Annotated in this window: 54 protein-coding genes and 2 pseudogenes (2 of these 56 only partly in view); 41 read left to right on the forward strand and 15 right to left on the reverse strand. The window is 40.8% G+C overall.

From position 1 onward, the window contains the following. From SPPN_RS00720 to purB, 12 genes are all read left to right on the forward strand, one after another. Positions 1 to 1,380, forward strand: partial view of a phosphoribosylformylglycinamidine synthase gene (locus SPPN_RS00720; protein ID WP_000361236.1) — the 3' end only. The gene continues 2,346 nt to the left of window position 1, outside the view; 1,380 of the gene's 3,726 nt are visible here — the last part of the coding sequence; the start codon falls outside the window, past its left edge; its stop codon occupies positions 1,378 to 1,380. Between the two features lie 92 nt (positions 1,381 to 1,472). Beyond that, entirely contained in the window at positions 1,473 to 2,915 is a 1,443-nt protein-coding gene (gene purF, locus SPPN_RS00725) for an amidophosphoribosyltransferase (RefSeq protein WP_000220653.1), read from the forward strand. Positions 2,916 to 3,132: 217 nt separating this feature from the next. After that, positions 3,133 to 4,155, forward strand: a complete 1,023-nt coding sequence (purM, locus tag SPPN_RS00730) for a phosphoribosylformylglycinamidine cyclo-ligase (protein ID WP_001284585.1) — start codon at positions 3,133 to 3,135, stop codon at positions 4,153 to 4,155. Further along, the gene (purN, locus tag SPPN_RS00735; RefSeq protein WP_000717510.1) at positions 4,152 to 4,706 is read left to right on the forward strand and encodes a phosphoribosylglycinamide formyltransferase; all 555 of its coding nucleotides are present in this window, start codon (positions 4,152 to 4,154) and stop codon (positions 4,704 to 4,706) included. Before purM ends, purN begins: the two co-directional genes overlap by 4 nt. Continuing rightward, entirely contained in the window at positions 4,703 to 5,077 is a 375-nt protein-coding gene (locus SPPN_RS00740; protein ID WP_001017821.1) for a hypothetical protein, read from the forward strand. Before purN ends, SPPN_RS00740 begins: the two co-directional genes overlap by 4 nt. A 43-nt stretch (positions 5,078 to 5,120) precedes the next feature. Then, positions 5,121 to 5,585, forward strand: coding sequence for a GNAT family N-acetyltransferase (locus tag SPPN_RS00745; protein WP_000569796.1), 465 nt, complete (start codon positions 5,121 to 5,123; stop codon positions 5,583 to 5,585). A gap of 1 nt (position 5,586) precedes the next feature. Then, positions 5,587 to 7,134 (forward strand): bifunctional phosphoribosylaminoimidazolecarboxamide formyltransferase/IMP cyclohydrolase, encoded by a 1,548-nt coding sequence (gene purH, locus SPPN_RS00750; RefSeq protein ID WP_000161907.1) that lies wholly within the window; start codon positions 5,587 to 5,589, stop codon positions 7,132 to 7,134. 121 nt (positions 7,135 to 7,255) lie between these two features. Then, on the forward strand, positions 7,256 to 8,518 hold the full coding sequence (gene purD, locus SPPN_RS00755; RefSeq protein ID WP_000772181.1) for a phosphoribosylamine--glycine ligase: 1,263 nt from the start codon (positions 7,256 to 7,258) through the stop codon (positions 8,516 to 8,518). 193 nt (positions 8,519 to 8,711) lie between these two features. Next, a complete protein-coding gene (gene purE, locus SPPN_RS00760) occupies positions 8,712 to 9,203 on the forward strand; it encodes a 5-(carboxyamino)imidazole ribonucleotide mutase (protein ID WP_000165489.1) in 492 nt (163 codons plus the stop codon). Beyond that, the gene (purK, locus tag SPPN_RS00765) at positions 9,190 to 10,281 is read left to right on the forward strand and encodes a 5-(carboxyamino)imidazole ribonucleotide synthase (protein WP_000099011.1); all 1,092 of its coding nucleotides are present in this window, start codon (positions 9,190 to 9,192) and stop codon (positions 10,279 to 10,281) included. The genes purE and purK overlap by 14 nt, the downstream gene beginning before the upstream one ends. 9 nt (positions 10,282 to 10,290) lie before the next feature. Beyond that, positions 10,291 to 10,518 (forward strand): hypothetical protein, encoded by a 228-nt coding sequence (locus tag SPPN_RS00770; RefSeq protein ID WP_000614702.1) that lies wholly within the window; start codon positions 10,291 to 10,293, stop codon positions 10,516 to 10,518. Positions 10,519 to 10,581: 63 nt separating this feature from the next. Further along, on the forward strand, positions 10,582 to 11,880 hold the full coding sequence (gene purB, locus SPPN_RS00775; protein ID WP_000610743.1) for an adenylosuccinate lyase: 1,299 nt from the start codon (positions 10,582 to 10,584) through the stop codon (positions 11,878 to 11,880). A gap of 54 nt (positions 11,881 to 11,934) precedes the next feature. Here purB and strH read toward each other — a convergent pair whose 3' ends face one another. Together strH and SPPN_RS00785 are read right to left on the reverse strand one after the other, a co-directional pair. Further along, positions 11,935 to 15,864, reverse strand: coding sequence for an LPXTG-anchored beta-N-acetylhexosaminidase StrH (gene strH, locus SPPN_RS00780; RefSeq protein ID WP_000679915.1), 3,930 nt, complete (start codon positions 15,862 to 15,864; stop codon positions 11,935 to 11,937). A 315-nt stretch (positions 15,865 to 16,179) separates the two neighbouring features. Beyond that, the gene (locus SPPN_RS00785) at positions 16,180 to 16,896 is read right to left on the reverse strand and encodes a GntR family transcriptional regulator (RefSeq protein ID WP_001007202.1); all 717 of its coding nucleotides are present in this window, start codon (positions 16,894 to 16,896) and stop codon (positions 16,180 to 16,182) included. 345 nt (positions 16,897 to 17,241) lie between these two features. On the opposite strand from SPPN_RS00785, the gene SPPN_RS00790 reads away from it, so the two are divergent. From SPPN_RS00790 to SPPN_RS00840, 11 genes are all read left to right on the forward strand, one after another. After that, on the forward strand, positions 17,242 to 19,029 hold the full coding sequence (locus tag SPPN_RS00790) for a glycoside hydrolase family 35 protein (RefSeq protein WP_000196547.1): 1,788 nt from the start codon (positions 17,242 to 17,244) through the stop codon (positions 19,027 to 19,029). Further along, positions 19,026 to 19,502, forward strand: coding sequence for a PTS sugar transporter subunit IIB (locus SPPN_RS00795; RefSeq protein ID WP_000156961.1), 477 nt, complete (start codon positions 19,026 to 19,028; stop codon positions 19,500 to 19,502). Before SPPN_RS00790 ends, SPPN_RS00795 begins: the two co-directional genes overlap by 4 nt. Positions 19,503 to 19,528: 26 nt before the next feature. Further along, positions 19,529 to 20,434, forward strand: a complete 906-nt coding sequence (locus SPPN_RS00800; RefSeq protein WP_000617008.1) for a PTS mannose/fructose/sorbose/N-acetylgalactosamine transporter subunit IIC — start codon at positions 19,529 to 19,531, stop codon at positions 20,432 to 20,434. Next, positions 20,421 to 21,236: a PTS system mannose/fructose/sorbose family transporter subunit IID gene (locus SPPN_RS00805; protein WP_000185298.1), complete on the forward strand. Its 816-nt coding sequence runs from the start codon at positions 20,421 to 20,423 to the stop codon at positions 21,234 to 21,236. Before SPPN_RS00800 ends, SPPN_RS00805 begins: the two co-directional genes overlap by 14 nt. Before the next feature lie 6 nt (positions 21,237 to 21,242). Beyond that, positions 21,243 to 21,647: a PTS sugar transporter subunit IIA gene (locus SPPN_RS00810; RefSeq protein ID WP_000167454.1), complete on the forward strand. Its 405-nt coding sequence runs from the start codon at positions 21,243 to 21,245 to the stop codon at positions 21,645 to 21,647. A 298-nt stretch (positions 21,648 to 21,945) separates the two neighbouring features. Continuing rightward, the gene (locus SPPN_RS00815) at positions 21,946 to 23,106 is read left to right on the forward strand and encodes an SIS domain-containing protein (RefSeq protein ID WP_000903564.1); all 1,161 of its coding nucleotides are present in this window, start codon (positions 21,946 to 21,948) and stop codon (positions 23,104 to 23,106) included. Positions 23,107 to 23,227: 121 nt separating this feature from the next. Then, positions 23,228 to 24,265 carry an aldose epimerase family protein gene (locus SPPN_RS00820; protein WP_000649420.1) on the forward strand — a complete coding sequence of 346 codons (1,038 nt, stop codon included), beginning with the start codon at positions 23,228 to 23,230 and terminating at the stop codon, positions 24,263 to 24,265. Between the two features lie 200 nt (positions 24,266 to 24,465). Continuing rightward, positions 24,466 to 25,320, forward strand: coding sequence for a VOC family protein (locus SPPN_RS00825; protein WP_000220708.1), 855 nt, complete (start codon positions 24,466 to 24,468; stop codon positions 25,318 to 25,320). 140 nt (positions 25,321 to 25,460) lie between these two features. Beyond that, positions 25,461 to 26,225 (forward strand): nucleoside phosphorylase, encoded by a 765-nt coding sequence (locus SPPN_RS00830; protein WP_000614982.1) that lies wholly within the window; start codon positions 25,461 to 25,463, stop codon positions 26,223 to 26,225. A 213-nt stretch (positions 26,226 to 26,438) separates the two neighbouring features. Further along, positions 26,439 to 27,818, forward strand: a complete 1,380-nt coding sequence (locus SPPN_RS00835) for a TrkH family potassium uptake protein (RefSeq protein WP_000897723.1) — start codon at positions 26,439 to 26,441, stop codon at positions 27,816 to 27,818. Between the two features lie 13 nt (positions 27,819 to 27,831). Next, positions 27,832 to 28,497 (forward strand): potassium channel family protein, encoded by a 666-nt coding sequence (locus SPPN_RS00840; RefSeq protein ID WP_001283900.1) that lies wholly within the window; start codon positions 27,832 to 27,834, stop codon positions 28,495 to 28,497. A gap of 146 nt (positions 28,498 to 28,643) precedes the next feature. On the opposite strand, the gene SPPN_RS13680 is transcribed toward SPPN_RS00840, so the two are convergent. Next, positions 28,644 to 28,814, reverse strand: coding sequence for a hypothetical protein (locus SPPN_RS13680; protein ID WP_000692926.1), 171 nt, complete (start codon positions 28,812 to 28,814; stop codon positions 28,644 to 28,646). A gap of 36 nt (positions 28,815 to 28,850) precedes the next feature. On the opposite strand from SPPN_RS13680, the gene SPPN_RS00850 reads away from it, so the two are divergent. The 8 genes and pseudogenes from SPPN_RS00850 to SPPN_RS13685 form a co-directional block, all read left to right on the forward strand. Next, positions 28,851 to 29,867 (forward strand): glycosyltransferase family 2 protein, encoded by a 1,017-nt coding sequence (locus tag SPPN_RS00850; RefSeq protein ID WP_000771879.1) that lies wholly within the window; start codon positions 28,851 to 28,853, stop codon positions 29,865 to 29,867. Positions 29,868 to 29,982: 115 nt separating this feature from the next. After that, the gene (locus SPPN_RS00855) at positions 29,983 to 31,647 is read left to right on the forward strand and encodes a PavB family fibronectin-binding SSURE repeat adhesin (RefSeq protein WP_000671393.1); all 1,665 of its coding nucleotides are present in this window, start codon (positions 29,983 to 29,985) and stop codon (positions 31,645 to 31,647) included. 166 nt (positions 31,648 to 31,813) lie between these two features. Continuing rightward, a complete protein-coding gene (locus SPPN_RS00860; protein WP_000520643.1) occupies positions 31,814 to 32,512 on the forward strand; it encodes a response regulator transcription factor in 699 nt (232 codons plus the stop codon). Beyond that, positions 32,509 to 33,561, forward strand: a complete 1,053-nt coding sequence (locus tag SPPN_RS00865; protein ID WP_000769775.1) for a HAMP domain-containing sensor histidine kinase — start codon at positions 32,509 to 32,511, stop codon at positions 33,559 to 33,561. The genes SPPN_RS00860 and SPPN_RS00865 overlap by 4 nt, the downstream gene beginning before the upstream one ends. Before the next feature lie 194 nt (positions 33,562 to 33,755). Next, positions 33,756 to 34,367 (forward strand): 30S ribosomal protein S4, encoded by a 612-nt coding sequence (gene rpsD, locus SPPN_RS00870; RefSeq protein ID WP_000092760.1) that lies wholly within the window; start codon positions 33,756 to 33,758, stop codon positions 34,365 to 34,367. Between the two features lie 162 nt (positions 34,368 to 34,529). Further along, positions 34,530 to 34,817, forward strand: coding sequence for a type II toxin-antitoxin system RelB/ParD family antitoxin (gene relB / locus SPPN_RS00875; protein WP_001101479.1), 288 nt, complete (start codon positions 34,530 to 34,532; stop codon positions 34,815 to 34,817). Further along, complete coding sequence (locus tag SPPN_RS00880) at positions 34,807 to 35,154, forward strand: type II toxin-antitoxin system RelE/ParE family toxin (RefSeq protein ID WP_000671103.1); 348 nt, start codon at positions 34,807 to 34,809, stop codon at positions 35,152 to 35,154. Before relB ends, SPPN_RS00880 begins: the two co-directional genes overlap by 11 nt. A gap of 88 nt (positions 35,155 to 35,242) precedes the next feature. Beyond that, positions 35,243 to 35,457, forward strand: a pseudogene (locus SPPN_RS13685) (IS3 family transposase); the annotation flags it as partial. A gap of 121 nt (positions 35,458 to 35,578) precedes the next feature. Here SPPN_RS13685 and SPPN_RS00885 read toward each other — a convergent pair. Then, the gene (locus SPPN_RS00885; protein ID WP_000427006.1) at positions 35,579 to 36,433 is read right to left on the reverse strand and encodes a helix-turn-helix domain-containing protein; all 855 of its coding nucleotides are present in this window, start codon (positions 36,431 to 36,433) and stop codon (positions 35,579 to 35,581) included. Positions 36,434 to 36,525: 92 nt separating this feature from the next. Between SPPN_RS00885 and SPPN_RS00890 the strand changes: the two genes are divergently transcribed. From SPPN_RS00890 to SPPN_RS00910, 5 genes are all read left to right on the forward strand, one after another. After that, positions 36,526 to 37,764: a caspase family protein gene (locus SPPN_RS00890; protein WP_000722388.1), complete on the forward strand. Its 1,239-nt coding sequence runs from the start codon at positions 36,526 to 36,528 to the stop codon at positions 37,762 to 37,764. A gap of 12 nt (positions 37,765 to 37,776) precedes the next feature. Continuing rightward, positions 37,777 to 38,859 (forward strand): N-acetylmuramoyl-L-alanine amidase family protein, encoded by a 1,083-nt coding sequence (locus SPPN_RS00895; protein ID WP_000868697.1) that lies wholly within the window; start codon positions 37,777 to 37,779, stop codon positions 38,857 to 38,859. A 596-nt stretch (positions 38,860 to 39,455) separates the two neighbouring features. Next, on the forward strand, positions 39,456 to 40,385 hold the full coding sequence (locus SPPN_RS00900) for an ABC transporter permease (RefSeq protein WP_007284784.1): 930 nt from the start codon (positions 39,456 to 39,458) through the stop codon (positions 40,383 to 40,385). 12 nt (positions 40,386 to 40,397) lie between these two features. Further along, the gene (locus SPPN_RS00905) at positions 40,398 to 41,321 is read left to right on the forward strand and encodes a carbohydrate ABC transporter permease (RefSeq protein ID WP_000818348.1); all 924 of its coding nucleotides are present in this window, start codon (positions 40,398 to 40,400) and stop codon (positions 41,319 to 41,321) included. Positions 41,322 to 41,423: 102 nt separating this feature from the next. Beyond that, positions 41,424 to 42,899, forward strand: coding sequence for an ABC transporter substrate-binding protein (locus SPPN_RS00910; protein ID WP_000800410.1), 1,476 nt, complete (start codon positions 41,424 to 41,426; stop codon positions 42,897 to 42,899). A gap of 191 nt (positions 42,900 to 43,090) precedes the next feature. On the opposite strand, the gene SPPN_RS00915 is transcribed toward SPPN_RS00910, so the two are convergent. The 5 genes from SPPN_RS00915 to SPPN_RS13690 all read right to left on the reverse strand — a co-directional run bounded on the left by SPPN_RS00915 (position 43,091) and on the right by SPPN_RS13690 (position 46,723). Beyond that, entirely contained in the window at positions 43,091 to 43,705 is a 615-nt protein-coding gene (locus SPPN_RS00915; protein WP_000130637.1) for an ATP-binding cassette domain-containing protein, read from the reverse strand. A 2-nt stretch (positions 43,706 to 43,707) separates the two neighbouring features. Then, positions 43,708 to 44,535: a hypothetical protein gene (locus SPPN_RS00920; protein WP_000402862.1), complete on the reverse strand. Its 828-nt coding sequence runs from the start codon at positions 44,533 to 44,535 to the stop codon at positions 43,708 to 43,710. A gap of 4 nt (positions 44,536 to 44,539) precedes the next feature. Further along, entirely contained in the window at positions 44,540 to 45,361 is an 822-nt protein-coding gene (locus SPPN_RS00925) for a hypothetical protein (protein ID WP_000698614.1), read from the reverse strand. Further along, positions 45,362 to 46,438 carry a hypothetical protein gene (locus SPPN_RS00930; RefSeq protein WP_000760378.1) on the reverse strand — a complete coding sequence of 359 codons (1,077 nt, stop codon included), beginning with the start codon at positions 46,436 to 46,438 and terminating at the stop codon, positions 45,362 to 45,364. Positions 46,439 to 46,585: 147 nt separating this feature from the next. Further along, complete coding sequence (locus SPPN_RS13690) at positions 46,586 to 46,723, reverse strand: hypothetical protein (RefSeq protein WP_014017178.1); 138 nt, start codon at positions 46,721 to 46,723, stop codon at positions 46,586 to 46,588. 545 nt (positions 46,724 to 47,268) lie between these two features. Between SPPN_RS13690 and SPPN_RS13545 the strand changes: the two are divergent. The 3 genes and pseudogenes from SPPN_RS13545 to SPPN_RS00945 all read left to right on the forward strand — a co-directional run. Beyond that, positions 47,269 to 47,385, forward strand: a pseudogene (locus tag SPPN_RS13545) (DUF3502 domain-containing protein); the annotation flags it as partial. 424 nt (positions 47,386 to 47,809) lie between these two features. Continuing rightward, the gene (gene trhO, locus SPPN_RS00940; RefSeq protein WP_001030028.1) at positions 47,810 to 48,796 is read left to right on the forward strand and encodes an oxygen-dependent tRNA uridine(34) hydroxylase TrhO; all 987 of its coding nucleotides are present in this window, start codon (positions 47,810 to 47,812) and stop codon (positions 48,794 to 48,796) included. A 121-nt stretch (positions 48,797 to 48,917) separates the two neighbouring features. Then, positions 48,918 to 49,778: a DUF4299 family protein gene (locus tag SPPN_RS00945; RefSeq protein ID WP_001140366.1), complete on the forward strand. Its 861-nt coding sequence runs from the start codon at positions 48,918 to 48,920 to the stop codon at positions 49,776 to 49,778. Positions 49,779 to 50,000: 222 nt separating this feature from the next. Here SPPN_RS00945 and SPPN_RS00950 read toward each other — a convergent pair whose 3' ends face one another. From SPPN_RS00950 to SPPN_RS00970, 5 genes are all read right to left on the reverse strand, one after another. Beyond that, positions 50,001 to 51,065: a DUF6574 domain-containing protein gene (locus SPPN_RS00950; protein ID WP_000808433.1), complete on the reverse strand. Its 1,065-nt coding sequence runs from the start codon at positions 51,063 to 51,065 to the stop codon at positions 50,001 to 50,003. 60 nt (positions 51,066 to 51,125) lie between these two features. Further along, complete coding sequence (locus SPPN_RS00955) at positions 51,126 to 52,037, reverse strand: DUF4097 domain-containing protein (RefSeq protein ID WP_001229062.1); 912 nt, start codon at positions 52,035 to 52,037, stop codon at positions 51,126 to 51,128. After that, a complete protein-coding gene (locus SPPN_RS00960) occupies positions 52,030 to 52,623 on the reverse strand; it encodes a DUF1700 domain-containing protein (protein ID WP_000198676.1) in 594 nt (197 codons plus the stop codon). Before SPPN_RS00960 ends, SPPN_RS00955 begins: the two co-directional genes overlap by 8 nt. Next, positions 52,610 to 52,936, reverse strand: a complete 327-nt coding sequence (locus tag SPPN_RS00965) for a PadR family transcriptional regulator (protein ID WP_000273854.1) — start codon at positions 52,934 to 52,936, stop codon at positions 52,610 to 52,612. Before SPPN_RS00965 ends, SPPN_RS00960 begins: the two co-directional genes overlap by 14 nt. Before the next feature lie 138 nt (positions 52,937 to 53,074). Next, positions 53,075 to 54,241: a CynX/NimT family MFS transporter gene (locus SPPN_RS00970; protein ID WP_000744905.1), complete on the reverse strand. Its 1,167-nt coding sequence runs from the start codon at positions 54,239 to 54,241 to the stop codon at positions 53,075 to 53,077. A 57-nt stretch (positions 54,242 to 54,298) separates the two neighbouring features. On the opposite strand from SPPN_RS00970, the gene SPPN_RS00975 reads away from it, so the two are divergent. Both SPPN_RS00975 and SPPN_RS00980 read left to right on the forward strand, forming a co-directional pair. Continuing rightward, entirely contained in the window at positions 54,299 to 55,459 is a 1,161-nt protein-coding gene (locus SPPN_RS00975) for a glycosyltransferase family 2 protein (protein ID WP_000096209.1), read from the forward strand. 38 nt (positions 55,460 to 55,497) lie between these two features. Next, the gene (locus SPPN_RS00980) at positions 55,498 to 57,348 is read left to right on the forward strand and encodes a polysaccharide biosynthesis protein (protein WP_001035688.1); all 1,851 of its coding nucleotides are present in this window, start codon (positions 55,498 to 55,500) and stop codon (positions 57,346 to 57,348) included. An 84-nt stretch (positions 57,349 to 57,432) separates the two neighbouring features. Here SPPN_RS00980 and SPPN_RS13100 read toward each other — a convergent pair whose 3' ends face one another. Beyond that, a protein-coding gene (locus SPPN_RS13100) for a hypothetical protein (RefSeq protein ID WP_000693201.1) crosses the window boundary here: on the reverse strand, positions 57,433 to 57,671 show its 3' portion. Its footprint extends 154 nt past the window's final position; the window shows 239 of its 393 coding nt (coding positions 155-393); its start codon lies beyond the right edge, outside the window — the gene reads right to left on this strand; the stop codon is at positions 57,433 to 57,435.

The following is a 57,671-nucleotide window of genomic DNA, read 5'->3' on the forward strand; positions in this document are numbered from 1 at the left end:
TCCATGTCTGGTACCTTTGAAGAATTGACCGTTCCGCCAACCTTGGTTGCATTTGGGGTGACGACGGCAGATAGCCGTAAGGTGCTCTCTCCAGAATTTAAAGATGTTGGGGAAAATATCTACTACATCCCAGGTCAAGCCCTCTCTGCAGAGATTGATTTTGACTTGATTAAGAAAAATTTTGCTCAGTTTGAAGCAAGCCAAGCTGACCATAAAGTGACGTCTGCATCAGCTGTCAAATACGGTGGTGTAGTTGAAAGTTTGGCTCTTGCTACTTTTGGAAATCATATCGGTGCAGAGGTAATCTTGCCTGAACTTGAAAGTTCTTTGACAGCACAATTGGGCGGATTTGTCTTCACATCTCCTGAAGAAATTGCTGGAGTAGAGAAGATTGGACAAACGAAAGCAGCCTTTACACTGACTGTCAACGGTGTGAAGCTAGATGGACACAAACTTGACAGTGCCTTCCAAGGCAAATTGGAAGAAGTTTACCCAACAGAATTTGCTCAAGCCAAAGAACTGGCTGAAGTACCAGCTGTGGTATCAGATGTTGTGATTAAAGCAAAAGAAAAGGTTGAAAAACCGGTGGTCTATATCCCAGTATTCCCGGGAACCAACTCAGAATATGACTCAGCCAAGGCATTTGAAAAAGAAGGCGCAGAGGTTAACTTGGTGCCATTCGTGACACTCAATGAAGAAGCCATTGTCAAGTCAGTTGAAACCATGGTTGACAACATCGGTAAGGCTAACATTCTCTTCTTTGCCGGTGGATTCTCGGCTGCGGATGAACCAGATGGTTCAGCTAAGTTTATCGTCAATATCCTGCTTAATGAAAAAGTGCGTGTGGCTATTGATAGCTTTATCGCCCGTGGTGGCTTGATTATCGGTATTTGTAATGGATTCCAAGCCTTAGTCAAATCGGGTCTCCTACCATACGGAAACTTTGAAGATGCTAACAGTACTAGTCCAACCCTCTTCTACAATGATGCCAACCAACACGTGGCCAAGATGGTGGAAACTCGTATTGCCAATAGCAACTCGACATGGTTGGCTGGTGTGCAAGTGGGCGATATCCACGCTATTCCTGTTTCGCACGGTGAAGGGAAGTTTGTCGTGACGGCTGAGGAATTTGCAGAGCTCCGTGACAATGGACAAATTTTCAGCCAATACGTTGACTTTAACGGTAAACCAAGTATGGATTCTAAGTACAATCCGAATGGTTCTGTCCATGCCATCGAAGGAATTACCAGCAAGAATGGTCAAATCATCGGTAAGATGGGCCACTCAGAACGTTATGAGGATGGTCTTTTCCAAAATATCCCAGGCAATAAAGACCAACACCTGTTCGCATCAGCGGTTAAACATTTCACTGGAAAATAAGACTTACAGATTTTCTAATAGATGGTATCAGTAATGTAAAAGTCATGTAAATCTAGCTCTTGATGATTACAAATGAAAATTAGGTATAAAAAATGACATACGAAGTAAAATCTCTTAATGAAGAATGTGGTGTTTTCGGTATTTGGGGACATCCAGATGCTGCTAAGTTGACCTATTTTGGTCTCCATAGTCTTCAGCACCGTGGTCAAGAGGGGGCAGGAATCCTCTCCAATGATCAGGGGCAATTGAAGCGCCATCGTGACATGGGACTTTTATCAGAAGTCTTCAGAAATCCTGCTAATTTGGATAAATTGACGGGAACTGGTGCGATTGGGCATGTGCGTTACGCGACTGCTGGCGAAGCTTCTGTAGATAATATCCAGCCCTTCCTCTTCCGTTTTCACGATATGCAGTTTGGGTTGGCTCATAATGGAAATCTGACCAATGCAGCCTCTCTCAAGAAAGAACTGGAACAAAGAGGCGCGATTTTCAGTGCGACTTCGGACTCTGAAATCTTGGCTCACCTCATTCGTCGCAGTCATAATCCTAGCCTGATGGGCAAAATCAAGGAAGCGCTCAGCCTTGTCAAAGGTGGTTTTGCCTATATCTTGCTGTTTGAGGACAAGTTGATTGCGGCTCTTGACCCCAATGGTTTCCGTCCGCTTTCTATCGGGAAAATGGCTAACGGAGCGGTGGTTGTTTCCTCTGAAACCTGTGCTTTTGAGGTTATTGGTGCTGAATGGATTCGTGATTTGAGGCCAGGTGAGATTGTGATCATTGATGACAAGGGCATCCAGTATGATAGCTATACAGATGATACTCAGTTAGCAATCTGTTCTATGGAGTATATCTATTTTGCCCGCCCTGATTCTAACATTCATGGTGTCAATGTCCATACGGCACGTAAACGTATGGGTGCCCAATTGGCGCGAGAATTCAAGCATGAGGCGGATATTGTAGTCGGTGTACCCAATTCTTCACTCAGCGCAGCTATGGGATTTGCGGAAGAGTCTGGGCTACCAAATGAAATGGGCCTCATCAAGAACCAATACACCCAACGTACCTTTATCCAACCGACTCAAGAATTGCGGGAGCAAGGGGTGCGGATGAAACTCTCTGCTGTTTCAGGCGTTGTAAAAGGCAAGCGTGTGGTTATGATTGATGACTCTATTGTACGTGGGACGACCTCTCGTCGTATCGTTCAGCTATTGAAAGAAGCGGGAGCGACTGAAGTTCACGTTGCTATTGGAAGTCCAGCGCTAGCTTATCCATGCTTCTATGGGATTGATATCCAGACCCGTCAGGAGCTGATTGCGGCCAATCATACGGTCGAAGAAACGCGCCAAATCATTGGTGCGGACAGTCTGACCTACCTTTCCGTTGAGGGGTTGATTGATTCAATTGGTATTGAAACGGATGCGCCAAATGGTGGTCTCTGTGTCGCTTATTTTGATGGTGATTACCCAACGCCTCTCTATGACTACGAAGAAGACTATCGTAGAAGTTTGGAAGAAAAGACCAGTTTTTACAAATAGATCACAGATTCTCCATTAAAGAAAAGGAATATAAAAATGACAAATAAGAATGCTTATACTTCACGTCTCACTATTGACTAAAAGCTAAAGCATTTGTCAGTAGACGCTTTCTCCTATGGGACTAAAGCTAGAGACCTGACTAGTATTTTTAGATAAAATAATTGTTTATCTAAAAATACGTCGCAGTCTTTCCCAAAAAAAGAAAAGGAAAAATAAAATGGCAAATAAAAATGCGTACGCTCAATCTGGTGTGGATGTTGAAGCGGGTTATGAAGTTGTTGAACGGATCAAAAAGCACGTGGCTCGTACGGAGCGTGCAGGTGTCATGGGAGCTCTGGGTGGCTTTGGTGGTATGTTTGACCTTTCAAAGACTGGGGTCAAAGAGCCCGTCTTGATTTCAGGGACTGACGGTGTCGGAACCAAGCTCATGCTGGCCATCAAGTACGACAAACACGATACCATCGGTCAGGACTGTGTGGCCATGTGTGTCAATGATATCATTGCTGCAGGTGCGGAGCCCCTCTATTTCCTTGACTATGTAGCAACAGGGAAGAATGAACCAGCTAAGCTAGAACAAGTTGTTGCTGGTGTGGCAGAGGGCTGTGTGCAGGCAGGCGCTGCCCTTATCGGTGGGGAAACAGCTGAAATGCCTGGCATGTATGGCGAAGATGACTATGATTTGGCTGGTTTTGCGGTCGGTGTGGCTGAAAAATCTCAAATCATTGACGGTTCAAAAGTGGCAGAGGGAGATGTTCTTCTTGGACTTGCTTCAAGTGGGATTCATTCCAATGGTTACTCTCTCGTTCGTCGTGTCTTTGCTGACTATACAGGTGAGGAAATCTTGCCAGAATTGGAAGGTAAGAAACTTAAGGAAGTTCTTCTTGAGCCGACTCGTATCTATGTCAAGGCTGTCTTACCACTCATCAAGGAAGGGTTGGTCAACGGCATTGCCCACATCACTGGTGGTGGCTTTATCGAAAATGTCCCTCGCATGTTTGCAGCTGACTTGGCTGCTGAGATTGAGGAAAGCAAAGTTCCAGTGCTTCCTATTTTCAAAGCTCTTGAAAAATATGGTAAAATCAAACATGAAGAAATGTTTGAAATCTTCAATATGGGTGTGGGGCTTATGCTGGCAGTTAGCCCTGAAAATGTAAGTCGTGTCAAGGAATTGTTGGATGAACCAGTCTATGAAATCGGTCGTATCGTCAAGAAAGAAAACGAAAGTGTCATCATCAAATGAAAAAAATAGCGGTTTTTGCCTCTGGTAATGGCTCAAATTTTCAGGTGATAGCGGAACAATTTCCAGTAGAGTTTGTCTTTTCAGACCATCGTGACGCCTATGTGCTCGAACGTGCAGACAAGCTCGGCGTTCTGTCCTATGCTTTTGAACTCAAGGAGTTTGAGAGTAAGGCAGACTACGAAGCAGCCATTGTCGAACTCTTGGAAGAGCACCAGATTGACTTGGTTTGTCTAGCAGGCTACATGAAAATTGTTGGGCCAACCTTATTGGCGACTTATGAAGGTCGGATTATCAACATTCATCCAGCCTACTTGCCAGAATTTCCAGGAGCTCATGGGATTGAGGATGCTTGGAATGCTGGCGTTGCTGAGAGCGGCGTGACCATTCATTGGGTGGATTCAGGTGTGGATACAGGAAAGGTTATCAAACAAGTGCGTGTGCCACGACTAGCTGATGATACGATTGACAGTTTTGAAACTCGCATTCATGAGGCAGAGTACAAGTTGTATCCGGAGGTGCTGGATAGTTTGGGAGTGGAGAGGAAGAAATGAATATTGATCACTACTATATGGAGTTAAAGAATAAGTTATCTAACAGACCAACCCTACTGGATAATACTAATGATTTTCTTTTTGTTTTAGTAAATACAGTGAAAGCTATGATAGAAAATACTGATAAAAGTCAGCTTTCAGAGTTAGATAAAATTTTAGATGGTGTCACAAGTCAAGAATTAAAACTTGCCTATGATTTCTGTCAAGGGAGATTCGGTCAAGCGGGTTTTTCTTATCGTAGGCACCCGAATTATTTTTATTTGTCCAGTTTAATTGCGACTTTTCCAGAATTTGAGTTGTCTAAAGCAGACCGAGATTATCTCAAAGGAATCATAAATTTTGATAACTACCTTTTATATGAGTTGGATTAGTCTTTAATCAACTCAAAACCCTATTTATTCAAAAGGAGAAAAAATGATTGAGATAAAATTAGTAGATGAGAGCAGTTTTCAGGCAGTGCTGGATTTGAAAATATCTGAAGCTGATGAACGAGCACGTTTTGTGGCTCCAAATGTACGCTCTTTAGCTGACGCATGGCTCTACCGGGAAAATGAAGATGTGTTTCCGAGGGCAATCTATTGGGATAAGCAAGTGGTTGGCTTTCTCCTGCTGGAAATAGACAAGGATGAAGCGGAATACTTTATCTGGCGGATAATGATTGGTCAGCAGTACCAAGGAAGAGGTTATGGTAGAAAAGCCTTGGAAGTTCTAATCAAAGAGGCTCAGATGGATAGAGTCTGCAGTCATATTGTTGCAGATTATGTGGTTGGAAATGAAAAAATGAAGCACCTGTTGACTAGTTTGGGTTTTCAGGAAACAGGATTTATAGAAGAAAATAACGAAGTCGCTATGCGCTTGGACTTAAAGAAAGAGGAATAGAATGACGAAAAAAGCCTTAATCAGCGTCTCAGACAAAGTGGGTATTGTTGAATTTGCCCAAGAACTTAAAAAACTCGGTTGGGACATCATCTCAACAGGTGGGACCAAGGTTGCCCTTAATAATGCTGGGGTAGATACCATTGCGATTGATGATGTGACTGGGTTCCCAGAAATGATGGATGGTCGTGTCAAGACCCTTCACCCAAATATCCACGGGGGACTTTTGGCTCGTCGTGACTTGGATAGTCACTTGGAAGCAGCTAAGGACAATCAGATTGAGTTCATCGACCTTGTTGTGGTCAACCTTTATCCATTCAAGGAAACAATCCTCAAACCGGATGTGACTTACGCTGATGCAGTTGAAAACATTGACATCGGTGGGCCATCTATGCTTCGTTCAGCAGCAAAAAATCATGCCAGTGTGACGGTTGTGGTAGACCCTGCTGACTATACAGTGGTTTTGGACGAGTTGTCAGTTAACGGCGAAACCACTTACGAAACTCGCCAACGTTTGGCAGCCAAGGTTTTCCGTCACACAGCGGCTTATGATGCCTTGATTGCAGAGTATTTCACAACTCAAGTGGGTGAAAGCAAACCTGAAAAGCTGACCTTGACTTATGACCTCAAGCAGGCCATGCGCTATGGGGAAAATCCTCAACAGGATGCAGATTTCTACCAAAAAGCCTTGCCGACTGACTACTCGATTGCATCTGCTAAACAGCTTAACGGGAAAGAATTGTCATTCAACAATATCCGTGATGCGGATGCTGCCATTCGTATCATTCGTGATTTCAAAGATCGTCCAACCGTTGTGGCTCTCAAACATATGAATCCATGTGGAATTGGTCAAGCTGACGACATCGAGACTGCTTGGGACTATGCTTATGAGTCTGACCCAGTCTCAATTTTCGGTGGAATCGTCGTTCTCAACCGTGAGTTGGATGTTGCGACAGCTGAGAAGATGCATGGTGTTTTCCTTGAAATCATCATCGCACCAAGTTATACGGATGAAGCGCTAGCTATTTTGACCAATAAAAAGAAAAACTTGCGTATCCTTGCCTTGCCATTTGATGCTCAAGAGGCTAGCGAAGTGGAAGCAGAATACACAGGTGTTGTCGGTGGACTTCTGGTACAAAACCAAGACGTGGTCAAAGAAAGCCCAGCTGACTGGCAAGTGGTGACCAAACGCCAGCCAACTGAGACAGAAGCGACTGCTCTTGAGTTTGCTTGGAAAGCTATCAAGTACGTCAAATCAAACGGTATCATCGTAACCAATGACCACATGACACTTGGTGTCGGTCCGGGTCAAACTAACCGTGTGGCTTCTGTTCGCATCGCTATTGAGCAAGCTAAAGACCGTCTTGACGGCGCTGTTCTTGCTTCGGATGCCTTCTTCCCATTTGCGGATAATGTGGAAGAAATCGCCAAAGCAGGGATCAGGGCTATCATCCAGCCGGGTGGATCCGTCCGTGACCAAGAGTCTATCGAAGCTGCTGACAAATATGGCTTGACAATGGTCTTTACAGGTGTGAGACATTTTAGACATTAAGAACGTTAAAGGGAAGAAAACAGTTTCTTTCCTTTTTTGCGTAAAAATGCGGATTGAAACAAGATTAAAACGAACGTTTGTGGTATAATATTATTAAATAATTCGCAAAAGAGGTTGAGGGATGAAGCTGTTAGTTGTCGGTTCGGGTGGTCGTGAACATGCGATTGCTAAGAAGTTGCTTGAGTCAAAAGACGTTGAAAAAGTATTTGTAGCTCCTGGGAATGACGGTATGACTCTGGATGGTCTGGAATTGGTAAATATCTCTATTTCCGAACATTCTAAATTGATTGACTTCGCAAAGGCCAACGATATTGCTTGGACCTTTATCGGTCCAGATGACGCCCTTGCGGCTGGTATCGTGGATGATTTCCATGCAGCTGGTCTCAAAGCCTTTGGTCCGACAAGATTGGCAGCGGAGCTGGAGTGGTCCAAGGATTTTGCTAAGGAAATCATGGTCAAATATGGCGTTCCGACAGCAGCCTATGGCACATTTTCAGATTTCGAGGAAGCCAAGGCTTATATCGAAAAGCAGGGGGCGCCTATCGTAGTCAAGGCGGATGGCTTGGCGCTTGGGAAGGGTGTTGTCGTTGCGGAGACGGTTGAGCAAGCAGTCGAAGCAGCTCACGAGATGCTTTTGGACAATAAATTTGGTGACTCAGGTGCGCGTGTGGTTATTGAGGAATTCCTCGACGGAGAGGAATTTTCACTTTTTGCCTTTGTCAATAGAGACAAGTTCTACATCATGCCAACAGCTCAGGACCACAAACGTGCATACGATGGCGACAAGGGACCTAACACTGGTGGGATGGGGGCCTATGCGCCAGTTCCACACTTACCACAGAGTGTAGTTGATACAGCGGTTGAGACTATTGTCAAGCCAATCCTTGAAGGGATGATCAAAGAAGGCCGTCCGTATCTTGGCATCCTCTATGCAGGGCTTATCCTGACAGCAGAAGGTCCTAAAGTCATCGAGTTCAATGCTCGCTTTGGAGATCCTGAAACACAGATTATCTTGCCTCGTTTGACATCTGACTTTGCACAAAATATTACAGATATTCTGGATAGCAAGGAGCCAAACATCACCTGGACGGATAAGGGTGTGACTCTGGGTGTGGTTGTCGCATCAAACGGCTACCCGCTAGACTATGAAAAAGGTGTCAAGTTGCCAGCCAAAACCGATGGCGACATTATCACCTATTATGCAGGGGCTAAGTTTGCAGAAAATAGCAGAGCACTGATCTCAAACGGCGGACGAGTTTATATGCTCGTTACCACAGCAGCCACCGTCAAAGAAGCCCAAGCCAGCATCTACCAAGAACTATCCCAACAAAAAATAGAAGGACTCTTCTACCGAACAGATATCGGAAGCAAGGCAATTAAGTAAAGATATAAGAATAACGCGCCGTAGTCGCCAAACACGATAATGGTCGTCGTGGTGAAAAGACCAGAACAGTGAATGTTCTGGTCAGGGGGAAACTTTGAGACCTTAGGCTCAAAGTTTAGGAATGAAACCGAAGGTTTGCTTCCGTCCCCACCACCTAAGACCATTATCAAAAAAGAAGAAAAAAGGAAAAATTATGACTAAACCAATTATTTCCATCATCATGGGCTCAAAATCCGACTGGGCAACCATGCAAAAAACAGCAGAAGTCCTAGACCGCTTCGGTGTAGCCTACGAGAAGAAGGTTGTCTCTGCCCACCGCACACCAGACCTCATGTTCAGACATGCCGAAGAAGCTCGTAGCCGTGGCATCAAGGTCATTATCGCAGGTGCAGGTGGCGCAGCCCACTTGCCAGGAATGGTAGCTGCCAAAACAACCCTTCCAGTCATTGGTGTGCCAGTCAAGTCTCGTGCTCTTAGTGGAGTGGATTCACTCTATTCTATCGTTCAGATGCCGGGTGGGGTGCCTGTTGCGACCATGGCTATCGGTGAAGCTGGAGCGACTAACGCAGCTCTCTTTGCCCTCCGTCTCCTCTCTGTAGAAGATAAGTCCATTGCGGATGCACTTGCCAACTTTGCTGAAGAACAAGGAAAAATCGCAGAGGAGTCGTCAAATGAGCTCATCTAAAACAATCGGAATTATCGGTGGCGGTCAACTGGGTCAGATGATGGCCATTTCTGCTATCTACATGGGGCACAAGGTTATCGCGCTGGATCCTGCGGCGGATTGCCCGGCTTCTCGCGTGGCGGAAATCATTGTGGCACCTTATAACGATGTGGACGCCCTCCGTCAGTTGGCAGACCGTTGCGATGTCCTCACTTACGAGTTTGAAAATGTCGACGCTGACGGTTTGGATGCCGTTATCAAGGATGGACAACTCCCTCAAGGAACAGATCTGCTCCGCATTTCGCAAAATCGTATTTTTGAAAAGGACTTTTTGTCAAACAAGGCTCAAGTCACTGTGGCACCCTACAAGGTCGTGACTTCTAGCCTAGACTTGGCAGATATCGACTTGTCGAAAAACTATGTCCTCAAGACTGCGACTGGTGGCTACGATGGTCATGGACAAAAGGTTATTCGTTCAGAAGCAGACTTGGAAGCAGCCTATGCGCTAGCAGACTCAGCAGACTGCGTCTTGGAAGAATTTATCAACTTTGACCTTGAGATTTCTGTCATCGTGTCAGGAAATGGCAAGGAGGTGACGTTTTTCCCAGTTCAGGAAAATATCCACCGCAACAATATCCTGTCTAAGACCATCGTACCAGCCCGCATTTCTGAAAGTCTAGCAGACAAGGCTAAAGCTATGGCAGTGCGAATCGCAGAACAACTCAACTTGTCTGGAACTCTCTGTGTGGAAATGTTTGCGACAGCTGATGACATCATTGTCAATGAGATTGCTCCACGACCACACAACTCAGGCCATTACTCTATTGAAGCCTGTGATTTCTCTCAGTTTGACACCCATATTCTCGGTGTTCTCGGAGCACCATTGCCAGCCATCAAACTCCATGCGCCAGCCGTTATGCTTAATGTCCTCGGTCAGCATGTCGAGGCTGCTGAGCAATATGTGACAGAAAATTCAAGCGCCCACCTCCACATGTATGGTAAAATAGAAGCGAAGCACAACCGCAAGATGGGACATGTGACCTTGTTTAGTGATGTACCGGATAGTGTGGATGAGCTTGGGGAAGGGATTGATTTTTAGGACAAGTCTATGATACAAATTATCGTTAATACATTTATTGAAAAGGATAAGACTGGAGCAGTTGTTGAAGTGTTGTATGCCAGTGCTGACCAAGATAAGGTACAAGCTAAATATGAAGAACTAGCTGCACAATACCCCGAAAATTATTTAGCTATCTATGATGTACCGCTGGATACGGATTTGAATACACTAGATCATTACCCGTCTGTGTTTATTGGAAAAGAGGAGTTTGAGTAGAAATCTTGGTTTACCTAGATAGCTTATTCCCAACAGCTTAAGAAGAAAGGAAAAATGAACAACATGATCAACCGTTACTCTCGCCCTGAGATGGCGAATATTTGGAGTGAAGAAAATAAATACCGTGCTTGGCTTGAGGTGGAAATCCTCTCTGACGAGGCATGGGCTGAGTTGGGGGAAATCCCTAAGGAAGATGTGGCTTTGATTCGCAAGAAGGCGGACTTTGACATCGACCGTATTTTGGAAATTGAGCAGGAGACGCGCCACGATGTGGTGGCTTTCACGCGTGCGGTTTCTGAGACTCTTGGTGAAGAGCGCAAGTGGGTTCACTATGGGTTAACTTCTACTGACGTGGTGGATACTGCTTATGGTTACCTCTACAAGCAGGCCAACGACATCATCCGTCGTGACCTTGAAAACTTCACTAATATCATCGCTGACAAGGCCAAGGAGCACAAGTTCACCATCATGATGGGGCGTACTCATGGTGTGCACGCTGAGCCGACAACTTTTGGTCTTAAATTAGCAACTTGGTACAGCGAAATGAAACGCAATATCGAGCGCTTCGAGCATGCGGCTGCTGGTGTAGAAGCTGGTAAGATTTCTGGTGCGGTTGGGAACTTTGCCAATATCCCACCATTTGTAGAGGAGTATGTCTGCGATAAACTTGGCATCCGTGCCCAAGAAATCTCTACACAAGTCCTTCCTCGTGACCTTCACGCTGAGTACTTTGCAGTTCTTGCCAGCATTGCGACTTCAATCGAACGTATGGCGACTGAGATTCGTGGTTTGCAAAAATCTGAACAACGCGAAGTGGAAGAATTCTTTGCTAAAGGGCAAAAAGGTTCATCTGCAATGCCTCACAAACGCAACCCAATCGGTTCTGAAAACATGACTGGTCTGGCGCGTGTCATTCGTGGTCACATGATTACGGCTTATGAAAACGTCGCTCTCTGGCACGAACGCGATATTTCTCACTCATCAGCTGAGCGTATCATCACACCAGATACGACCATTTTGATTGACTACATGCTCAACCGTTTTGGAAATATCGTCAAGAACTTGACAGTCTTCCCAGAAAATATGATCCGAAACATGAACTCGACTTTTGGTCTTATCTTTAGCCAACGGGCTATGTTGACATTGATTGAAAAAGGCATGACCCGTGAGCAAGCCTATGACTTGGTGCAACCAAAAACAGCCTACTCTTGGGACAACCAAGTAGACTTTAAACCACTTCTTGAAGCAGATCCAGAAGTGACATCACGCCTCACTCAAGAAGAAATCGACGAAATTTTCAACCCAGTTTATTACACCAAACGAGTGGATGATATTTTTGAACGTCTAGGACTAGGTGATTAATTAAAAAATAAACAGCGAGCTTCAATCTCGCTGTTTATTTTTTATCGAAAAGACTTAGTCTTCTTTTCTTTTAGTGAGTCCATAGGCTGCTAGTGTGGCCATGAGTCCTGCGACTACTAGTCCTGCAGAATCGTGAGTTCCTGTTTCAGGAAGTTTTTTCTCTATTACCACAGGAGCTGGATCTTGAGGAAGAGCTTTGCTTTCCTCAGCAGGAGCAGTTGATGGAGCTGGTTGGCTTAGGATTTCTAGTTTTGGTTTTTCTTCAGCAATAGCGGCTTGTCCGTTTTCATCGCCTACATGTGTTACCATAGTTCCGACTTCGACTATTTGAGTAACGGCTTCCTGTGCTACGACACTATTTACGAGTGTTTTCACTTCCTTACCATCGGCAGAAGTGCTCACAGAGTAGAAGTTGCTACGATGTCCATTGACACCCTTAGTAATGACTTGTGTTTTTCCTTTGAGTAAGAGTGGATTTTCACGAGTCACTGTGGTAAATGGAATTTCTTCTTCTTGGATATCCAGTCTAGGTTTTACCTCAGTAGTTGGTGCAAGACCACTTTCATCACCCTTGTGAGTTACAGGAGCGCCAACTTCAACCACTTGGTTTATAACTTCTTTGGTTACCTGGCTATCAAGGACTGTTTCTGTTGTTTTTCCATTTTCAGTGAGTACAGAGATGTAATGAGTTCGTTCACCTTTGACTCCTGCTGTGATAATATTTTCCTGACCAGCTGGGAGGTTAGGATTTTCTTTCTTGATAACTTCAAATGGAATTTCTTCAGTTCTTGTGATGAGTTCTGGTCTGGTTTCAACATTGGCAGCCACTTCATTTTCATCTAGGCTTCCTGAATGAGTTGCAGCTGGTTTGAGGCCTTGAAGAGCAGCCTTGAGCTTACCTACTAGTGCGTCTAATTCAGCTTGTTTGCTGCGGTTGAGGTTAAGGTTCAGTCCATCTTTTGCTGCCTTGAGTGCAGCTAGGCTCTCTGTGCTGTATCCGTCTAAGTTTGTAGGAATCTTAGCCAATTCTTCGCGGAGAGCATTATAATTAGCACGGAAGTAGTCTTTGTTGTGGTCTGCAAAGGCAGTCATGAGTTCAAAGATTTCCTCTTCCTTGTACTCAGCGCTTGGTTTATCTGCCCATATAGCTAACATACTACCAACTGTTGGAAGGTCAACTTCAGGATATTTGGTAGAAGCTAGTTGATTGAATGGAACTTTTCCAGAATTTTCAATTGCCTTTGAAAGAGGATAAGCTTCATCTTGTTTGTGATTTCCTAAAACATAGTACCAGTCACCGTTGGTATTCAAGAACTTATAACCTTTGTTTGCTAGATACTGAGGTGATGCAAGGTTGTAGCCCCACCAGCCTTTAGACCAGTAAGAAATCAAGACATCTTTATCGAATTCAGCATCATCCTTGTCTTCATAGTAGAAGCCATCGTTGAAGGCCATTGGTTGTAGCCCTCTTTCCTTAGCCATAGCAGCTAGGCTGTTAGAATAATCTGCGAACTTGTTATAGAGTCCATACCATTTGAGGTAATACCAACCTTGGGCGTTGGTCGCATCATTGGCATATTCATCTGTACCATAGTTGAATATCTTTGATTTATCAGCAAAGTAATCCATATACTTACCGATAAGGGCTTTGGTAAATCCAACTGCTTCTTGATTTTCAAGGTCCATGGTTGTTTTTGAGACCTTATCAAAGTTGGCTTGAGGATTCGTGATGCCAAGTTTTTCCATGGCAACGAGCATAGCATCCATATGTCCTGGACTATTGATAGCGGGGATTAGACCAATACCTTTTTCCTTAGCGTATTGAACAAGCTCTGTCACTTCTGTTTGTGTCAGCGCAGTACCGTTTGGATCGTCGTAGTAAGCTTTCGTTCCTTCGATAATGGCTTTTTTAACGTCATCACTAGCGTAGGTTTTTCCGTTGGCAGTAATGGTCATATCATCGAGTAGGAAACGAAGGCCATCATTTCCTAGAAGGAGATGGGCATCAGAATAGCCGAGCTCGCTGGCCTTGTCTACGATGCGTTTGAGTTGATCTAAAGAGAAGTATTTACGACCTGCATCGATGGAAATGACTTTATTCTTATTCAGTTTTTCAAGTTCGCGTTTAGCATCTTCTTCTTTTTGAGCTTCTGGTGTAAAGACTAAGTTTTTAATAGCTTCTTGAAGGTTAACAATTGCTTGGTTAATGGTATCTTGTTGAGCACGACTGAGGTTGCTATCGAGTGAACGGATGGCTTTTTCAGCTTCTTTGACAGCAGCAAAACTTTCAGCAGTATAGCGGTTAAAGTCTTTTGGAATAGTTTCTAGTGCTTTTTCTGCAGGTTGATAGTTGGCTGCGAAGTATTCAGCGTTGGCATTTGCAAAATGACGCATGAGTTTGAAGAGGCGAGATGGAGAATAACGTGCAGATGGGGTATCGGCCCAAGCAGCTACCATACCACCGATGATTGGGACATCAGCTCCTTCTGTTTTTGGTACAGAAGTGATTGGTGTGTTTTTAATACCATTGAGCCCCTGATCGAGATTGTACCAACCTTGGTCATCAGCGTTTCGTCCAAGAACGTAGTACCAAGCATCATTGGTATTAAGGATTTGGTGACCTTTTTCAGCTAGTAGTTTAGAAGAAGCGACATCGTAGCCTCCCCAACCACCAGTCCACATAGAAACGATGATGTCTTTGTCAAAACTACCAAAGCTTGTGTCGCTATTGTAGTAGATACCGTCGTTAAAGGCCATTGGTTTGAGACCGTGCGATTTTACAATACGAGCGAGGTCATTGGCGTAGGCAATAAATTTTTCATAGCCTTTTACAGGGTAGCCTTCGTTTGGATAGTATTTATCAGCTTGAAGCACACTCCAACCTTTAGCATCTGTCGCATCATTGGCATATTCATCAAGTCCGATGTTGAAGATTTCAGTTTTTTTCGCGAAATAAGCAGCATACTTGTCGATAAGGGCTTTTGTAAAAGCGACAGCTTGTTCGTTGTCAAGATCGACAGTACGGGCTGATTCCTTCCCAAAATAGCTAAAGTTAGGGTTTTGGATTCCCAATTCTTTCATGGCATTGAGAATCGCATCCATGTGACCAGGACTATTTACTGTCGGAATGAGACCGATACCTTTATCTTTTGCATAGTTAATCAGATCTGTCATTTGACTTTCTGTTAAGTGATTGCCGTTTGGATCGTTGTAATAATCATTTGTACCTTTTTCAATGGCGCGTTTGACATCGTCACTGGCATAGGTCTTGCCGTTAGCTGTGATGCTCATATCGTCCAACATGAAACGAAGTCCATCATTTCCGACTAATAGGTGTAAATCAGTGTAGCCATAATGTTTCGCTTTATCGATGATTTCCTTGAGCTGTTCTGGTGAGAAATATTTACGTCCAGCATCAATAGAAACAATTTTCTTTTTCGCTAGTTTTTCACTTACAGTTGCAGCACGTTCCTTTCCTGCCTCTGTTGCCGGTTTGTCAGCCTCTGCTTTCGCTTCATTTTTTTTAGCATCTTTTTCAGCTGGTTTATCCTTGTCAGTCTTGTCTGTATTTGACTCTTTAGAATCAATCTCTTTAGCTTCTTCTGCCTTTTTATTAGCAGTTTCTTTTTCAGCAGAAGTTGGAGTTACCACCTCTGCTTTATCACTAGGAGTTGAACTAACTTCCTCTTGTGGTTTTTCTTCTGTTTTTGGAAGACTAGCTACCTTATCAGTAGCTGGAGTTTCTGTTTCTACAGTTTTTGGAGCTTCTGGTTGAAGCTCTGCTTTAGGTGTTTCCTCAGTCCGATTTTCGGATGATTGAGGGGAATCAGAAACCGTATGGATGGTCGGTTGGTTTTCTGTAGTAGTAGGAGTAACTCCATCGGCTGCAACAGTCTGTGCTTGGAAGGCAAATCCAATTAGAACAGAAGCTGCTCCTACAGCGTATTTACGAATAGAAAAACGCTGTTGTTTTTCATGTTTCATTGCAAAACCTCCTGATTGCATTGTTATATTGATAGCGATTATATAAATCAACGCCTTTATTTTATTTCTTATATTAACGAGAGTCAAGAGGAGATGACAAAAAACTATAATAAGTATAAAAAAATATAAAATTTAAACTTAAAATTTCAGATTAGTCGGAAAAAATACGTATATATATCTAGTATAATTTTTGGTTCTATTTCTATAAAATATTCCACAAATTATAGAATCTTCCAAAAATAGGTAAGCGCTACCTTTTTGGTGTGGTATAATAAGCATAGAAAAAGCCCGAGCGATTAGGCTCAGGCTTTCTTCTTAGTGATCACGGTCACATGAGATGAATTTAATCTTGTAGTAATCAGATCGTTTGTAAGTTTCACTGTATTCTAAAACTTGGCCAGTTGATTCGAGTTTGGTGATTTTAGTTTGTAGGACAGTAGGGAATTGTTCATCGACTCCGAGGACTGAAGCCGCATGTTCTGGAGTTGGAAAGACTATTTCGTTGATTTCTTCAAAGTGTTCATCATTCATGTGAATGTGGTAGTCTAACTTGAAGCGATTATAGATAGAACTATAGTATTCAAGGTTTGGATAATTTGCGTTGATATATTGTTCTGGGATGTAGGATGTATGGTAGATATAAACGACACCGTTTGATTCGCGGATACGTTCAATCTTGTAGTAGAATTGATCGCCGCGTAGACCCAATTTTTCCAAGTAAACAAGCTTGTTTCCGCGTTCAATTGAAAGAACAGTTACCTTATCATCTTTAGCATTGAAGAGTTCAATATCTGAAAACTCTACAAGCTTGTGTTTGCGTGCACGTGAAACGAAGGTTCCTTTTCCTTGTTGGCGGACAATATAGCCATCTTTGGCAAGGTCGTTTAAGGCGCGAACAACTGTGATAGAGCTGACATCGTACATTGAAATGAGTTCTGCTTCAGTGTAAAATTTATCTCCACTGCTAAACTGCCCAGAGATGATTTTATTTTTTAATTCGTCTTTTATGTATTGATATTTGGGAATTGCCATATTTTTACCTCTATTTTCCTTCTCCATAGAAAATTTTACCATAAAAGCGAAAAAAATAGTAGTCTTTTGAATAAAAAATTAGATAACAGATTAAAAAATTAAGTTACATAGGCATTGCTCATATTTTATAAATGTATTTTATACAAAATTATTTTAGGTTCTCTATTCCGAATGTAAAGAGCGTTTGAAATGGGTCTGAAAATGTTTGAAATTAATTGAACGTGTGTATAATAGTAAAATTACAGTAAATATTCGGATAATTTCTATTGACAATTCAAACAGATTGGTTTATAATTACTATAACAACGAGTGAAAGCGCAAACTTTGCAATCAAAAGGTAGTTTTATGACACGATTTGAGATACGAGACGATTTCTATTTAGATGGGAAACCGTTCAAGATTTTGTCCGGCGCCATTCATTATTTTAGGATTCCTCCAGAGGATTGGTATCATTCGCTCTATAACTTGAAGGCTCTTGGTTTTAATACGGTAGAGACTTATGTGGCTTGGAATTTACACGAGCCTCGTGAGGGTGAGTTTCATTTTGAAGGAGCTCTGGATTTGGAGCGATTTCTACAGACAGCGCAAGACTTGGGTCTCTACGCTATCGTTCGTCCGTCACCCTTCATCTGTGCGGAGTGGGAATTCGGTGGTTTACCAGCCTGGCTCTTAACCAAAGACATGAGGATTCGTTCTTCAGATCCTGCCTATATTGAGGCTGTCGGTCGCTATTATGATCAGCTCTTGCCACGACTGGTTCCACATCTGTTGGACAATGGTGGCAATATCCTCATGATGCAGGTTGAAAATGAGTATGGTTCTTATGGAGAAGATAAGGCTTACCTGAGAGCCATTCGACAGCTGATGGAAGAGCGTGGCGTAACCTGTCCTCTCTTTACATCAGATGGTCCTTGGAGAGCTACTCTGAAAGCGGGAACCTTAATCGAAGATGACCTCTTTGTAACAGGGAACTTTGGTTCTAAGGCACCTTACAACTTTTCACAGATGCAGGAATTCTTTGATGAGCATGGCAAGAAATGGCCGCTCATGTGTATGGAGTTCTGGGATGGCTGGTTCAATCGTTGGAAAGAACCGATTATCACACGGGATCCTAAGGAATTGGCAGATGCAGTTCGAGAGGTTTTGGAACAAGGCTCCATCAATCTTTACATGTTCCACGGTGGTACAAACTTTGGCTTCATGAATGGTTGCTCAGCTCGAGGGACTTTGGACCTGCCACAAGTTACATCTTATGATTACGATGCTCTTCTGGATGAAGAAGGAAATCCAACTGCCAAATACTTGGCAGTCAAGAAGATGATGGCAACACATTTCCCAGAGTATCCGCAGTTAGAACCACTCTACAAAGAGAGTATGGAGTTGGATGCTATACCAATAGTAGAAAAAGTTTCCTTGTTTGAAACCTTGGATAGCTTGTCAAGTCCAGTAGAAAGCCTCTATCCTAAAAAGATGGAGGAGCTGGGACAAAGTTATGGCTACCTACTTTATCGAACAGAAACAAACTGGGATGCAGAAGAAGAAAGACTTCGTATCATTGATGGTCGAGATAGGGCCCAGCTGTATGTCGATGGTCAGTGGGTTAAAACTCAATATCAGACAGAGATTGGGGAAGATATTTTTTATCAAGGTAAAAAGAAAGGGCTATCTAGGTTAGATATCTTGATAGAAAATATGGGGCGTGTCAACTATGGGCATAAGTTCTTAGCGGATACGCAACGTAAGGGAATTCGGACAGGGGTCTGTAAGGATCTGCATTTCTTACTAAACTGGAAACACTATCCACTCCCACTAGACAATCCTGAGAAAATTGATTTTTCAAAAGGATGGACTCAAGGACAACCAGCCTTTTACGCTTATGACTTTACAGTCGAAGAGCCAAAAGATACTTACCTAGACTTGTCTGAGTTTGGTAAGGGGGTTGCCTTTGTCAATGGGCAGAATCTAGGACGTTTTTGGAACGTTGGCCCAACTCTCTCACTTTATATCCCTCATAGCTATCTCAAGGAAGGTGCCAACCGCATCATTATCTTTGAAACAGAAGGTCAATATAAAGAAGAGATTCATTTAACTCGTAAACCTACACTAAAACATATAAAGGGGGAAAACTTATGACAATTGTAGGATGCCGTATCGATGGACGTTTGATCCACGGACAAGTAGCCAATCTTTGGGCTGGAAAACTAAATGTTTCACGCATTATGGTTGTAGACGACGAAGTTGTCAACAACGATATTGAAAAGAGTGGTTTGAAACTTGCGACACCACCAGGTGTGAAATTGAGTATTTTGCCAGTTGAGAAAGCTGCAGCCAATATTCTTGCTGGCAAATACGATAGCCAACGTCTCTTTATCGTGGCTCGTAAACCAGACCGCTTCCTTGGTTTGGTAGAAGCAGGTGTACCACTTGAAACCCTTAATGTTGGGAATATGTCTCAAACACCAGAAACTCGCCCTATCACACGTTCTATCAACGTAGTAGACAAGGATGTGGAAGATTTCCACAAACTGGCAGAAAAAGGTGTTAAACTTACTGCTCAGATGGTTCCAAATGATCCAATTTCAGACTTTTTGAGCTTATTAAAATAGGAAAAAATTTTTAGGAGGTCATTGTTATGATACAATGGTGGCAAATTTTACTTCTCACTTTGTACTCAGCTTATCAAATCTGTGATGAGTTGACGATCGTTTCATCTGCAGGTTCCCCTGTATTTGCTGGTTTCATTACTGGTTTAATCATGGGAGATGTGACTACTGGTTTGCTTATCGGTGGTAACTTGCAACTGTTCGTTCTTGGGGTTGGTACCTTCGGTGGTGCTTCTCGTATTGACGCAACTTCTGGTGCGGTTCTTGCGACAGCCTTCTCTGTTTCACAAGGAATTGATGCACCGCTTGCCATTACTACAATCGCTGTACCAGTAGCAACTCTCTTGACTTACTTCGACGTTCTTGGTCGTATGACTACTACCTTCTTCGCTCACCGTGTGGATGCTGCCATCGAACGCTTTGACTATAAAGGTATTGAACGCAACTACTTGCTTGGTGCGATTCCTTGGGCTTTATCTCGTGCCCTTCCAGTCTTCTTTGCCCTTGCTTTTGGTGGTGAATTTGTACAAGGCGTAGTAGACTTCGTTACAAAATACCAATGGGTTGCAGATGGTTTGACACTCGCAGGACGTATGCTTCCAGGTCTTGGATTTGCAATCTTGCTTCGTTACCTTCCAGTTAAACGTAACCTTCATTACCTTGCTATGGGATTTGGTTTGACAGCTATGTTGACTGTTCTTTACTCATATGTAACAGGTCTTGGTGGCGCTGTTGCTGGTATCGTAGGTACTCTTCCTGCTGAAGTTGCTGAAAAAATTGGTTTCGTGAACAACTTCAAAGGATTGTCTATGATTGGTATCTCTATCGTAGGTATTTTCCTTGCAGTGCTTCACTTCAAAAATAGCCAAAAAGTAGCTGTAGCAGCACCTTCTACACCATCAGAAAGTGGGGAAATCGAAGATGACGAATTCTAATTACAAACTAACAAAAGAAGATTTTAATCAAATCAACAAACGTAGCTTGTTTACTTTCCAATTAGGTTGGAACTACGAACGTATGCAAGCTTCTGGTTACCTTTACATGATCTTGCCTCAGTTGCGTAAAATGTATGGTGATGGAACTCCTGAATTGAAAGAAATGATGAAAGTTCATACTCAATTCTTCAATACTTCACCATTCTTCCATACCATTATCGCTGGTTTTGACCTTGCCATGGAAGAAAAAGATGGTGTAGGTTCAAAAGACGCTGTTAACGGTATCAAGACAGGTTTGATGGGACCATTCGCTCCTCTTGGGGATACAATCTTTGGTTCACTTGTACCTGCTATCATGGGGTCAGTCGCAGCAACTATGGCTATCGCTGGCCAACCTTGGGGGATCTTCCTTTGGATTGCAGTTGCAGTAGCGTATGACATCTTCCGTTGGAAACAGTTGGAATTTGCTTACAAAGAAGGGGTTAACCTTATCAACAACATGCAAAGTACCTTGACAGCTTTGATTGACGCTGCATCTGTACTTGGTGTCTTCATGATGGGTGCTCTTGTAGCAACAGTGATTAACTTTGAAATTTCTTACAAGTTGCCAATCGGTGAAAAGATGATTGATTTCCAAGACATCTTGAACCAAATCTTCCCACGTTTGCTTCCAGCAATCTTTACTGCCTTTATCTTCTGGTTGCTTGGTAAGAAAGGTATGAACTCTACTAAAGCTATCGGTATTATTATCGTACTTGCTTTGGCTCTTTCTGCCCTTGGTCACTTTGCACTTGGAATGTAATTCCTTATGACTAAATCATTAATTTTGGTGAGCCATGGTCGCTTCTGTGAGGAGCTTAGAGGTAGCACAGAAATGATTATGGGCCCACAAGACAACATTTACACAGTAGCTCTTCTTCCAGAAGATGGCCCAGAAGAATTTACTGCTAAATTTGAAGCTGTTATTGAAGGATTGGATGATTTCCTAGTTTTTGCGGATCTTCTCGGTGGGACACCTTGTAATGTGGTGAGTCGCTTGATCATGGAAGGTCGTGATATTGACCTTTACGCAGGGATGAATCTTCCAATGGTGATTGAATTTATCAATGCGAGCCTTACAGGCGCAGATGCGGACTACAAGAGCCGTGCTGCAGAAAGCATTGTGAAAGTTAATGACCTGTTAGCGGGCTTCGATGATGACGAAGATGAATAATACTCTTCGAAAATCTCTTCAAACTACGTCAACGTCGCCTTACCGTAGGTATATGTTACTGACTTCGTCAGTCTTATCCGGCAACCTCAAAACGGTGTTTTGAGCTGACTTCGTCAGTCTTATCCGGCAACCTCAAAGCAGTGCTTTGAGCAGCCTGCGGCTAGTTTCCTACAGATTTTAGTTGGAACTCGATTCAATTCATGTGACAACGTGAAAATCGTTAGAGCATTTTATATAGAATATACATGGGAATGGAGCTTACTCCCATTCCTATATTTAATAGAAAAAGAGGAACTCAATGCTACATTATACAAAAGAAGACTTGCTCGAATTGGGTGCAGAAATCACTACGCGTGAAATCTACCAACAGCCTGATGTATGGAGAGAAGCTTTTGAATTTTATCAAGCAAAACGTGAAGAAATTGCAGCCTTCCTACAAGAAATCGCTGATAAACATGACTATATTAAGGTTATCTTGACAGGTGCTGGGACTTCTGCTTATGTGGGAGACACCTTGCTACCTTACTTTAAGGAAGTCTATGACGAACGCAAATGGAATTTCAATGCTATTGCGACAACAGATATCGTTGCCAATCCAGTAACCTATTTGAAAAAAGATGTGGCAACTGTCCTTGTGTCTTTTGCTCGTAGTGGGAACTCGCCTGAAAGTGTGGCGACTGTTGATTTGGCCAAATCCTTGGTGGATGAGCTTTATCAAGTGACGATTACTTGTGCAGCAGATGGTAAATTGGCTCTTCAAGCTCACGGTGATGACCGTAATCTCTTGCTCTTGCAACCAGCTGTCTCTAATGATGCTGGATTTGCCATGACTTCTAGCTTTACGTCTATGATGTTGACAGCTCTCTTGGTCTTTGATCCTACAGAATTTGCTGTTAAGTCTGAACGTTTTGAAGTTGTATCTAGTCTTGCCCGTAAAGTTTTAGACAAGGCAGAAGATGTCAAAGAGCTCGTTGATTTAGACTTTAACCGTGTCATCTATCTAGGCGCTGGTCCTTTCTTTGGACTTGCTCATGAAGCTCAGCTCAAGATTTTGGAATTAACTGCTGGTCAAGTTGCGACCATGTATGAAAGCCCAGTTGGCTTCCGTCACGGTCCAAAATCTCTTATCAACGACAATACAGTTGTTTTGGTCTTTGGTACAACGACAGACTACACTCGTAAGTACGACTTGGACTTGGTTCGTGAAGTTGCTGGTGACCAGATTGCTCGTCGTGTTGTGCTTTTGAGTGATCAAGCCTTTGGTCTTGAAAATGTCAAAGAAGTGGCCCTTGGTTGTGGCGGTGTCTTGAATGATATTTACCGTGTCTTCCCATACATCGTATATGCTCAACTCTTTGCTCTATTGACTTCACTCAAGGTAGAAAATAAACCAGATACACCGTCTCCTACAGGTACAGTAAACCGTGTAGTACAAGGTGTCATAATTCACGAATATTAAAAGTAAGACAGTGTTTATGAATTCTTGACAAGAGGATTTGTAAATTATCAGATAAACCATAGATTGTCAGTACGCTTTCTATGGTTTGTTTGCTTGAGAGAAATAGTAAAAGGAGAACAGAATGAAAGCATACACAGAGCGTGTATTTGGAAATGTTGAGGGCGAGGATGTCTTGGCCTATCGATTTGAGACAGACGGTGGCTACCAACTTGAGGTTATGACTTATGGTGCGACCATCTTGCGCTATGTCGCACCTGACAAGGCTGGAAATTTTGCCAATGTTATCTTGGGATTTGATGACTTTGATAGTTATGTAGGCAATAGTCCCAAGCATGGAGCAAGTGTAGGTCCTGTAGCGGGTCGTATTGCAGGTGCGACCTTTGAGCTCAATGGTAAGACCTATGACCTTGAGGTTAATAATGCTAGCAACTGTAATCACAGTGGTTCAACTGGTTGGGATTCAAGCTTGTTTGAACTAGCTGAAGTGAGCGATCATGGCTTGACCCTCTATACAGAGCGTACAGATGGGACAGGAGGATTTCCTGGTAATCTCAAGATTTGGATTAGCTACAACTTGGAAGAAACTGGTGCTTACGAAATCAGCTACAAGGTAACAACTGATCAAGATACCTTGGTCAATCCAACCAACCACAGCTATTTCAACTTGTCTGGTGATTTCACGCAGACAATTGACCGTCATGTCTTCCAACTAAATACAGAGGGTATTTACCCAATCGCTCCCGATGGTGTTCCTGCCAAAACTCTAGATGCTACTCGTGATGTGGTTAAACACATCTACAATGGTGCCTTGTTGAAAGACATCTTTGCAGAGGAAGATGAGCAAATCCAGCTGGTATCTGGCTTGGATCATCCATTTGCCTTTCCTACAGGCCATGATAATGTTGGTTTCCTTTATGACCAAAATTCAGGTCGCTTCTTGCTTTTCAAGACAGAGGCTCCATGTTTTGTGATCTACACAGCAAACTTTGTGGATGAGAGTGTACTTGTGGCTGGCAAACCAATGATTCAGCACAATGGGATTGCCCTTGAAGCGCAGGCCTTACCAGATGCCATCCACAGTGACCTCAAAGACCAAGTCATTCTCAAAGCAGGTCAAACCTTTACAAGCAAGACACGCTATGAGCTTGTTGTGAAATAAAAAAGCTGGTCAAAAAGTCTTTAAAATTAAAATAACGCATATTGTCAGGTGATGAAAAGTTTGATAATATGCGTTTTATTATGAAATGATTTACTTTATATTATCCTGAAATGGTGTTATTTTTGAGTTATCTGGCTTGACTTTCTTGATGGAAATTATACAATAGTTGTAATAATTACAACGAGAAAAGAGGACCATTTATGACCTATGAATACAAGAGTCACATTTATTTGGCAGAGACAGTTTTAAATGTAAAGGATTTGGCCAGTCAAACAGCCTTTTATCAGCAAGTTATTGGTTTAGAAATCTTATCTCAAACTGAGACAGAGTCCATTCTAGGCCTTGGTGGAAAAGTCTTGGTACAGCTGATTCAAGCACAAGAGAGCGGAGAAGTGAGGGAACATTGTGGTCTTTACCATTTGGCCATTCTCTTGCCCACACGCAAGGCTTTGGCTGATGTCTTGAAACACCTGACAGATTTACAGATTCCTCTTGTCGGCGGTGCAGACCATGGTTACAGTGAAGCTATTTACTTGGAAGATTTGGAGGGAAATGGCATTGAACTCTATCGAGATAAGCCGGTTTCCACATGGGATATTCGAGAAGATGGACGCATTATCGGAGTGACGGAGGCTCTTGCGGCGCAGGACATTTATGAGTTGGGGGAAAGAGTAGAGCCCTTTATCTTGACAGAAGGTACGAGAATGGGGCATATTCATCTTTCCGTCAAGGATAGTCGAAAGTCCAGCCAGTTTTATCAAAAGGTGTTAGGGCTAGAGGATAAATTCAGTGTGCCTAGCGCTAGTTGGATTGCGGCTGGAGATTACCATCATCATTTAGCAGTTAACGAATGGGGAGGAAAAGGTCTGGATTCGCGTAAGCAAGGCTTACCAGGTTTAGCCTACTATGTCATCGAAGTCGCACATAAAGAAGAACTGTTAACGATTGCCCAACGAGCACAAGAAGTTGACGCACCAATCAAATGGATGACATCGAGCCAATTGGAAATCACAGACTCAGATGGAATTGTGACTCGTATTTGCTTAGCTCGATAGACAGGATGTGATGAAAATCAGAGCATCAATTGTAGAAAGTGGTTTTTATTCTAGTATTAGCTTTTCCTCAGTTCATCAGCTTCCTCCTTGACACTTTGTCAGTTTTTGATACAATAGTACAAAATTAGAGGAGGTGGGTTATGATTCAGAAACATGCGATTCCCATTTTAGAGTTTGATGATAATCCTCAGGCGGTTATCATGCCCAATCACGAGGGGCTGGACTTGCACTTGCCCAAGAAATGTGTCTATGCATTTTTAGGTGAAGAGATTGACCGCTATGCGAGGGAAGTAGGGGCGGACTGTGTCGGCGAATTCGTTTCAGCCACCAAGACCTATCCAGTCTATGTCGTGAACTACAAAGGCGAGGAGATTTGTCTGGCTCAGGCTCCTGTTGGTTCAGCTCCAGCAGCCCAGTTTATGGATTGGTTGATTGGCTATGGTGTGGAGCAGATTATTTCCACAGGTACCTGTGGTGTGCTAGCCGATATAGAGGAAAATGCCTTTCTAGTCCCTGTTCGCGCTCTGCGAGATGAAGGAGCCAGTTACCACTATGTGGCACCTTCTCGTTATATGGAAATGCAGCCAGAGGCTATTGCTGCCATTGAGCAAGTTTTGGAAGTCAGAGGGATTCCCTATGAAGAAGTCCTGACCTGGACGACAGACGGTTTTTACCGAGAAACGGCTGAAAAGGTGGCTTATCGTAAGGAAGAGGGCTGTGCTGTTGTGGAGATGGAGTGTTCTGCGCTTGTGGCAGTAGCCCAACTGCGAGGGGTTCTCTGGGGAGAATTGTTGTTCACAGCTGATTCCTTAGCAGACTTGGACCAGTACGATAGTCGTGACTGGGGATCGGAAGCGTTTGAGAAGGCGTTAGAACTGAGTTTAGCAAGTGTTGTGCAACTTTAGTCGCTTTTCTCGGCAGTTTCTTATCTTAGTGAAGGAGAACTTTAAAAGCTTGATTGATGATTATTTTTTGCCGAATAAAATAGGAAGTCGGTAGTTTTTAGACGTTTCTAGAAATGGACGAGTTTGGATAACCTCTTTTTTAGGATAAGCGTACGCGATGTTTTGTCCATTCCTATTTGAGATATTTCTTTTGTTTTATGGTACAATGGAAACATGTTATTCAAATTATCTAAGGAAAAAATAGAGCTAGGCTTATCTCGTTTATCGCCAGCCCGTCGTATTTTTTTGAGTTTTGCCTTGGTCATTTTACTAGGCTCTCTTCTTTTGAGCTTGCCCTTTGTCCAAGTTGAAAGCTCACGAGCGACTTATTTTGATCATCTTTTCACTGCTGTCTCTGCAGTCTGTGTGACAGGTCTTTCAACCCTTCCAGTAGCTCACACATATAATATCTGGGGTCAAATAATCTGTTTGCTCTTGATTCAGATCGGTGGTCTAGGACTCATGACCTTTATTGGAGTTTTCTATATCCAGAGCAAGCAAAAGCTTAGTCTTCGTAGCCGTGCAACTATTCAGGATAGTTTTAGTTATGGAGAAACTCGATCTTTGAGAAAGTTTGTCCATTCTATTTTTCTCACAACTTTTCTAGTTGAGGGTTTGGGAGCTCTATTCCTCAGTTTTCGTTTTGTTCCACAACTTGGCTGGGGGCGCGGTCTTTTTAGTTCCATTTTTCTAGCTATATCCGCCTTCTGTAATGCAGGTTTTGATAATTTGGGGAGCACCAGTTTATTTGCTTTTCAGACCGATTTACTGGTCAATCTGGTGATTGCAGGCTTAATTATTACAGGTGGTTTTGGCTTTATGGTCTGGTTTGATTTGGCTGGTCATGTAGGAAGAAAGAAAAAAGGGCGCCTGCACTTTCATACGAAGCTTGTACTATTATTGACTCTAGGTTTGTTGTTATTTGGAACGGCAACTACTCTCTTTCTTGAGTGGAACAATGCTGGAACGATTGGCAATCTCCCTGTTGCCGATAAGGTTTTAGTTAGCTTTTTTCAAACAGTGACGATGCGAACAGCAGGCTTTTCTACGATAGATTATACTCAGGCTCATCCTGTGACTCTTTTGATTTATATCTTACAGATGTTTCTAGGTGGGGCACCTGGGGGAACGGCTGGGGGGCTCAAGATTACGACATTTTTTGTCCTCTTGGTCTTTGCGCGAAGTGAGCTTTTGGGCTTGCCTCATGCCAATGTTGCGAGACGAACGATTGCGCCGCGAACGGTTCAAAAATCCTTTAGTGTCTTTATTATCTTTTTGATGAGCTTCTTGGTAGGATTGATTCTGCTAGGGATGACAGCCAAAGGCAATCCTCCCTTTATCCACCTCATATTTGAAACCATTTCAGCTCTTAGTACAGTTGGTGTAACGGCAAATTTGACTTCTGATCTTGGGAAATTGGCTCTCAGTGTTATCATGCCACTTATGTTTATGGGACGAATTGGTCCCTTGACCTTGTTTGTTAGCTTGGCAGATTACCATCCAGAAAAGAAAGATATGATTCACTATATGAAAGCAGATATTAGTATTGGTTAAGAAAGGAAAGAGAATGTCAGATCGTACGATTGGAATTTTAGGATTGGGAATTTTTGGGAGCAGTGTCCTAGCTGCCCTAGCCAAGCAGGATATGAATATTATCGCTATTGATGACCACGCAGAGCGCATCAATCAGTTTGAGCCAGTTTTGGCGCGTGGAGTGATTGGTGACATCACAGATGAAGAATTATTGAGATCAGCAGGGATTGATACCTGCGATACCGTTGTCGTCGCGACAGGTGGAAATCTGGAGTCGAGTGTGCTTGCGGTTATGCACTGTAAGAGTTTGGGGGTACCGACTGTTATTGCTAAGGTCAAAAGTCAGACTGCTAAGAAAGTGCTAGAAAAGATTGGAGCTGACTCGGTTGTCTCGCCAGAGTATGAAATGGGGCAGTCTCTAGCACATACCATTCTTTTCCATAATAGTGTTGGTGTCTTTCAGTTGGATAAAAATGTCTCTATTGTGGAGATGAAAATTCCTCAGTCTTGGGCAGGTCAAAGTCTGAGTAAATTAGACCTCCGTGACAAATATAATCTGAATATTTTGGGCTTCCGAGAGCAGGAAAATTCCCCATTGGATGTTGAATTTGGACCAGATGACCTCTTGAAGGCAGATACCTATATTTTGGCGGTCATCAACAACCAGTATTTGGATACCCTAGCAGCATTGAATTTGTAAAAGAGGGAGCTTCCCTCTTTTTTGATGCTTAAGATGGTAAATAGAGACAGAAGCCTTGTATTCTAGTAAAAGTTCTTCAAAGGCTGGACTTTATGGTAGAATAGAAAGCAGTGACAAGAGAGAGTAATACTCTTCGAAAGTCAAATTTAAACCACGTCAACGTCACCTTGCCGTAGGTATAGGTAACTGACTTCGTCAGTCTTATCTACAACCTCAAAACAGTGTTTTGAGCTGACTTCGTCAGTCTTATCTGCAACCTCAAAACAGTGTTTTGAGCAACCTGCGGCTAGTTTCCTAGTTTGCTCTTTGATTTTCATTGAGTAAGAAAAATCAGTCCCCTAAAGGAGTAGATTATGAAGTTATTGTCTATCGCCATTCCTAGCTATAATGCTGCAGCCTATCTTCATTACTGTGTGGAGTCGCTAGTGATTGGTGGTGAGCAAGTTGAGATTTTGATTATCAATGATGGGTCTCAGGACCAGACTCAGGAAATCGCTGAGCGTTTAGCCGACAAGTATCCTAACATCGTTAGAGCCATTTATCAGGAAAATAAGGGCCATGGCGGTGCGGTCAATCGTGGCTTGGTAGAGGCTTCTGGGCGCTATTTTAAAGTAGTTGACAGTGATGACTGGGTGGATCCTCGTGCCTACTTGAAAACTCTTGAAACCTTGCAGGAACTTGAGAGTAAGGGTCAAGAGGTTGACGCCTTTGTGACTAATTTTGTTTACGAAAAGGAAGGTCAGTCTCGTAAGAAGAGTATGAGCTACGAGTCAGTCTTGCCTGTTCGGCAGATTTTTGGCTGGGACCAGGTCGGAAATTTCTCCAAAGGCCAGTATATCATGATGCACTCGCTGATTTATCGGACAGATTTGTTGCGTGCTAGCCAGTTCCAACTGCCTGAGCATACTTTTTATGTCGATAATCTCTTTGTCTTTACCCCTCTTCAGCAGGTCAAGACCATGTACTATCTGCCTGTCGATTTCTATCGTTATTTGATTGGGCGTGAGGACCAGTCTGTCAATGAGCAAGTGATGATTAAGCGCATTGACCAGCAACTTAAAGTCAATCGACTCTTGGTAGACCAGCTTGATTTATCCCAAGTGAGCCACCCCAAAATGCGAGAATATCTGCTGAATCATATCGAGATTACGACGGTGATTTCCAGTGCCCTGCTCAATCGAGCAGGTACAGCAGAGCATTTGGCAAAAAAACGGGAGCTGTGGACCTATATTCAGCAGGAAAATCCAGAGGTTTTTCAGGCTATCCGTAAGACCATGCTTAGCCGTTTGACCAAACATTCAGTCTTGCCAGCTCGCAAACTGTCCAATGTCGTCTATCAAATCACCAAATCTGTTTATGGATTTAATTGATATAAGTATTTTATAAGAGGGATTTAAGAAAAATTTTAACTTTTTCTTAGTCCTTTTTAATTTTAGGATATTATACTAGAGTCATCAAATAAAGAAAAACTCTAAGGAGAACCCTATGAAATTCAATCCAAATCAAAGATATACTCGTTGGTCTATTCGCCGTCTCAGTGTCGGTGTTGCCTCAGTTGTTGTGGCTAGTGGCTTCTTTGTCCTAGTTGGTCAGCCAAGTTCTGTACGTGCCGATGGGGTCAATCCGACCCCTGCTCAAGTTGTACCTGAAGAGACATCGGGAACGAAAGAGGGTGACTTAGCAGAAACTCAGGGAGATACTGTTCTTGCTCAAGCGAAACCTGAGGTCGTTGCTGGAAATACGAACTCACTTTCTACACCTACAGAAGTAACTGAAGTGAGCGAGGAGACAAGCCCTTCTCGTCTGGATACACTTTTTGAAAAAGGTGAAGAAGCTCAAGAAAATTCAGAGCTAGCAGATGTCTTAAAAGAAGCTGTAGATACAGCTGATGTGGATGGGAAACAAGCAAGTCCAGAAGATATTAAAAAAGCTGTCGATGAGGATGTTAAAGACAGTATCGATGTCCCAGCGGGCTATCTAGAACAAGCCAAAGCTTCCGGTCCTTTCTTGGCTGGTGTAAACAAACCGCTTAAATATGAACTTTTCGCAGGCGATGGTATGTTGACTCGTCTCTTGCTCAAAGCATCTGACAAGGCTCCATGGTCAGATAATGGTAAGGATAAAAATGAAAAAATTCCACCAGTGAAAAATTTACCTGATGGCAAGTATTACTATCAAGTATCTTTGAATGGTAACACTACAGGTAAGCAAGATCAGGATTTATTAGATACACTTCGTACTAATGGTACAAATACCTATGAAGCTACCCTGACTGTCTATGAAGCAGCCGGTGATAAACCAAATTTGAATAAGGTTGTCAAGGAACGTAAAGTCAATATTACCTTGAACGGTCTTGTAACAAGAAGCGATGTCAAATCTGCAGTTAAAAACAACATCAAAGACAGTATCGATGTTCCAGCAGCCTACCTAGAAAAAGCCAAGGGTGACGGTCCATTCACAGCTGGTGTTAACCATGTGATTCCATACGAACTCGGGCAATACTTCTATCAAGTAGCCTTGGACGGAAACGTGGCTGGCAAAGAAAAACAAGAACTCATTGACCAGTTTCGAGCAAACGGCACTAAAACCTACAGCGCTACAGTCAATGTCTATGGCAACAAAGATGGTAAAGTAGATTTGACAAATGTCGTAGCAGCTAAAAAAGTTACTATTAAGATAAATGTTAAAGAAACATCAGACACAGCAAATGCTTCATTCTCATCTTCTAACTCTGGTTCTGGCGTGACTCCGATGAATCACAATCCTGCTACAGGTGCGACTCATCAAACAGCTGCTGACCATAAGGACATGATGGCACCAGCCAAAGAGACTGATAAAGCAATGCCAGCAAATGACCAAATGGAAAAATCAGGTATGAAGACTGAGACTCCAGCTCCAAGTACTACAGATAGCATGCCTGCTGACACCATGACAAGCTCTACCAATACGATGGCAGGTGAAAATATGGCTGCTTCTGCTAACAAGATGTCTGATACGATGATGTCAGACAAGATGATGTCAGATGATAAAGCTATGCTACCAAATACTGGTGAAGCTCAAACATCAATGGCAAGTATTGGTTTCCTTGGGCTTGCGCTTGTAGGTTTACTCGGTGGTCTAGGTTTGAAAAACAAAAAAGAAGAAAACTAATCAGCTAAGGAAATAAATGATGGATAGTGGGCTGACTAAGGCTAGTTTACCAACTCAATCAGCAATCAGGACTTTCTTTCAATAGCAGATTAAAATCATCGTAAAACAATAAAAATAGTGTTATACTTAAAGCAGTATAGCACTGTTTTTATCAAAGGAGAGACAGATGGGAAAGACAATTTTACTCGTTGACGACGAGGTAGAAATCACCGATATTCATCAGAGATACTTAATTCAGGCAGGTTATCAGGTCTTGGTAGCCCATGATGGACTGGAAGCGCTAGAGCTGTTCAAGAAAAAACCGATTGATTTGATTATCACAGATGTCATGATGCCTCGGATGGATGGTTATGATTTAATCAGTGAGGTTCAATACTTATCACCAGAGCAACCTTTCCTATTTATTACTGCTAAGACCAGTGAACAGGACAAGATTTACGGCCTGAGCTTGGGAGCAGATGATTTTATTGCTAAGCCTTTTAGCCCACGTGAGCTGGTTTTGCGTGTCCATAATATTTTGCGCCGCCTTCATCGTGGGGGCGAAACAGAGCTGATTTCCCTTGGCAATCTAAAAATGAATCATAGTAGTCATGAAGTTCAAATAGGAGAAGAAATGCTGGATTTAACTGTTAAATCATTTGAATTGCTGTGGATTTTAGCTAGCAATCCAGAGAGAGTTTTCTCCAAGACAGACCTCTATGAAAAAGTCTGGCAAGAAGACTATGTGGATGACACCAATACCTTGAATGTGCATATCCATGCTCTTCGACAGGAGTTGGCAAAATATAGTAGTGACCAAACGCCCACTATTAAGACAGTTTGGGGGTTGGGATATAAGATAGAGAAACCGAGAGGACAAACATGAAACTAAAAAGTTATATTTTGGTTGGATATATTATTTCAACCCTCTTAACCATTTTGGTTGTTTTTTGGGCTGTTCAAAAAATGCTGATTGCGAAAGGCGAGATTTACTTTTTGCTTGGGATGACCATCGTTGCCAGCCTTGTCGGTGCTGGGATTAGTCTCTTTCTCCTATCGCCGGTCTTTACGTCGTTGGGCAAACTCAAGGAGCATGCCAGGCGGGTAGCGGACAAGGATTTTCCTTCAAATTTGGAGGTTCAAGGCCCTTTAGAATTTCAACAATTAGGCCAAGCTTTTAATGAAATGTCCCATGATTTGCAGGCAAGCTTTGATTCCTTGGAAGAAAGCGAACGAGAAAAGGGCTTGATGATTGCCCAGTTGTCGCATGATATCAAGACTCCTATCACTTCAATCCAAGCGACGGTAGAAGGGATTTTGGATGGGGTTATCAAGGAAGGAGAACAGGACCATTATCTAGCAACCATTGGACGCCAGACGGAAAGACTCAATAAACTGGTTGAGGAGTTGAATTTTTTGACCCTAAACACAGCTAGAAATCAGGTGGAAACGACCAGCAAAGACAGCATTTTTCTGGATCAGCTCTTGATTGAGTGCATGAGTGAATTTCAGTTTTTGATTGAGCAGGAGAGAAGAGATGTCCACTTGCAGGTAATCCCAGAGTCTGCCCGGACTGAAGGAGATTATGCTAAGCTTTCTCGTATCTTGGTGAATCTGCTCAATAACGCTTTTAAATACTCTGCTCCAGGAACCAAGCTGGAAGTGGTGGCTAAGCTGGAGAAGAACCAGCTTTCAATCAGTGTGACCGATGAGGGGCAGGGCATTGCCCCAGAGGATTTGGAGAATATTTTCAAACGCCTTTATCGTGTCGAAACTTCGCGTAACATGAAAACAGGTGGGCATGGTCTTGGTCTTGCGATTGCGCGTGAATTGGCTCATCAATTGGGTGGGGAAATCACAGTCAGCAGCCAGTACGGTCTAGGAAGTACCTTTACCCTCCTTCTCAATCTCTCTGGTAGTGAAAATAAAGCCTAAAACCCCTTTACAAATCCAGCTATTCATGGTAAAATAGATTTTGTGTGAAATATCAGCAGGAAAGCATGAAGCTCGTCAACAGGTGTCTTATGATAAGTAACCTTGGCTGTTTAGGCGAAGGGCATCTGCACGAATCAGGGCTTTCTAAGTGACTATTTCCACCGAAATATTATTTATATCAGGAGGACATTCACATGTCACGTTATACAGGACCATCTTGGAAACAATCTCGTCGCCTTGGCCTTTCACTTACAGGTACAGGTAAAGAATTGGCACGTCGTAACTACGTACCAGGACAACACGGACCAAACAACCGTTCTAAATTGTCAGAATACGGTTTGCAATTGGCTGAAAAACAAAAACTTCGTTTCACTTACGGTGTAGGTGAAAAACAATTCCGTAACTTGTTCGTACAAGCTACAAAAATCAAAGGCGGGATCCTAGGTTTCAACTTTATGCTTCTTTTGGAACGTCGTTTGGATAACGTTGTTTACCGTCTTGGTCTTGCGACTACTCGTCGTCAAGCTCGTCAGTTCGTAAACCACGGTCACATCCTTGTTGACGGAAAACGCGTTGATATCCCATCATACCGCGTAACTCCAGGTCAAGTGATCTCAGTTCGTGAAAAATCATTGAAAGTTCCGGCAATCCTTGAAGCAGTAGAAGCTACTCTTGGACGTCCAGCATTCGTATCATTCGACGCTGAAAAATTGGAAGGTTCATTGACTCGCTTGCCAGAACGTGACGAAATCAACCCAGAAATCAACGAAGCACTTGTCGTTGAATTCTACAACAAAATGTTGTAATATTTTATTAAATAAGATAGGCTGTAAAGCCTTGAAATTAAGCACTTTGGGGCGTTTTCCCCTAGTGCTTTTTGATTTCTCTTAGTATCCAGCTATAATCGTCTATACGTAACTAGACCTGTATAGTTCAAAGTGATATAATAGTCTAAAGGAGGTGCTACCATGAATGTTTTAGAAAAAAACACACAGGTAAATTTTAAGACTAACAGAGACTTGTTAGAGAAAGCTAAAGCTATTATCACAGCGCAAAATCTTGATATGACAGCCAGTTTTAACTTGTTTTTAGAACATATTGTAGAAAATAAAGCCTTGCCATTTGAAACTCAAGTAGATAAAGAAAGAGAAGAACTTCTATCAGGGTTGCGTGCTGAAATTGTTCGTAGCTTTGAGGATTTAGAACATGGAAGAACTTACAGTCTTGATGAAGTGAGGGCTAACCTTGAAATTTAACGAGAAGGCATATAGCATCATTATCTCCGAAACGGTACAAGAACAGCTAAGAGGTATTAAAGATTATATCTCAGCTAACTACTTTTCAGAACAGGCAGGAGCAAACACAGTTAAGAATGTTCTTTATGGATTGGAGCGTCTTGAAGTCTTCCCAGAAGCAGGATTTGATGCTGACGAAAGAGTAGGAGGGATTATATACCCACCCCACAAAACTCGATGCATCATTTTAGGAGATTACCTAGCATTCTATCATATTTTAGAGGACAGAAAAGCTGTCTTTGTATCAGATATTATTCATAGCAAACAGGACTACATCCGCTTGTTCAAGAAAAAATAGCGCCTATATATGAACTGCACCCCAAAAGTTAGATTTTTTCTGTCTAACTTTTGGGGTGCAGTTCAATTGGAATGTCCTTATTTTTATTATGGGATTGACAAATGAGGTTAAGGTTCAGATCTATGAACTTAGAAAGCAAGTACAAATCTTTAATCAGCTTTCAAAAAGATTTTGTGTAGATGTTTCGGGCTAAGGTATGTGACAAGATGAATTGATCGTTATGGAATAGAGAGTGTTAAAAATGGGAAGAATCGTTACTATTCCCCTGAATTAAAACAAGAAATAATCAATAAAAGCCTATATAATAACAAATGTATTAAAACTAAGAAAGACTTAGCTCAGTGTAATACAGAACCAAATCTTATAGATAAATTATTTGTCTAATTTTTTAGGAATTATATCTCTAAACAATATCATTTAACAATTAAATTGTTAGATCTAGCTTAAATTTCTGGTTTAATTCATTTATTGTATCACTATCATTATATTCCTTAAATATTCTCATAGCTTTAGAACATTCTTTTTTACCTAACTCTATTTGATTAGTTTTTATAAGATAAATACCTTTTAGGAAGAGTAAATAATTCTTTTCAAAATAATATCCTTGTCTGGTCAGTAAATTTTCTAAATCATCTATAAAAAATTGAGCGTTATTTAACAAATTATTTTTTAATAATAATTCTAAATTAAATAAATATAAAGGAATTACTCTATGTGTTCCCATATTTGTTTTTAAAAAATGTCGTGTTTTCTTGATTACCGCTCTATATAATAAGCTTATGGTTTTAGTGTTCATAAAAAACACCGAATTATAAAAAATTTTCAGTTCATACTCCATCCAAGTATCTACCGAAAGCAAATACTTTATTATCTCATTGCATTTAGATGTATTATAAGGAAGATTTACAAGGCGATTAATCTGTTGTTCAGCAATCAATTTTATGTGAAAATTGCATAAACTTCTTTCCTGCTTTTGTTTTAGCTCTATTTTCTTTATTAGTTCTTGTAACAAAATGATATCTGAAGAGTTTACAGCATGTTCTAATTCTTCAAAAAAGCATTCTTTTTTGGAATAATAGCAATGAACTAATTCTTCAAATTCCGAAAATGATATCCCCAGGCGATTTAACAATATGTAAAAATGATCAATAGATAATTTTGTAATCCCATTTTCGAAACGAGAAATAGTTGACTCACTAATCTTATCACAAGCCAAATCTTTAAGACGAAAATTTTTTGAAATACGGATATCCTTTAAAACTGCTCCAAAATTTTCCATAGTATTCCTCTTCCATTTCTGCAAAAAATAAAACCTGTTTTTTTATTTGTGATATGATTATACAAAAATAAAACAGAAAGGACAATATGATTATGAAAAAAATTTTATTGTCATCAGTTGCTTTACTGAGCCTAGTGGCAACACTACCAGTAAATAGTCCAGTTTCTGCTCAAGAATCTATCTCTCCCAAGTCTTATAGTCACTCTAATGGCAGTTGGATTCAATCGAATAGCCGTTGGTGGTATAAACACTCTGACGGTTCTTACACTAAAAACGGGTGGGAAAAGATCAATGAAATCTGGTACTATTTTGATAGTGAAGGTTGGATGAAAACAGGTTGGTTTAATGAATATGGAAATTGGTATTATCTAGATACTAGTGGTGCTATGAAAACAGGATGGTGTTTGATTTCTGGTAGTTGGTACTATTTAAATACTAGCGGTGTCATGCAAACTGGCCTACAGACTATCGAAGGAAAACAATATTATTTGGCTGCCAGCGGTGCTATGCAGACAGGTTGGCACAATATTGGAGATGATACTTATTTCTTTGCTAGTAGTGGAGCAAGACAAACGATTAATCGCCGTGCTTTAGTTCTTGGTGAAACATCAACGAGAGCAGTACCTATCGAAGACGTTAATGCTATGGAAAAGGTTTTTGGTAACCAAAACTTTAGTAAAGTTGTTCGTTTCCCAGATAAAACTAAGTCCGAGATTATTGCAAAAACGCAAGAGCTTTTCAAATCTTCTATCGAAAGCGATGTGAACTATCTTTACCTTACTTGTCATGGAGGAAGAGACGGAAGAATCTATCTTGGTAGCGATGGTCAGACATTTTCAGGCTGGGAATTGGCATCTATACTGAAACAATATAAAGGTAAGTTTGTGGTTATGCTGGATTGTTGCTATTCAGGAACAATTATAGATGTAGGTAAGTCAGACAAAAAGGTTGCCTCCAAGTCTGAAGAAAAATTTGATGAACAAGCATTTTTGGCAGGATTTTCAACAGGAGATGTAGCAAGCAAGAATGGTGAAATGCTTGATTCTAAATTCCTCGTACTATGTGCCTCTTGGAAAGGCGAAGAATCGTATAGTGTAGTCGGAGTAGGTAGTCTTGCCACCAGATACTGGGCAATGGGTACAGGTTGGGATTCACTTCAAAATAGAATGATTTCGCCTATGGCAGACACCAATACTAACGGAAAAATTACTTTAGAGGAACTGTATCAATACTCTTATCCTCTAGTCCTTGAAGCTGCATCACAAATTCACGAAGAGCAACATGTATCAGTTTATCCTAAAAACAGTCAATTTGTTTTATTCCAAAAATAAGGAGTTAAGAAAATGAAAGTATCAAAAAAAATCACACTATTTGGTTTATCTCTAGCAGGTCTAGCTTTATTAGCTTTCCCTCATTCAGGTCAAGCCTTTGAGTTGGAAGAAGAATGGGTTATTAAGGGTGGGGTTAAGTATCAAGATGGCAAAATTCTTCGATTTAACAATGGCCATGAAGTGGATATCAAAGTCTTGGATTTGCCAAAAACTGAGAAAATCGAGTGGACGGTTAGTCTCAATGGTCAAGATCAGACTATCAATTTCCTAGGTCAAGAAAAGGACAAATCTATGGTCGGTACAGAGGGGCGTTACCTGAATTTCTATGTACCTTATGGCTATAGAGGAGATATCAAGGTAGAAGCCAAGAGCGGAAATGAAGTAAAGACCTGGTCCACTAAAGTAGTAGATGATGTATATAATGATGGCGGAAAGAGTGGTTACTTCCGTATTGACGAATCAAATGATCAACACACCTACCTTGATGCAAAATGGGACTATCAAACTAAGACCTACACTGCTACCTTACCAGAGACTCTCAATGGTCAAAAAGTGTTTGCTTGGGAAGACGACTATGTAGAATTGAAACTTCAAAAACCAGGAGTTATCAGTCATTCCTACAGAGGGGGAGGAGCCTTCAAAATACTTTATCCGATTCTAAAAGCAGAAAGCTGGCTAAAAAAGAATTACAGTGAAAAGTGGTACTATCAAAAACAAGGTCAATTAGTTAAAAATGCTTGGGTTAAGGACAAGGGAACTTGGTACTTTATGAATGATAAAGGAGTCATGTTCAATCAAACTTGGCTCTATCAGGGTGGCAACTGGTATGCCTTTAAATCATCAGGAGCTATGATTGCTAGCAATTGGCTATATGATAATAACTCTTGGTATTACCTAAAGGACTCAGGTTCTATGGCGACAGGTTGGATCAAAGATAGTGGATCTTGGTATTATCTAAACAACTCAGGTTCTATGGTAACAGGATGGGTAAAAGATAGTGGATCTTGGTACTACCTTGCTTCAACTGGTAAGATGCTTCACAACACCTATACACCTGATGGTTACTATGTAGATGCCAGTGGCGCTTGGAAATAAATTTTAAACAGAGAAAATCTACTGAGAAGGTAGGTTTTCTTTTTTAGTCAGTGAATAATATATAGTAGATTGAAACTAGAATAGTACATCTGGACTTCTAAAACATTACTAGAAATTGATTTGATTGTCCTGATTGATTTGTCCTATTTTTATTTCATTTTACTATAGAATAAAGTAGATCAGAAATTTAGCAGGGTTATTCTCTTTTACTAACAATCTGCTTACAAAAATTAAACAAGAGTATTTTAAAAATTAGACCCATTGTGAACTTTAGTAGTAAACAAAAATCTGGGAAAAAAGACGGTTACTTTTCTTCTGAAAATACTAGCTAGCATCAGTTGTCCTAAAATTTAGTGTCAGTGCGTCATAACAAGGTATCTATCATTAGGCTAATAGAGATAAAATAAACAATTGATTTAGAACATTTGTTTGATAGTGGTGATAAAGTTTTAAATCTGCTACATAATTTGTGGAGTTTTTTCTATAATTAGGAGTTTAACCTAATCTGCAAATTGGAGTATACTAATAATGTAATCGTTATCAAAAGTCTAAAAAGGAATTTTTAGATGGATATCAAAATAAAAAGGGAGGAAATTATGAATAAGTTTTCAAAAACCTTGAGAGACAACTGGATCTTTCTCTTGATGGTTTTGCCAGGGGCACTCTGGTTGATTCTATTCTTCTACATTCCAGTATTTGGGAACGTGGTTGCCTTCAAAGACTACCACATGACCAGTAATGGTTTCATAGATAGTATCATAAATAGTAAATGGGTCGGACTCGATAATTTCAGATTCTTATTTAGTTCAAGAGACGCCTTTATTATCACACGAAATACGGTCCTCTACAATCTTGGCTTTATCTTTCTAGGTTTGGTTGTATCTGTAGGGATTGCCATTATCCTCAGTGAACTCCGTTCCAAGAGAATGGTGAAGATTTTCCAAACTTCTATGTTGTTCCCTTACTTCTTGTCTTGGGTTATCATCAGTTTCTTTACAGATGCCTTCCTAAATATTGATAAAGGGGTGTTCAATCATTTATTGGAAAGTCTTGGTCTAAAAGAAGTCAACTTCTACGCTGATTTGGGAATTTGGCCTTATCTCCTACTTTTCCTAGGTATTTGGAAAGGTTTTGGATATAGCAGTGTCATGTACTATGCGACAATCATGGGAATTGATCCAACCTACTATGAAGCAGCGACAGTAGACGGAGCCAGCAAATGGCAGCGCATTCGCAATGTCACCATTCCGCAGTTGACACCGCTGGTAACTGTATTGACCATCCTTGCAGTCGGAAATATCTTCCGTGCAGACTTCGGTCTCTTCTACCAAATCCCTCACAATGCTGGTCAGCTTTATAACGTAACCAACGTCTTGGACGTATATGTTTATAATGGTTTGACCCAGACAGCGGATATTGGGATGGCTTCAGCAGCAGGTCTCTACCAATCAGTAGTCGGCTTGATTCTGGTGGTTCTATCAAACTTACTTGCAAGACGAGTTGATCCAAACTCAGCTTTGTTCTAAAAGGAGGAGAATATGGCAGAAAAGAAAATTAAAAAAGAAAAAATTGATAATGTCGGCATTCACTCCTTCAGTAAGAAAGCAGATATCTTCTTCAGTATCATTTCGGGTTTGATTGCCCTCTCTTGTATCCTACCCTTCGTATTCGTTATCATTATTTCAGTGACGGACGAGAAAAGCCTCCTCCAATACGGCTACAGCTTCTTCCCATCCCAATTTGGATTAGACGGTTTTGAGTTCTTGGCACAGTTTAAGGATAAAATCCTACAAGCCCTCTTCATTTCTGTCTTTGTAACCGTAGTTGGGACATTTACAAATGTCTTTATCACAACAACCTATGCCTACGCTATTTCACGGACAACCTTTAAGTATCGCAGATTCTTTACCATCTTCGTTCTGCTCAGTATGTTGTTCAACGCTGGTTTGGTACCAGGTTATATCATGGTGACTCGTGTCCTTCAGCTTGGTGATACTGTTTGGGCCTTGATTGTTCCAATGCTTCTCTCACCCTTTAACATCATCTTGATGCGTTCCTTCTTCAAGAAGACCATTCCAGAAGCCATTCTAGAATCAGCTCGTATCGATGGTGCCAGTGAGGCTCGGATTTTCTTCCAAATCTGTTTGCCATTGTCACTACCAGGTATCGCAACCATCACGCTTTTGACAGCACTTGGTTTCTGGAATGACTGGTTCAACGCCCTTCTTTACATCAAGAGTGACAACTTGTATCCATTGCAATATTTGCTTATGCAAATCCAACAAAATATGGACTACATTGCCAAAGCGGTCGGCTTGACTGGTCAACTGGGAGTTGCTCTACCGAAAGAAACAGGTCGTATGGCCATGGTTGTGGTTGCAACCCTTCCAATCGCGATTTTGTATCCATTCTTCCAACGCTACTTTGTAAAAGGTTTGACTATCGGTGGTGTGAAAGAATAGTGCTTATTGAGAAAGAACATTTCTCAGTTCCCAACTTCCCTTGCGTGAAGTTAAGATCATTACATTGTTTATAAGTTTAAAAATAAAAAAGGAGTTTTTATCATGAAAAACTGGAAAAAATATGCTTTTGCATCTGCTAGTGTAGTCGCTTTGGCTGCAGGTCTTGCTGCTTGTGGAAATTTGACAGGTAACAGCAAAAAAGCTGCTGATTCAGGTGACAAACCTGTTATCAAAATGTACCAAATCGGTGACAAACCAGACAACTTGGATGAATTGTTAGCAAATGCCAACAAAATCATCGAAGAAAAAGTTGGTGCCAAATTAGATATCCAATACCTTGGCTGGGGTGACTATGGTAAGAAAATGTCAGTTATCACATCATCTGGTGAAAACTATGATATTGCCTTTGCAGATAACTACATTGTAAATGCTCAAAAAGGTGCTTACGCTGACTTGACAGAATTGTACAAAAAAGAAGGTAAAGACCTTTACAAAGCACTTGACCCAGCCTACATCAAAGGTAATACTGTAAACGGTAAAATTTACGCTGTTCCAGTTGCAGCCAACGTTGCATCATCTCAAAACTTTGCCTTCAACGGAACTCTCCTTGCCAAATATGGTATCGATATTTCAGGTGTTACTTCTTACGAAACTCTTGAGCCAGTCTTGAAACAAATCAAAGAAAAAGCTCCAGACGTAGTACCATTTGCCATTGGTAAAGTTTTCATCCCATCTGATAACTTTGACTACCCAGTAGCAAACGGGCTTCCATTCGTTATTGACCTTGAAGGCGATACTACTAAAGTTGTAAACCGTTACGAAGTGCCTCGTTTCAAAGAACACTTGAAGACTCTTCACAAATTCTATGAAGCTGGCTACATTCCAAAAGATGTCGCAACAAGCGATACTTCATTTGATCTTCAACAAGATACTTGGTTCGTTCGTGAAGAAACAGTAGGACCAGCTGACTACGGTAACAGCTTGCTTTCACGTGTTGCCAACAAAGATATCCAAATCAAACCAATTACTAACTTCATCAAGAAAAACCAAACAACACAAGTTGCTAACTTTGTCATCTCAAACAACTCTAAGAACAAAGAAAAATCAATGGAAGTGTTGAACCTCTTGAATACGAACCCAGAACTCTTGAACGGTCTTGTTTACGGTCCAGAAGGCAAGAACTGGGAAAAAATTGAAGGTAAAGAAAACCGTGTTCGCGTTCTTGATGGCTACAAAGGAAACACTCACATGGGTGGATGGAACACTGGTAACAACTGGATCCTTTACATCAACGAAAACGTTACAGACCAACAAATCGAAAATTCTAAGAAAGAATTGGCAGAAGCTAAAGAATCTCCAGCGCTTGGATTTATCTTTAATACTGACAATGTGAAATCTGAAATCTCAGCTATTGCTAACACAATGCAACAATTTGATACAGCTATCAACACTGGTACTGTAGCCCCAGATAAAGCTATTCCAGAATTGATGGAAAAATTGAAATCTGAAGGTGCCTACGAAAAAGTATTGAACGAAATGCAAAAACAATACGACGAATTTTTGAAAAACAAAAAATAATCAGCTAAATTGATTTCGTGTATTCATTCCTAACTCCTAAAATAAGAATCACTGCTTTCCTCAGGTTGGTCTGGGGAGGGCAGTGATTTTTTGAATGAAAAATAAACCAACTAATATAATTCAGGTATAGTTGGTCTTTTTGTATAAAATTGCTATTTTATGAGGAGTGTTGTCTCTATAATAAATCATTCTTATCCCAAGTATAGAACTTCATCACAGAGACATTCGATATCTTGCTCTATATGAGAAGCTAGAATAATAAGTTTCCCCTTTTCTTTTAGGTGGAGTAATTTTTCTCGAATTTTTTGAACAGATTGCTTATCAAGTCCGTTCATTGGTTCATCTAAGAGTAATATATCTGGATTTTCCATAAAAGCCTGTGCTAGAGCTAATTTTTGTTTCATTCCTAAAGAGTAGTGTTTTACTTTTTTAGAAGAACTAGGATCGAGTCCTACATCTATCATACTCTGAATGATTTCTTTCTCTCCTATTTTATTTTTGATTAGAGCTAGTTGATGTAAGTTATCAAAACCAGAATAACCTTCCAGAAATCCTGGAGTCTCAATAATAACACCTACACTTGGTAAGAAAGGAAAATCTATTCCAAGTATGTTTCCATCTAATTCGATTTTTCCTTCAGTTATACCTTCTAATCCCGCTAAACACTTGAGTAAAACTGTTTTTCCTGAACCGTTATATCCAACAATTCCGTATATATTTCCACTGGAAAATTCAAAGGAAAGGTCTTCAAAAATTACATTGTGTTTATAGTTTTTACGAATAGATTTTAAATGTAAGTCTGTCATATCTATTGTCTCCTTATTTTTTTCATAACAACTAGGATTATGGTGAGCAAAAGGTATAAAAGTAGGATACGAGTAATTATTTCTGGTAGGGATAGTAAGCCAGAATGGGCTTCGTATTTAATATAATGGAAGTCTAGCCAAGTTAAAGGAGATAAAAATTTAATCCAGAAACGTGAAGCTTCTGTAATAAATAATTCTACAATAACTAATCCACAGGCTAAGGTATTTCCTAAATTAGAATAATAACTATTGAAAACGAAAATCACTCCCCCAATCAATATGAACATAAGGAATAACAATAAGAATATTTGAAAAAAAGCGCCATAGGGAGAATAATATTGCAGTATAATTGAGCGTAGATGCGTCATGCTATCAACACCTTCCGGAAATGAAATGCGTCCTTGAGCTAGGGAGGGTAGGAGACGTCCCCAATGATTTGAAAGGTGTAGTGTAGGGAGAAAAGTGATTAAAATGCTGATGATTTGGTAAATCGAAGCGATTAAGCTCGCGATAAGCAGATAAATAAACTGGGAGAGCATCCACTTTTTCTGTCCGATTTTTAAGATTAACCAAAACTGGAAAGTATCTTTTAAAGGAAGATTGCTAAATAGTAGTATGACAGATAAAATAGAAATTGCAGTGAACCATTGACTCGTGAAGAGAACAGTTACAATGCTGACAGGATAAGTTTCTTTGAAGTGATTAGCTAAATTAGAAAAAGGTAGCATTAAAATCAAAGTATAGAGGTGAAAGAAAATTAAGATAGGCAACAATCGTTTAAAGGTGAATTGTTGTTTTAAGAGAATAGTTACTACACGTATAATCTCCATAAGATTACTCCTTATCATAAAAATGCCAATGTTTTTTAAGAGCTAGTCGAATGATCTCTATTGACAAAAGTGCCCATAGAGTTAAGAAAATATAAGGATAAAGCAACGAAAAAATATTTCGAAAGTTTTCGTCACCTACTTGAAAATATGCTAGCCCTTCTCGTAAATAATCATCTGTCGTTAAGACGATATGTGGTAGAGTAAAAAAAGGGAGAACTCTCTCTAAACCAAATGTTGTGAGGACAAACCAGGCTGTACTTGGAAGAAGATAGACCATTAACACATTAGGGTAAAAAACGGAAAGAACTCCACCTAATAGAGTAAAGAATGCAAAATAGAGTCCAATTAGACTAATGAGAAGGAAGTAGAAAAGGAATATAAATCCTTGATTTAACAACCACTGATTGCTAAAGGTAGATGAATAGTATGAATTAGTAAGGGGAAAATAAAAGGAGAGGAGAACTAAAAAACAGAATCCTAAGGTCAGTCCTACAAAATAAGAACGGAAAATTAACCGTTTGACGAAGGAAGAAGCGTATTGTCGCAGAGACATACGACTAAGTAAAAAAGGAAGTCTATTTTGATGGTAGTCTTGTGAAAAGTCTGTTACTACAGTTGAAGCTGCCGTTAAGATATATAATGACATTGCTAGATTTCTAGAGAAGGAGAGCATGAAATAATCAGGGACTGCAAATGAATTTCCTCCGTCTAGTTTTATTGTTAAATCTGTATAGGACATCATCAATGCAACTACTAAGGAAAAGAGTAATCCAATCCAAATCCTCCAATCTTTTAGCGTATATTTAAAGAGGGGGAGTATTTTCATCTAACTTACCTCTTTCCAGTTTGTGGGATCGATAACTATTTTATCTATACGATCTTTTTCTTTGATTTTAAAGATTAGGAAGGGACGATAGAGATTTCCTCCATAGAGTTCTTTTTCTTGAGTGGGAATAGGTATATACTCAATTGTAAATGACTCAATATAAATTGGACTGTCCAGAATCAAATTTTCGTATTTTTCTTTTAAGACGTCTAATCCTTTTTGGACAGAAAGAGTCGCCATTTTATCTATTTTTTGAGTCGGTAAGATAACACCAGATAAATCAATTCCTTGAATCCCTGCTTGGGTGATGATAAAGTTTAGGTCAGGACCATGAATAAAACTAATCTCTCCGGATGAACCTAGCTGAGTTTCGCCATCAATAACTCTTTTACTAGAAAGTTTTGGAAAAACAGTAACATAGCACATATCAGTCAGATTGTTTTTGTCTATCTTTGTTCCTTTTAATTCTTTGGCATTTCTTTCGTAGGTTGGGAGATACTCAAGGAGTGTTTCTTTTGAGATAGCGTAGATGAGATAATCATAATCGTCAAATCCTAATTGGAGGGTATTTAGAAATTGCTTAACTTTGTTAACACCATCTTCTTTTGAAAATGGAAGTTCTTCTTTAAAGTCGGTTAGATTTAGATTATTTTCAATAGCGTCTAATCGTAGGTTGTGGAAAACACTTGATAGATCTGATATTTGATCAGATGTTAAATGAATCCATGATCCAGTTTTATTGACGGTAATATCTGCTCTGGTCTTTCCTTTTTGGAGTCTGGTTAAAGGATTCTTATCGGCACTAATTTCACTAATTTCACTATCGCTTCCCATAAAATTTTGGATAGCTGTTACCAATGTTTCTTTGTCTCCTTTTTTTGAGTCCCAAAAAGGCAATTCTTCTTTATAGGAGGTATCTATCTGGTCTGATAGATAGATTTGCTCTGTTATCTCTTTATAACCTTCTTTTATGGGAAGATTTTCCTTATTTATCTCAGTTGTTTGCTTTTGGCTATATTGACAAGCTGTTAAAAAGATAAAGGGAAGAATAAGTAGAAATAATAGGTATTTTTTCATAGTAAAAAGCTCCTTTAAAAAAGGAGTAGAGACATGATACTTTTTAGATGATGCCTCTACTCTTAGAAGGGGGCGTTAGGCTAGTGAGCGCTCACATGATAAACTAGCGAATAACCCAATGTTTGTTACTTTTTGTTTTGAGACGAATTAAGGGTCAAAACGTCCTGTTATATTCGAATTGAGCCAACCATATTTAGAGGCGTTGAGATAATAATAGCGTCCAATTGTCCCATAACCGTCATTATAGTGAAGATTATAGCGACCATTTGAATCAGCTATTTTCATCTCAGTTGCAGGCTCATCCTCAGCAGCAGTCCAAGCGCGAATTCTGACCTTTTTTCCCCAACCAAGACCACCTGTGATATTTTAGTCCAGTATTAGCAACAGCAGGGGAGCCGTCTGTTTTTTCAGTTTTTCGGCTACTAACGGAATAGTCTTCGCGTGTAACATGAAGATCAAAATATACCATCCTAGCAGAAACAGTCTGACTAGCTAAGGGGAGTAAGCAAGCGACTCCCAGTCCTAATGCGATGCATTTTTTCAAATTTGTCATCACAATACCTCCTTTGTATTTCAGTGAAACCGATTTCATTTACATTGTACTACTTTTTTTTTATAATGTCAATCGCAAAATAAAGTATTTGTGATTTGTAATTCGAATGTGATAATGTCTTTATAAAATAAGTTATTAGATTTACATATCTCATAAAATATGGTTAAATTATTATATTGAATTTAGAATAGTACAGCATCTCTTCTAAAATATTGTTATAAATTGATTTGGATTCCAAAATTAAATTGCTCGATTCTTATTTCATTTTATTATATTTGACCCAGATAAAGCGATTCCAGAATTGATGGAAAAATTGAAATCTGAAGGTTCCTACGAAAAAGTATTGAACGAAATGCAAAAACAATACGATGAATTCTTGAAAAACAAAAAATAATCAGCTAAATTGATTTCGTGTATTCATTCCTAACTCCTAAAATAAGAATCACTGCTTTCCTCAGGCTTATCTGGGGGAGGCAGTGGTTTTTTGGGCACAAGGATATAGATATTCCTGTTTTCTCTTATCCTTATTTTAATACTCAATAAAAATCAAAGAGCAAACTAGGAAGCTAGCCGCAGGCTGCTCAAAACACAGTTTTGAGGTTGTGGATAGAACTGACAGAGTCAGTATCATATACCTACGGCAAGGTGAAGCTGACGTAGTTTGAAGAGATTTTCGAAGAGTATAACCATTCAGGAAATTTTGAGAATCCTCTACAATTTCCAGTCAAATAAATTGCATTCGTTTTCTCAAGCAGGTATACTAGTATGGATAAATAAAAAATTTAGAAAATTTAAGAATAGAAAAGAGAACAAATCTTATGGCAAAAGATATTCGTGTCTTACTTTACTACCTTTATACTCCAATTGAAAATGCAGAGCAATTTGCTGCAGATCACTTGGCTTTCTGTAAATCAATCGGCCTTAAAGGCCGTATCCTAGTCGCTGACGAGGGAATTAACGGAACAGTTTCAGGTGACTATGAAACAACTCAAAAATACATGGATTACGTTCACAGCCTCCCAGGCATGGAAGACCTTTGGTTCAAGATTGACGAAGAAAGTGAACAAGCCTTCAAGAAGATGTTTGTTCGCTACAAGAAAGAGATTGTCCACCTTGGTTTGGAAGACAACGACTTTGACAATGACATCAACCCACTTGAAACAACAGGTGCTTACTTGTCTCCAAAAGAGTTCAAAGAAGCGCTTCTTGATAAAGATACCGTTGTCCTTGACACACGTAACGATTATGAGTACGACCTAGGACATTTCCGTGGGGCTATTCGACCAGACATCCGCAACTTCCGTGAGTTACCACAATGGGTTCGTGATAACAAGGAAAAATTCATGGACAAGCGTGTCGTGGTTTACTGTACAGGTGGTGTTCGCTGTGAGAAATTCTCAGGCTGGATGGTCCGTGAAGGCTACAAAGATGTCGGCCAATTGCACGGAGGAATCGCAACTTACGGTAAAGACCCAGAAGTCCAAGGTGAGCTTTGGGATGGGAAAATGTACGTCTTTGACGAGCGTATCGCCGTAGATGTCAACCATGTCAACCCAACCATCGTAGGGAAAGACTGGTTTGATGGGACACCATGTGAACGTTATGTCAACTGTGGAAATCCTTTCTGTAACCGTCGCATCTTGACGTCAGAAGAAAATGAAGACAAGTATCTTCGTGGATGCTCACACGAGTGCCGTGTTCACCCACGTAACCGCTATGTTTCAGAACATGAATTGACACAAGCTGAAGTGATTGAGCGCCTAGCCGCTATCGGTGAAAGCTTGGATCAAGCAGCTACTGTATAAGATCAAACAGTCCTCAGGGGCTGTTTTTCTATGCTTTGTACTCAAAAATCTAAAGTTTGTTTCTGTATCTTTCAGGAAAACAAGGTATACTATATGTAAACGATTTCAAAGGAGTCCAGTTATGGCGAAAACATTTTTTATTCCAAATAAACAGAGCATTTTAGGAGAACAAGAGATTTTGACTGCCAAGTCCATCTTGGCCTTGCTAGATGGTTTGGAGTCACATAGCTATGATGCGGTTTATCTCCGTCAGCCTCTTAACCGTCTTGAGTATATCGAGTGTGCGATAGTGGGGCAATCGCAATTTCTTTTTAAGGTCAGTTATGCTGATGGTCAAAAGGCTTACCGTGTCGATCTTCCTGACCTACTAACAAAGACAGACTGGCAGATTATCAAGTCATTTTTAGATGCTCTGCTTGCTTATACAGGAACTGAGATTGAAGGACTAGATGGTTTTGATTTTGAAGCTTATTTCCAAGCAAGTATTCAAGCCTATCTAGCAGACACTGGAGCGCGCTTTACGATTTGCCAAGGAATTTTTAATCCTGTTTTCTTTAGTCATGAGGATTTGAAAAGCTTTTTAGGGGAAGATGGTTTGGCACAGTTTGAAGCGCGTGTGCGTGAAGTTCAAGAGACCGATGCCTACTTTGCGAGAGTTTCCTTCTATCAGGATGGAGAAGGGCAAGTGCATGGTGTTTACCATCTGGCTCAAGGCGTCAAGACCGTTTTGCCGAGAGAGCCATTTGTTCCTGCAGCCTATATTGAGCAATTGGTGGATAAGGAAGTCCAGTGGGAGATTGACTTGGTTCAAATCACAGGAGACGGCTCTAAACCAGAAGACTATGAAGCCATCGCCCGCTTGGACTATGCAAAATTCTTAGAGGTATTACCCCCATCTTTTTACCACCAACTAGACGCCAATCAATTAGAAGTGCAACCCATCTTAGACAAAGATTTTAAAACATTAGCACAAGAAGAGTAAAGCAGAAGCAGGTCAATCGACTTGCTTTTTGATATATAAAAAATCCTGCCATGAAAGACAGGATTGCTACTCAATGAAAATCAAAGAGCAAACTAGGAAGCTAGCCGCAGGCTGCTCAAAACACTGTTTTGAGGTTGTAGATAAGACTGACAAAGTCAGGAACATATATCTATGGTAAGGCGAAGCTGACGTGGTTGAAGAGATTTTCGAAGAGTATGAATTTTAAAGAAAGGCCAAGATACGGAGATAATCCCCAATCAGTGCCACTTCAGCTACAAAGAAGAGGAGGATAATGACTCCGTTCACAAGGACAGACAAGAATAACTGATAGAAAGAGTCGCTTTCACTTGCTTGACTTGGTCTTGTAATGATATGGAGACTGGCAAGCAGAATGATTCCAATGCTAATCACACACAAGAGGGCTGTAAATCGCAGGCTGTCAAAGAAGGCAAAGAAACTAGCAGTGGCAGTGAGGAAGATTGGAATTGCTAAGAGTTGACTATATTGTTGGAGACCCTTTTCTAGCGTCCAGTCCTTTTCTTGGTAGATAAATCGTCTCACGACGAAACTACCCAAGAGGAATGAAAAGAAGAAGAGCGTTGTCGCTACTAGGATAGAGACGATAGAAAAAAGAGTTAAAGGAGCTAGCTGCTCAGGGAAGCGACTGTTAATGCTTGCTATATGTCCATAGTAAGCATGTTTGATGTGATAGATACTAAAGAAAAAGGAAGATGCAGAAAACAGAATGAGCAAGAGAAAGGCTGTGTAGCTGTGTGTGCTACTTGTTTCAAGCTTGCTTGTAGGAGATTTGATCGCTTCCACTAGCCAAGACCAAAAATCAAGCGCTTGCTCTTTCCATTTATCCCTAGATTTTGGAACTTGGTCGGGGATATAGGGACTTTCTAAAGATTTACTGATAAGAAGTGGCTCTTTCGTGGTTGCTTTTTGCTGAGGAAGAGCTTCTTGGCTTTCTTCAGCCATAGTGACTTTTTCTGTTTCTTTAGGAAGGTCTGGCTCTTCTTCAGTAGAATCTAATGCTTTCTTTTCTTCTATTTCTGTTCTCGTTTCACCGTCTTCAGGCGTTTCAATTGTCTCTTCTTGCTGGCTTTCCAATTCGACTTCAGCTTGAGAGACTTCCTCCTCTAACTGAGTATTTTTTTCAATTGGTGTATCGAGATCGGCTATCCTTTCTTCAGCCTTGTCTGCAACCTCTTGAGCTTGCTCTTCAGGCTTGTTCTTGCTTGTTGTTTTTACAAAATCATTACTTTCAAACCATTCTTGTTTCATGGTAGAACCTCCTTTTAGTTAGATAAATAGTTTCCATAGTAGCAGATGTAAGCGTTTTTGTCAACGTCTGCTTGGGGTGGATATTAGTTCAATATCATCATCAGATCTCGCAATGAGTTGATCCTTGACATCGGTTTTTTCAGTTTTGTAAGGGTTGCTTAATTCCGTACCTCTTGATTCAGGCTCTTCTCTTGTGAATTGGAAGATAGAACCGTAGTTACTTGAGATGTCCCAGTTAATTCGTTGGCTTTCTTTTTGGTCTAGGATGATTCTGAGATAATCTTTGGCAGTCAGTTCAACCTTACCATGGACTTGGATATTTTCAGCGTGGAAGTGATTCTCTGTTGACTCTAGCTGACTATCTGTAAGGTCTGTATCAAAGATATTGACGATATTGGGAGTTGTGAGTTTACTGTTTTTGATACGACTTCCTTCAATTCGGAGGATATAGCCGTTTGTATTGAGGGTCGCATTTTCAAGGCTAGCATTTATGATGGTGGTTTGTCCGCGATTGGCTGAGATGTTGATCCCTTTTAGAGTTCTCCCTTTCGGTAGTCCGATGATGACATCATTAAAACGATTAGATGAACTACTTACAATATGGAGAATCCCATCAATTCCAGAAGAGATAAATGGACTTTCAGACAGTTTCTTATCAGTGAGACTCAGAGTTCTATCGTTCTGATTGGTGATAAGATCATGGTGAGCAGAAAGAGATGGATGGTAAGAAATGTGGATTTGATCATCGAAAGAGTCTGTGATGGTCAGCGCGTGTTGGTGGAGAGTGATTTCTAGGTTTTCGACTTCCTTGCCAAAGGTTAGTTCTTCCGTACGGCTATCATAGACAGGTTCTTTGGACATGGAAAGTAGGCTCTTAATCCCGTCAGATTGGATGCCTACAAAGAGCAGGATAAATCCGATAACGGTAGTCACCACACCAAAAATGAGAAATCCTTTTGTCAATTTACGCATGCTGGTCACCTCTCTTTCCTTTTTTGAGAACAAATTGCACCAAGCGAACAATGAGTAGACCGAAGAAGCGGGCTACATAGGAAATACCTAGTAAAACTAGCGAAGAAGCACCGATGGCTAGTAAACCAGAACCGAAAATCAAGATAAAGGCTGATTTGGCTTGGGCGAGAACAGTGAAACTTTCAACTAAAAATAGGAATCCGCCGATGATACCCAGTATGGAAACCGCAAAGAAAGCCAAGATGACAGTCAAGGCTGCCACAAAGATTGCGAACAGGGACACGAGGATGGCGATTCCCAGAGGAATACCAATAGGGGCTGCAAGGAGAGCTAACAAGGCGATATGCAAAATTTGTCGGTTATTCTTTTGAGCAGATGCCTCATTGATTTTTTTATCGAGAAGATTGGAGAGGACTTCGTGAGCTGCTTCCTTAGGAGTTCCTAAGCTAGCGATGAGTTCTTCCTCTCCTTCGACTCCAGCATCGTCAAAGAGCTCTCTGAAATAGTCCATGGCTTCAATTTGGTCAGCTTCAGGTAGTTTCTTGAGATAGAGTTCTAGCTGAGTCAGGTATTCAGTTCTTGTCATGGCGGATACTCCCTTCTATGATGCCATTGATGGTGTCTGTATAGAGTGCCCATTCATCTTTTAGGGTCAAGAGCTGTTCTATACCACCATTTGTCAAGGAGTAGTATTTGCGCATGCGACCTTGGAACTCTCTAGAATAGGTTGTCAGAAAGCTATTGCCTTCCAATTTTTTGAGAATGGGATAGAGTGTGGATTCTTTGATATTAGCGATCAGCTTAATGGTTTGGCTAATCTCATAACCATAAGAATCCCCTTTTTCCAGTACGGCCAAGATGAGAAATTCAATCAAGGCAGAGGATGTTGGAAAGTACATGGGAAACCTCCTTTTCTAATGTGTAGGATTTTTATATATAATTTTTCTACACATACATTGTACATCTAAAAGAAAGCCCTGTCAAGAGAAATGTGTAAAATTTTTATATATAAAAAACTTCTAGCTAAAACTAGAAGTTTAAAGGATCTTATCCGCTCTGTCCACTGTAAAGAGGGCCACAGTCATCAGGATATCGATGAGCAAGAGGGCAGCTACAGATGGTACCCAAGAGTGGAACAGGTCAAAACTGTAACCAAAGAGGGTTGGCCCAAAGGCTGCTAGGATATAGCCTCCTGTTTGAGATAGGCCGGACAATTGGGCTGTCTTTTCAGGGGCGCTTGTCTTGAGTGAAAAGTTGACCATGAGATAAGGGAAGAGGGCACTGGTTGCGGTTCCGATGAGGAGATGGATGGCAAGCCAGTAAATGAAATGATTGATTGGGAAAAAGAGCATGGAAATGCCGACCACACCAGCTAGTGAAACCAGAGTGAGCATGAGCTGACGGTTGCGAGTAGATAAACTGGTTGTCAGGCTTGGGATGGTCATTGAAAAAGGAATGCTAATCAGAGATAAGATAGAAGTCAGCAAGCCAGCTTCGTGACTGGATAGACCTGCATGGATAGACATGGTAGGTAACCAGGTCATGACGGTGTAAAAGATCAAGGATTGAAAACCTGAAAAGATAATAATTGCCCAAACCTGTTTATTACGCATGACCTTTATTTGACTTTTTTGTTTGGTTTGTGGAGCTAGTCTATGATTATAGCGGTGATTTGGGAGCCAGACCAAAAAAGTTGCTAGACAGAGTAACGTGAGGAGGAGGATAAGTCCTTTCCAAGAACTGGCTTGTGTAATGGGCACAGCTAGATAGGAAGCCAGAGCCGTTGCAATCCCCATAGAGGTTACATATAAGGTGGTCAGAAAACCAATTTTCTTTGGTTGATTGGCTTGGATAAGACTAGGAAGCAGGACATTGATGACTGCGACACTTGCCCCAACCATCAAGGTTCCTAGATAGAGCAGGGGCAGATTGATTAGTCGAATGAGTGAGCCGATGGTCAAGAAGAAGAGGCTGTAGGTGAAGAGATGCTCCAAGCCGATTTTCTGAGCCAGTCGGGTAGAAAATGGTGAAAAGAGGGTAAACATAAGGAGAGGCAGGCTGGTCAAGACACCAAGCGAACTAACTTCTACCTCCAGACCTTGCGAAATATTTCCCAAAATAATGGGTAAAACAGTAAAAGGAGTTCGCAAGGAAACACCAATCAGGATAATACCTGGAACAAAAAAGAGTGATTGCTTTTTCATATAATACCTCTTCTAGCTGATTTTAATAACAGCTTATTTTAAGGCTTTTTCACTATAATGTCAAGTAAGGTTTCTGGCTTTCAAGATAAAAATGGGAAAGTCTTGAAAATTATGATAGAATGGTGGAAGGAAAAATTCAGGAGAGTAGTAGTGACTCAAAATGTTGAAAGTCTTCTCGTATCCATTGTAATCAGTGCATACAATGAAGAAAAATATCTGTCTGGTCTAATTGAAGACTTAAAAAATCAAACCTATCCTAAAGAGAATATTGAAATTCTATTTATAAATGCTATGTCCACAGATGGGACCACAGCTATCATTCAGCAATTGATAAAGGAAGATACAGAGTTTAACTCAATTAGATTGTATAACAATCCTAAGAAAAATCAAGCTAGTGGTTTTAACCTGGGAGTTAAACATTCTGTAGGGGACCTTATTTTAAAAATTGATGCTCATTCAAAAGTTACTGAGACTTTTGTAATGAACAATGTGGCTATTATTCAACAAGGTGAATTTGTCTGTGGGGGGCCTAGACCGACGATTGTCGAAGGAAAAGGAAAATGGGGAGAGACCTTGCATCTTGTTGAGGAAAATATGTTTGGCAGTAGCATTGCCAATTATCGAAATAGTTCTGAGGATAGATATGTTTCTTCTATTTTTCATGGAATGTATAAACGAGAGGTTTTCCAGAAGGTTGGTTTAGTAAATGAGCAACTTGGCCGAACTGAAGATAATGATATTCATTATAGAATTCGAGAACATGGTTATAAAATCCGCTATAGCCCAAGTATTCTATCTTATCAGTATATTCGACCAACATTCAAGAAAATGCTGCATCAAAAGTATTCAAATGGTTTGTGGATTGGCTTGACAAGTCATGTTCAGTTTAAGTGTTTATCATTATTTCACTATGTTCCTTGTTTATTTGTTTTGAGTCTTGTGTTTAGTCTAGCATTGTTACCGATCACATTCGTATTCATAACTTTACTATTAGGCGCCTATTTTTTACTTTTATCACTACTCACTTTGCTGACTTTATTAAAACATAAAAATGGATTTCTAATTGTGATGCCCTTTCTTTTATTTTCCATTCACTTTGCTTATGGCCTTGGGACGATTGTAGGTTTAATTAGAGGATTTAAATGGAAGAAGGAGTACAAGGGAACAATAATTTATTTGGATAAAATAAGCCAAATAAATCAAAATATGCTACAATAACAATATAGTAAAACTCTTTTAAGGAGGAGTAAATTTCTATGAATAAAAAACTAACAGATTATGTGATTGATCTGGTGGAAATTTTAAATAAACAACAAAAGCAGGTTTTCTGGGGAATATTTGATATTTTCAGTATGGTGGTTTCCATCATTGTATCTTATATTTTATTTTATGGGCTGATTAATCCAGCACCTGTTGACTACATTATCTATACGAGTTTGGCCTTCTTGTTTTATCAATTGATGATTGCATTTTGGGGCTTGAACGCGAGTATTAGTCGTTACAGCAAGATTACGGATTTCATGAAAATCTTTTTTGGTGTGACTGCTAGCAGTGTCTTGTCATATAGTATCTGTTATGCCTTCTTGCCACTCTTCTCCATCCGTTTCATCATTCTCTTTATCTTGTTGAGTACCTTCTTGATTTTATTGCCACGGATTAGTTGGCAGTTAATCTACTCCAGACGCAAAAAAGGTAGTGGTGATGGAGAACACCGTCTGACCTTCTTGATTGGTGCCGGTGATGGTGGGGCTCTCTTTATGGATAGTTACCAACATCCAACCAGTGAATTAGAACTGGTCGGTATTTTGGATAAGGATTCTAAGAAAAAGGGTCAAAAACTTGGTGGTATTCCTGTTTTGGGCTCTTATGACAATCTGCCTGAATTAGTCAAACACCATCAAATCGAGCGTGTCATCGTTGCGATTCCGTCGCTGGATCCGTCAGAATATGAGCGTATCTTGCAGATGTGTAATAAGCTGGGTGTCAAATGTTACAAGATGCCTAAGGTTGAAACTGTTGTTCAGGGCCTTCACCAAGCAGGTACTGGCTTCCAAAAAATTGATATTACGGACCTTTTGGGTCGTCAGGAAATCCGTCTTGACGAATCGCGTCTGGGTGCAGAACTGACAGGTAAGACCATCTTAGTCACAGGAGCTGGAGGTTCAATCGGTTCTGAAATCTGTCGTCAAGTTAGTCGCTTCAATCCTGAACGCATTATCTTGCTCGGTCATGGGGAAAACTCAATCTACCTTGTTTATCATGAATTGATTCGTAAGTTCCAAGGGATTGATTATGTACCTGTGATTGCGGACATTCAAGACTACGACCGTCTCTTGCAAGTCTTTGAGCAGTACAAACCTGCTATTGTTTATCATGCGGCAGCCCACAAGCATGTTCCTATGATGGAGCGCAATCCAAAAGAAGCCTTCAAAAACAATATCCGTGGAACTTACAACGTTGCTAAGGCTGTTGATGAAGCTAAAGTGTCTAAGATGGTTATGATTTCGACAGATAAGGCAGTTAATCCACCAAATGTTATGGGAGCAACCAAGCGCGTGGCGGAGTTGATTGTCACTGGCTTTAACCAACGTAGCCAATCGACCTACTGTGCAGTTCGTTTTGGGAATGTACTTGGTAGCCGTGGTAGTGTCATTCCAGTCTTTGAACGTCAAATTGCTGAAGGTGGGCCTGTAACGGTCACAGACTTCCGCATGACCCGTTACTTTATGACCATTCCAGAAGCTAGCCGTCTGGTTATCCATGCTGGTGCTTATGCCAAAGATGGGGAAGTCTTTATCCTTGATATGGGCAAACCAGTCAAGATTTATGACTTGGCCAAGAAGATGGTGCTTCTAAGTGGCCACACTGAAAGTGAAATTCCAATCGTTGAAGTTGGAATCCGCCCAGGTGAAAAACTCTACGAAGAACTCTTGGTATCAACCGAACTCGTTGACAATCAAGTTATGGATAAGATTTTCGTTGGTAAGGTTAATGTCATGCCTTTAGAATCCATCAATCAAAAGATTGGAGAGTTCCGCACTCTCAGTGGAGATGAGTTGAAGCAAGCTATTATCGCCTTTGCTAATCAAACAACCCACATTGAATAAAAAAGAAAAACGCATATTATCAAGTTAACAACCTTGGTAATATGCGTTTTATTATGTAGAGACTTATACTCTTCGAAAATCTCTTCAAACCACGTCAACGTCGCCTTGCCGTATATGGTTACTGACTTCGTCAGTTCTATCCACAACCTCAAAACAGTGTTTTGAGCTGACTTCGTCAGTTCTATCTGCCACCTCAAAACGGTGTTTTGAGCTGACTTCGTCAGTTCTATCTGCCACCTCAAAACGGTGTTTTGAGCTGACTTCGTCAATTCTATCTGCCACCTCAAAACGGTGTTTTGAGCTGACTTCGTCAGTTCCATCTG

Source organism: Streptococcus pseudopneumoniae IS7493 (genome assembly GCF_000221985.1).
Lineage (GTDB): Bacteria > Bacillota > Bacilli > Lactobacillales > Streptococcaceae > Streptococcus > Streptococcus pseudopneumoniae.

Coding starts and splice junctions, on each gene's coding strand:
- purF (WP_000220653.1), top strand. CDS start 1,473: ATGACATACGAAGTAAAATCTCTTAATGAAGAATGTGGTGTTTTCGGT.
- purM (WP_001284585.1), top strand. CDS start 3,133: ATGGCAAATAAAAATGCGTACGCTCAATCTGGTGTGGATGTTGAAGCG.
- purN (WP_000717510.1), top strand. CDS start 4,152: ATGAAAAAAATAGCGGTTTTTGCCTCTGGTAATGGCTCAAATTTTCAG.
- SPPN_RS00740 (WP_001017821.1), top strand. CDS start 4,703: ATGAATATTGATCACTACTATATGGAGTTAAAGAATAAGTTATCTAAC.
- SPPN_RS00745 (WP_000569796.1), top strand. CDS start 5,121: ATGATTGAGATAAAATTAGTAGATGAGAGCAGTTTTCAGGCAGTGCTG.
- purH (WP_000161907.1), top strand. CDS start 5,587: ATGACGAAAAAAGCCTTAATCAGCGTCTCAGACAAAGTGGGTATTGTT.
- purD (WP_000772181.1), top strand. CDS start 7,256: ATGAAGCTGTTAGTTGTCGGTTCGGGTGGTCGTGAACATGCGATTGCT.
- purE (WP_000165489.1), top strand. CDS start 8,712: ATGACTAAACCAATTATTTCCATCATCATGGGCTCAAAATCCGACTGG.
- purK (WP_000099011.1), top strand. CDS start 9,190: ATGAGCTCATCTAAAACAATCGGAATTATCGGTGGCGGTCAACTGGGT.
- SPPN_RS00770 (WP_000614702.1), top strand. CDS start 10,291: ATGATACAAATTATCGTTAATACATTTATTGAAAAGGATAAGACTGGA.
- purB (WP_000610743.1), top strand. CDS start 10,582: ATGATCAACCGTTACTCTCGCCCTGAGATGGCGAATATTTGGAGTGAA.
- strH (WP_000679915.1), bottom strand. CDS start 15,864: ATGAAACATGAAAAACAACAGCGTTTTTCTATTCGTAAATACGCTGTA.
- SPPN_RS00785 (WP_001007202.1), bottom strand. CDS start 16,896: ATGGCAATTCCCAAATATCAATACATAAAAGACGAATTAAAAAATAAA.
- SPPN_RS00790 (WP_000196547.1), top strand. CDS start 17,242: ATGACACGATTTGAGATACGAGACGATTTCTATTTAGATGGGAAACCG.
- SPPN_RS00795 (WP_000156961.1), top strand. CDS start 19,026: ATGACAATTGTAGGATGCCGTATCGATGGACGTTTGATCCACGGACAA.
- SPPN_RS00800 (WP_000617008.1), top strand. CDS start 19,529: ATGATACAATGGTGGCAAATTTTACTTCTCACTTTGTACTCAGCTTAT.
- SPPN_RS00805 (WP_000185298.1), top strand. CDS start 20,421: ATGACGAATTCTAATTACAAACTAACAAAAGAAGATTTTAATCAAATC.
- SPPN_RS00810 (WP_000167454.1), top strand. CDS start 21,243: ATGACTAAATCATTAATTTTGGTGAGCCATGGTCGCTTCTGTGAGGAG.
- SPPN_RS00815 (WP_000903564.1), top strand. CDS start 21,946: ATGCTACATTATACAAAAGAAGACTTGCTCGAATTGGGTGCAGAAATC.
- SPPN_RS00820 (WP_000649420.1), top strand. CDS start 23,228: ATGAAAGCATACACAGAGCGTGTATTTGGAAATGTTGAGGGCGAGGAT.
- SPPN_RS00825 (WP_000220708.1), top strand. CDS start 24,466: ATGACCTATGAATACAAGAGTCACATTTATTTGGCAGAGACAGTTTTA.
- SPPN_RS00830 (WP_000614982.1), top strand. CDS start 25,461: ATGATTCAGAAACATGCGATTCCCATTTTAGAGTTTGATGATAATCCT.
- SPPN_RS00835 (WP_000897723.1), top strand. CDS start 26,439: ATGTTATTCAAATTATCTAAGGAAAAAATAGAGCTAGGCTTATCTCGT.
- SPPN_RS00840 (WP_001283900.1), top strand. CDS start 27,832: ATGTCAGATCGTACGATTGGAATTTTAGGATTGGGAATTTTTGGGAGC.
- SPPN_RS13680 (WP_000692926.1), bottom strand. CDS start 28,814: ATGAAAATCAAAGAGCAAACTAGGAAACTAGCCGCAGGTTGCTCAAAA.
- SPPN_RS00850 (WP_000771879.1), top strand. CDS start 28,851: ATGAAGTTATTGTCTATCGCCATTCCTAGCTATAATGCTGCAGCCTAT.
- SPPN_RS00855 (WP_000671393.1), top strand. CDS start 29,983: ATGAAATTCAATCCAAATCAAAGATATACTCGTTGGTCTATTCGCCGT.
- SPPN_RS00860 (WP_000520643.1), top strand. CDS start 31,814: ATGGGAAAGACAATTTTACTCGTTGACGACGAGGTAGAAATCACCGAT.
- SPPN_RS00865 (WP_000769775.1), top strand. CDS start 32,509: ATGAAACTAAAAAGTTATATTTTGGTTGGATATATTATTTCAACCCTC.
- rpsD (WP_000092760.1), top strand. CDS start 33,756: ATGTCACGTTATACAGGACCATCTTGGAAACAATCTCGTCGCCTTGGC.
- relB (WP_001101479.1), top strand. CDS start 34,530: ATGAATGTTTTAGAAAAAAACACACAGGTAAATTTTAAGACTAACAGA.
- SPPN_RS00885 (WP_000427006.1), bottom strand. CDS start 36,433: ATGGAAAATTTTGGAGCAGTTTTAAAGGATATCCGTATTTCAAAAAAT.
- SPPN_RS00890 (WP_000722388.1), top strand. CDS start 36,526: ATGAAAAAAATTTTATTGTCATCAGTTGCTTTACTGAGCCTAGTGGCA.
- SPPN_RS00895 (WP_000868697.1), top strand. CDS start 37,777: ATGAAAGTATCAAAAAAAATCACACTATTTGGTTTATCTCTAGCAGGT.
- SPPN_RS00900 (WP_007284784.1), top strand. CDS start 39,456: ATGAATAAGTTTTCAAAAACCTTGAGAGACAACTGGATCTTTCTCTTG.
- SPPN_RS00905 (WP_000818348.1), top strand. CDS start 40,398: ATGGCAGAAAAGAAAATTAAAAAAGAAAAAATTGATAATGTCGGCATT.
- SPPN_RS00910 (WP_000800410.1), top strand. CDS start 41,424: ATGAAAAACTGGAAAAAATATGCTTTTGCATCTGCTAGTGTAGTCGCT.
- SPPN_RS00915 (WP_000130637.1), bottom strand. CDS start 43,705: ATGACAGACTTACATTTAAAATCTATTCGTAAAAACTATAAACACAAT.
- SPPN_RS00920 (WP_000402862.1), bottom strand. CDS start 44,535: ATGGAGATTATACGTGTAGTAACTATTCTCTTAAAACAACAATTCACC.
- SPPN_RS00925 (WP_000698614.1), bottom strand. CDS start 45,361: ATGAAAATACTCCCCCTCTTTAAATATACGCTAAAAGATTGGAGGATT.
- SPPN_RS00930 (WP_000760378.1), bottom strand. CDS start 46,438: ATGAAAAAATACCTATTATTTCTACTTATTCTTCCCTTTATCTTTTTA.
- SPPN_RS13690 (WP_014017178.1), bottom strand. CDS start 46,723: ATGAAAATAGCTGATTCAAATGGTCGCTATAATCTTCACTATAATGAC.
- trhO (WP_001030028.1), top strand. CDS start 47,810: ATGGCAAAAGATATTCGTGTCTTACTTTACTACCTTTATACTCCAATT.
- SPPN_RS00945 (WP_001140366.1), top strand. CDS start 48,918: ATGGCGAAAACATTTTTTATTCCAAATAAACAGAGCATTTTAGGAGAA.
- SPPN_RS00950 (WP_000808433.1), bottom strand. CDS start 51,065: ATGAAACAAGAATGGTTTGAAAGTAATGATTTTGTAAAAACAACAAGC.
- SPPN_RS00955 (WP_001229062.1), bottom strand. CDS start 52,037: ATGCGTAAATTGACAAAAGGATTTCTCATTTTTGGTGTGGTGACTACC.
- SPPN_RS00960 (WP_000198676.1), bottom strand. CDS start 52,623: ATGACAAGAACTGAATACCTGACTCAGCTAGAACTCTATCTCAAGAAA.
- SPPN_RS00965 (WP_000273854.1), bottom strand. CDS start 52,936: ATGTACTTTCCAACATCCTCTGCCTTGATTGAATTTCTCATCTTGGCC.
- SPPN_RS00970 (WP_000744905.1), bottom strand. CDS start 54,241: ATGAAAAAGCAATCACTCTTTTTTGTTCCAGGTATTATCCTGATTGGT.
- SPPN_RS00975 (WP_000096209.1), top strand. CDS start 54,299: ATGTCAAGTAAGGTTTCTGGCTTTCAAGATAAAAATGGGAAAGTCTTG.
- SPPN_RS00980 (WP_001035688.1), top strand. CDS start 55,498: ATGAATAAAAAACTAACAGATTATGTGATTGATCTGGTGGAAATTTTA.